At 41.6% G+C, this 57,671-nt stretch carries 50 protein-coding genes (2 of these 50 only partly in view); 24 read left to right on the forward strand and 26 right to left on the reverse strand.

The window, feature by feature from the left end:
• Both BCY91_RS12975 and BCY91_RS12980 read left to right on the forward strand, forming a co-directional pair.
• Window positions 1-2,933 carry the 3' portion of a PKD domain-containing protein gene (locus BCY91_RS12975; protein WP_120182471.1) on the forward strand. 595 nt of this gene lie to the left of the window's left edge, so the window shows 2,933 of its 3,528 coding nt (coding positions 596-3,528); the start codon falls outside the window, past its left edge; its stop codon occupies window positions 2,931-2,933.
• A 37-nt stretch (window positions 2,934-2,970) separates the two neighbouring features.
• Entirely contained in the window at window positions 2,971-3,975 is a 1,005-nt protein-coding gene (locus BCY91_RS12980) for a PorP/SprF family type IX secretion system membrane protein (protein ID WP_245989135.1), read from the forward strand.
• 45 nt (window positions 3,976-4,020) lie between these two features.
• Here BCY91_RS12980 and BCY91_RS12985 read toward each other — a convergent pair whose 3' ends face one another.
• The gene (locus BCY91_RS12985; protein ID WP_120182473.1) at window positions 4,021-4,551 is read right to left on the reverse strand and encodes a YceI family protein; all 531 of its coding nucleotides are present in this window, start codon (window positions 4,549-4,551) and stop codon (window positions 4,021-4,023) included.
• A 524-nt stretch (window positions 4,552-5,075) separates the two neighbouring features.
• Window positions 5,076-7,343, reverse strand: coding sequence for an aconitate hydratase (locus BCY91_RS12990; RefSeq protein ID WP_120182474.1), 2,268 nt, complete (start codon window positions 7,341-7,343; stop codon window positions 5,076-5,078).
• Between the two features lie 297 nt (window positions 7,344-7,640).
• On the opposite strand from BCY91_RS12990, the gene BCY91_RS12995 reads away from it, so the two are divergent.
• On the forward strand, window positions 7,641-8,342 hold the full coding sequence (locus BCY91_RS12995; protein ID WP_120182475.1) for a DUF4397 domain-containing protein: 702 nt from the start codon (window positions 7,641-7,643) through the stop codon (window positions 8,340-8,342).
• A 57-nt stretch (window positions 8,343-8,399) separates the two neighbouring features.
• Here BCY91_RS12995 and BCY91_RS13000 read toward each other — a convergent pair whose 3' ends face one another.
• From BCY91_RS13000 to BCY91_RS13015, 4 genes are all read right to left on the reverse strand, one after another.
• A complete protein-coding gene (locus tag BCY91_RS13000; protein ID WP_120182476.1) occupies window positions 8,400-9,257 on the reverse strand; it encodes an N-acetylglucosamine kinase in 858 nt (285 codons plus the stop codon).
• 74 nt (window positions 9,258-9,331) lie between these two features.
• Window positions 9,332-10,324, reverse strand: a complete 993-nt coding sequence (locus tag BCY91_RS13005; RefSeq protein ID WP_120182477.1) for a CobW family GTP-binding protein — start codon at window positions 10,322-10,324, stop codon at window positions 9,332-9,334.
• A 22-nt stretch (window positions 10,325-10,346) separates the two neighbouring features.
• Window positions 10,347-11,429 carry a sugar transferase gene (locus tag BCY91_RS13010; protein WP_120182478.1) on the reverse strand — a complete coding sequence of 361 codons (1,083 nt, stop codon included), beginning with the start codon at window positions 11,427-11,429 and terminating at the stop codon, window positions 10,347-10,349.
• A gap of 3 nt (window positions 11,430-11,432) precedes the next feature.
• Complete coding sequence (locus BCY91_RS13015; RefSeq protein ID WP_120182479.1) at window positions 11,433-11,828, reverse strand: response regulator; 396 nt, start codon at window positions 11,826-11,828, stop codon at window positions 11,433-11,435.
• Window positions 11,829-12,319: 491 nt separating this feature from the next.
• Here BCY91_RS13015 and BCY91_RS13020 point away from each other — a divergent pair, with 491 nt between their 5' ends.
• Both BCY91_RS13020 and BCY91_RS13025 read left to right on the forward strand, forming a co-directional pair.
• Window positions 12,320-13,582 carry a putative DNA modification/repair radical SAM protein gene (locus tag BCY91_RS13020; protein WP_120182480.1) on the forward strand — a complete coding sequence of 421 codons (1,263 nt, stop codon included), beginning with the start codon at window positions 12,320-12,322 and terminating at the stop codon, window positions 13,580-13,582.
• Window positions 13,582-14,343 (forward strand): TIGR03915 family putative DNA repair protein, encoded by a 762-nt coding sequence (locus BCY91_RS13025; RefSeq protein ID WP_120182481.1) that lies wholly within the window; start codon window positions 13,582-13,584, stop codon window positions 14,341-14,343. Before BCY91_RS13020 ends, BCY91_RS13025 begins: the two co-directional genes overlap by 1 nt.
• On the opposite strand, the gene yiaK is transcribed toward BCY91_RS13025, so the two are convergent.
• Window positions 14,340-15,314: a 3-dehydro-L-gulonate 2-dehydrogenase gene (yiaK, locus tag BCY91_RS13030; RefSeq protein WP_120182482.1), complete on the reverse strand. Its 975-nt coding sequence runs from the start codon at window positions 15,312-15,314 to the stop codon at window positions 14,340-14,342. The genes BCY91_RS13025 and yiaK overlap by 4 nt on opposite strands.
• Before the next feature lie 208 nt (window positions 15,315-15,522).
• On the opposite strand from yiaK, the gene BCY91_RS13035 reads away from it, so the two are divergent.
• Together BCY91_RS13035 and BCY91_RS13040 are read left to right on the forward strand one after the other, a co-directional pair.
• Window positions 15,523-15,843: a hypothetical protein gene (locus BCY91_RS13035; RefSeq protein ID WP_120182483.1), complete on the forward strand. Its 321-nt coding sequence runs from the start codon at window positions 15,523-15,525 to the stop codon at window positions 15,841-15,843.
• A gap of 87 nt (window positions 15,844-15,930) precedes the next feature.
• On the forward strand, window positions 15,931-17,256 hold the full coding sequence (locus BCY91_RS13040; protein WP_120182484.1) for a sigma-54-dependent transcriptional regulator: 1,326 nt from the start codon (window positions 15,931-15,933) through the stop codon (window positions 17,254-17,256).
• On the opposite strand, the gene BCY91_RS13045 is transcribed toward BCY91_RS13040, so the two are convergent.
• Window positions 17,244-19,700 carry a hybrid sensor histidine kinase/response regulator gene (locus BCY91_RS13045; RefSeq protein WP_120182485.1) on the reverse strand — a complete coding sequence of 819 codons (2,457 nt, stop codon included), beginning with the start codon at window positions 19,698-19,700 and terminating at the stop codon, window positions 17,244-17,246. The genes BCY91_RS13040 and BCY91_RS13045 overlap by 13 nt on opposite strands.
• A gap of 102 nt (window positions 19,701-19,802) precedes the next feature.
• On the opposite strand from BCY91_RS13045, the gene BCY91_RS13050 reads away from it, so the two are divergent.
• The 3 genes from BCY91_RS13050 to BCY91_RS13060 all read left to right on the forward strand — a co-directional run bounded on the left by BCY91_RS13050 (window position 19,803) and on the right by BCY91_RS13060 (window position 24,559).
• Window positions 19,803-20,726 carry an alpha/beta hydrolase gene (locus BCY91_RS13050; protein WP_120182486.1) on the forward strand — a complete coding sequence of 308 codons (924 nt, stop codon included), beginning with the start codon at window positions 19,803-19,805 and terminating at the stop codon, window positions 20,724-20,726.
• 144 nt (window positions 20,727-20,870) lie between these two features.
• Complete coding sequence (locus BCY91_RS13055) at window positions 20,871-22,712, forward strand: DNA topoisomerase 3 (protein WP_120182487.1); 1,842 nt, start codon at window positions 20,871-20,873, stop codon at window positions 22,710-22,712.
• Between the two features lie 62 nt (window positions 22,713-22,774).
• Entirely contained in the window at window positions 22,775-24,559 is a 1,785-nt protein-coding gene (locus BCY91_RS13060) for an ATP-binding protein (RefSeq protein ID WP_120182488.1), read from the forward strand.
• Here BCY91_RS13060 and BCY91_RS13065 read toward each other — a convergent pair.
• Entirely contained in the window at window positions 24,556-26,679 is a 2,124-nt protein-coding gene (locus tag BCY91_RS13065; protein ID WP_120182489.1) for an FUSC family protein, read from the reverse strand. The genes BCY91_RS13060 and BCY91_RS13065 overlap by 4 nt on opposite strands.
• A gap of 147 nt (window positions 26,680-26,826) precedes the next feature.
• Between BCY91_RS13065 and BCY91_RS13070 the strand changes: the two genes are divergently transcribed.
• From BCY91_RS13070 to BCY91_RS13080, 3 genes are all read left to right on the forward strand, one after another.
• Window positions 26,827-27,954, forward strand: coding sequence for a DEAD/DEAH box helicase (locus BCY91_RS13070; protein WP_120182490.1), 1,128 nt, complete (start codon window positions 26,827-26,829; stop codon window positions 27,952-27,954).
• Window positions 27,955-27,964: 10 nt separating this feature from the next.
• Window positions 27,965-28,678 (forward strand): phosphatase PAP2 family protein, encoded by a 714-nt coding sequence (locus BCY91_RS13075; RefSeq protein WP_120182491.1) that lies wholly within the window; start codon window positions 27,965-27,967, stop codon window positions 28,676-28,678.
• A 172-nt stretch (window positions 28,679-28,850) separates the two neighbouring features.
• Window positions 28,851-29,300 carry a cold-shock protein gene (locus tag BCY91_RS13080; protein WP_120182492.1) on the forward strand — a complete coding sequence of 150 codons (450 nt, stop codon included), beginning with the start codon at window positions 28,851-28,853 and terminating at the stop codon, window positions 29,298-29,300.
• Between the two features lie 672 nt (window positions 29,301-29,972).
• On the opposite strand, the gene BCY91_RS13090 is transcribed toward BCY91_RS13080, so the two are convergent.
• The 3 genes from BCY91_RS13090 to mqnE are packed head-to-tail and all read right to left on the reverse strand — an operon-like array spanning window position 29,973 to window position 32,539.
• Window positions 29,973-30,710: a menaquinone biosynthetic enzyme MqnA/MqnD family protein gene (locus BCY91_RS13090; RefSeq protein ID WP_120182494.1), complete on the reverse strand. Its 738-nt coding sequence runs from the start codon at window positions 30,708-30,710 to the stop codon at window positions 29,973-29,975.
• A gap of 3 nt (window positions 30,711-30,713) precedes the next feature.
• Window positions 30,714-31,343, reverse strand: coding sequence for a histidine phosphatase family protein (locus BCY91_RS13095; protein ID WP_120182495.1), 630 nt, complete (start codon window positions 31,341-31,343; stop codon window positions 30,714-30,716).
• A complete protein-coding gene (mqnE, locus tag BCY91_RS13100) occupies window positions 31,343-32,539 on the reverse strand; it encodes an aminofutalosine synthase MqnE (protein ID WP_120182496.1) in 1,197 nt (398 codons plus the stop codon). Before mqnE ends, BCY91_RS13095 begins: the two co-directional genes overlap by 1 nt.
• Before the next feature lie 171 nt (window positions 32,540-32,710).
• On the opposite strand from mqnE, the gene BCY91_RS13105 reads away from it, so the two are divergent.
• Window positions 32,711-33,823 (forward strand): trans-sulfuration enzyme family protein, encoded by a 1,113-nt coding sequence (locus tag BCY91_RS13105; RefSeq protein WP_120182497.1) that lies wholly within the window; start codon window positions 32,711-32,713, stop codon window positions 33,821-33,823.
• Between the two features lie 383 nt (window positions 33,824-34,206).
• Here the strand turns inward: BCY91_RS13105 and BCY91_RS13110 are convergent, their stop codons facing one another.
• The 6 genes from BCY91_RS13110 to holA form a co-directional block, all read right to left on the reverse strand.
• Window positions 34,207-35,109: a polysaccharide deacetylase family protein gene (locus BCY91_RS13110; protein ID WP_120182498.1), complete on the reverse strand. Its 903-nt coding sequence runs from the start codon at window positions 35,107-35,109 to the stop codon at window positions 34,207-34,209.
• An 87-nt stretch (window positions 35,110-35,196) separates the two neighbouring features.
• Window positions 35,197-36,444, reverse strand: a complete 1,248-nt coding sequence (locus BCY91_RS13115) for a glutamate-5-semialdehyde dehydrogenase (protein ID WP_120182499.1) — start codon at window positions 36,442-36,444, stop codon at window positions 35,197-35,199.
• Window positions 36,445-36,463: 19 nt separating this feature from the next.
• Entirely contained in the window at window positions 36,464-37,498 is a 1,035-nt protein-coding gene (gene proB / locus BCY91_RS13120; protein ID WP_120182500.1) for a glutamate 5-kinase, read from the reverse strand.
• Window positions 37,499-37,585: 87 nt separating this feature from the next.
• Entirely contained in the window at window positions 37,586-37,969 is a 384-nt protein-coding gene (locus BCY91_RS13125) for a hypothetical protein (protein ID WP_120182501.1), read from the reverse strand.
• 247 nt (window positions 37,970-38,216) lie between these two features.
• Window positions 38,217-38,621 (reverse strand): EVE domain-containing protein, encoded by a 405-nt coding sequence (locus tag BCY91_RS13130; protein ID WP_120182502.1) that lies wholly within the window; start codon window positions 38,619-38,621, stop codon window positions 38,217-38,219.
• Window positions 38,622-38,709: 88 nt separating this feature from the next.
• Window positions 38,710-39,714, reverse strand: a complete 1,005-nt coding sequence (holA, locus tag BCY91_RS13135; protein ID WP_120182549.1) for a DNA polymerase III subunit delta — start codon at window positions 39,712-39,714, stop codon at window positions 38,710-38,712.
• Between the two features lie 77 nt (window positions 39,715-39,791).
• Here holA and BCY91_RS13140 point away from each other — a divergent pair, with 77 nt between their 5' ends.
• The 6 genes from BCY91_RS13140 to BCY91_RS17770 all read left to right on the forward strand — a co-directional run bounded on the left by BCY91_RS13140 (window position 39,792) and on the right by BCY91_RS17770 (window position 42,673).
• Window positions 39,792-40,244, forward strand: a complete 453-nt coding sequence (locus tag BCY91_RS13140) for a type I restriction enzyme HsdR N-terminal domain-containing protein (RefSeq protein ID WP_120182503.1) — start codon at window positions 39,792-39,794, stop codon at window positions 40,242-40,244.
• Between the two features lie 184 nt (window positions 40,245-40,428).
• On the forward strand, window positions 40,429-40,707 hold the full coding sequence (locus BCY91_RS13145) for a hypothetical protein (protein ID WP_120182504.1): 279 nt from the start codon (window positions 40,429-40,431) through the stop codon (window positions 40,705-40,707).
• An 11-nt stretch (window positions 40,708-40,718) separates the two neighbouring features.
• Complete coding sequence (locus BCY91_RS17970) at window positions 40,719-40,853, forward strand: hypothetical protein (RefSeq protein ID WP_262696816.1); 135 nt, start codon at window positions 40,719-40,721, stop codon at window positions 40,851-40,853.
• Between the two features lie 26 nt (window positions 40,854-40,879).
• The gene (locus tag BCY91_RS17655) at window positions 40,880-41,056 is read left to right on the forward strand and encodes a DUF6496 domain-containing protein (protein WP_182995383.1); all 177 of its coding nucleotides are present in this window, start codon (window positions 40,880-40,882) and stop codon (window positions 41,054-41,056) included.
• Between the two features lie 91 nt (window positions 41,057-41,147).
• On the forward strand, window positions 41,148-42,308 hold the full coding sequence (locus BCY91_RS13150) for a beta-ketoacyl synthase N-terminal-like domain-containing protein (protein ID WP_120182505.1): 1,161 nt from the start codon (window positions 41,148-41,150) through the stop codon (window positions 42,306-42,308).
• A gap of 2 nt (window positions 42,309-42,310) precedes the next feature.
• Window positions 42,311-42,673, forward strand: a complete 363-nt coding sequence (locus tag BCY91_RS17770; protein ID WP_120182506.1) for a DUF6122 family protein — start codon at window positions 42,311-42,313, stop codon at window positions 42,671-42,673.
• Between the two features lie 522 nt (window positions 42,674-43,195).
• On the opposite strand, the gene BCY91_RS13160 is transcribed toward BCY91_RS17770, so the two are convergent.
• Entirely contained in the window at window positions 43,196-43,714 is a 519-nt protein-coding gene (locus tag BCY91_RS13160; protein WP_120182507.1) for a DUF2911 domain-containing protein, read from the reverse strand.
• Between the two features lie 147 nt (window positions 43,715-43,861).
• Here BCY91_RS13160 and BCY91_RS13165 point away from each other — a divergent pair, with 147 nt between their 5' ends.
• Entirely contained in the window at window positions 43,862-46,198 is a 2,337-nt protein-coding gene (locus BCY91_RS13165) for a TonB-dependent receptor (protein ID WP_120182508.1), read from the forward strand.
• Between the two features lie 9 nt (window positions 46,199-46,207).
• Entirely contained in the window at window positions 46,208-47,005 is a 798-nt protein-coding gene (locus BCY91_RS13170; protein WP_120182509.1) for a DUF4249 family protein, read from the forward strand.
• 723 nt (window positions 47,006-47,728) lie between these two features.
• On the opposite strand, the gene BCY91_RS13175 is transcribed toward BCY91_RS13170, so the two are convergent.
• The 3 genes from BCY91_RS13175 to BCY91_RS13185 form a co-directional block, all read right to left on the reverse strand.
• Window positions 47,729-48,622 carry a Ppx/GppA phosphatase family protein gene (locus BCY91_RS13175; RefSeq protein ID WP_120182510.1) on the reverse strand — a complete coding sequence of 298 codons (894 nt, stop codon included), beginning with the start codon at window positions 48,620-48,622 and terminating at the stop codon, window positions 47,729-47,731.
• Window positions 48,619-50,679 (reverse strand): polyphosphate kinase 1, encoded by a 2,061-nt coding sequence (ppk1, locus tag BCY91_RS13180; protein ID WP_120182511.1) that lies wholly within the window; start codon window positions 50,677-50,679, stop codon window positions 48,619-48,621. Before ppk1 ends, BCY91_RS13175 begins: the two co-directional genes overlap by 4 nt.
• Before the next feature lie 94 nt (window positions 50,680-50,773).
• The gene (locus BCY91_RS13185) at window positions 50,774-51,448 is read right to left on the reverse strand and encodes a hypothetical protein (protein WP_120182512.1); all 675 of its coding nucleotides are present in this window, start codon (window positions 51,446-51,448) and stop codon (window positions 50,774-50,776) included.
• Between the two features lie 57 nt (window positions 51,449-51,505).
• Between BCY91_RS13185 and BCY91_RS13190 the strand changes: the two genes are divergently transcribed.
• Entirely contained in the window at window positions 51,506-52,000 is a 495-nt protein-coding gene (locus BCY91_RS13190; RefSeq protein WP_120182513.1) for a YajQ family cyclic di-GMP-binding protein, read from the forward strand.
• Between the two features lie 105 nt (window positions 52,001-52,105).
• On the opposite strand, the gene BCY91_RS13195 is transcribed toward BCY91_RS13190, so the two are convergent.
• The 4 genes from BCY91_RS13195 to BCY91_RS13210 all read right to left on the reverse strand — a co-directional run bounded on the left by BCY91_RS13195 (window position 52,106) and on the right by BCY91_RS13210 (window position 57,097).
• Window positions 52,106-52,627 carry an acyl-CoA thioesterase gene (locus BCY91_RS13195; protein WP_120182514.1) on the reverse strand — a complete coding sequence of 174 codons (522 nt, stop codon included), beginning with the start codon at window positions 52,625-52,627 and terminating at the stop codon, window positions 52,106-52,108.
• Between the two features lie 656 nt (window positions 52,628-53,283).
• Window positions 53,284-54,597, reverse strand: coding sequence for an MFS transporter (locus BCY91_RS13200; RefSeq protein ID WP_120182515.1), 1,314 nt, complete (start codon window positions 54,595-54,597; stop codon window positions 53,284-53,286).
• A gap of 80 nt (window positions 54,598-54,677) precedes the next feature.
• Window positions 54,678-56,708, reverse strand: coding sequence for a S9 family peptidase (locus BCY91_RS13205; protein WP_120182516.1), 2,031 nt, complete (start codon window positions 56,706-56,708; stop codon window positions 54,678-54,680).
• A 179-nt stretch (window positions 56,709-56,887) separates the two neighbouring features.
• Window positions 56,888-57,097: a DUF3820 family protein gene (locus tag BCY91_RS13210; protein ID WP_120182517.1), complete on the reverse strand. Its 210-nt coding sequence runs from the start codon at window positions 57,095-57,097 to the stop codon at window positions 56,888-56,890.
• A gap of 220 nt (window positions 57,098-57,317) precedes the next feature.
• On the opposite strand from BCY91_RS13210, the gene recD reads away from it, so the two are divergent.
• Window positions 57,318-57,671: the start of an exodeoxyribonuclease V subunit alpha gene (recD, locus tag BCY91_RS13215; RefSeq protein WP_120182550.1), read on the forward strand. The gene runs 1,419 nt beyond the window's last position; 354 of the gene's 1,773 nt are visible here — the first part of the coding sequence; it begins with the start codon at window positions 57,318-57,320; its stop codon lies beyond the right edge, outside the window.

The following is a 57,671-nucleotide window of genomic DNA, read 5'->3' on the forward strand; positions in this document are numbered from 1 at the left end:
TTGGCAACAACTCTTCCGGAGTGGATTTAACGGGCTCAAAAATCACATCGGTCTCTAGCAACGGCATGTGCAAAAAAATTGCAGTTTTTTCTGGAAGCAGTAAAATATCTATTGCTTGTCTTAATTTCTCGTTACCTGGGGCGCCAGGTACAGCAGATAATCTTTTTCAACAGGCCTATCCGGTGTCCAGCTGGGGAAAGGCATTTGTGACTGTTCCGCTAAAAGAGCGGGATTTTTCTATCTACCGGATTGTGAAGGCCGATCCTACTGCACAGGTAACGCTAAACGGAGTTCCTATTTCAGCATCAAATTTTGTAAACAATTTTTATTATGATTTCGCCTCCACCGGTATAGATCAAATAAATTCCGATAAACCCATTCAAGTGGCACAATACACGGTTTCTCAAAACAAAAAAATGAATTGCAGCAACGGAGCAAACGATCTGGGAGACCCCGAAATGATTTATCTTAACCCGATAGAGCAGACCTTAAAAAGCATAACCATGTATTCTACCGGTCGTTTCAAAATATTAAAGCATTTTATAAACGTGGTAATTAAACAAGAGGGAGTCACCACCTTTAAATTAGACGGACAATCTGTGTCTTCCCAATTTTTTAATATACCTAACTCGGGCTACGCTTATGCGCAACTAAATGTCGCCGAAGGCACTCATAATCTTTCGTCTGATGTGGGCTTCAATGCGGTTGCTTACGGTTTTGGCGGAAACGAATCTTACGGCTACGCAGCCGGGGCGAACCTCACTGCTTTCGGAATTTTACCTGTTGTTAGCGGAAAGGATACGGTAATTGTTCAAAGTGGCTGCGTAAATACCGCTTACGATATTACGTTAAAATTGCCCTATCTGGCACAGGATATCCAGTTGGATACAGGCGACGGGCAAGGATTTAGATATGTGAGTTTGCCTGCCAATCCAACTAAAATCACCGAAAACGGGCAGGATGCTTATAGCTACGTTTTGATACCGAACCTAAAATATCAACAAGCAAAAAGTTATAGTTATAAGGTGCTTGCTACAAAACCATCTGCAGACGCTTGTGGCAGTGCCGACGAGTTTTTATTGGATTTTAATGTTTATAATCAGCCTTTAGCAAATTTTAATGCACCTCAAAAAGTATGTGTCGGAAACCCAGCCAGTTTAAGCCCTATAGTTGCTTCCGGTGAACGTTTAACCGCTTATTTATGGGATTTAAATGGTGAAGTAAATGCAGACAGCGTTTCTTTAAATTACAATTTTAACAGCACAGGAATAAAATCTATCAGGCTTTCTGTAAAATCTGAGGACGGTTGCTGGTCCGATTTTAAAGAGAAACAGCTGGAAGTGGTGCCTCTTCCAAAAACCGATTTTTCTGCTCAAAACATCACCTGCGAGCAAGAACCTATACAATTTGCCGACGAAACTACCTTAGGAACAATTGTTAAATGGTTTTGGGATTTCGGCGACAGCACTTCTACCTCAAATACTTCTAACCTTAAAAACCCTTCTCATACTTTTGCTGTTGCAAAAACTTATATCGTTACCTTAAAAACCGTTACCGATTTGGGTTGCGAAAATAGCATCAGTAAACAGATTAAGGTTTTTGCCAAACCTCAGGTCGATTTTGAGTTACCGGATATTTGCTTAAACGATGCTACGGCTATTTTTACTAATAAATCATCGGCACCAGATCAATCAGCATTAAGCTATAAGTGGGATTTTGGAGATGTTTACGCAACACCAGCAAACAATCTGTCATCGCAAACAGACGGCAAACATAGCTATAACACAGCTGCCCTTTATAATGTCTCGCTTACGGCTACCAGCGCTAACGGTTGCGCCACAACGCTCACCAAAAGCTTTACCGTAAACGGTAGTACCCCAAAAGCCGCATTTAGCGTGCAAAACGCAAACAACTTATGTAGCGATGAACCTGTAATTTTTGAGGATTTAGCGACCGTAGATTTCGGCGAAATAACAAAAATCGAATGGGTTTTTGATAACTCACAGCCAACCGTAGTGGAAATAGATGAAATGCCGGCCAGCCGATTAGAAAGGCAAAACCAACCAAAAACTTACCCGCACCGCTATAACTACGCAAATTTGGACAATCCCAAAACGTTAAATGTGCTTATGCGCGCCTATTCCGGACAGTCTTGTGTTAGCACAAGTCAACAATCTATAACGCTGTACCCCTCGCCAATAATCCTGTTTGATACCGTTAAAAGTGTATGTGCAGATATTGAACCCTTCTTGTTAACGGAAGCCAGAGAATTAAAAGGTTTAAAAGGCCTAGGGAAATATAGCGGAGACGGCGTTGATGAAAATGGCTTATTTTCACCGGCTATTGCTGGTGTAGGAGTGCATCCTATAACTTATACCTTTATAACCGATAAAGGTTGTTCCTCAAGTAAAATAAGTAACATCGAAGTTTTTGAAACGCCAAAGGCAGATGCTGGAGCAGATAAAGTGATATTGTTGGGAGGCAGCGTTTCCTTAGATGGTACAGCAAGCGGAAAAGATGTAAAGTTTGAGTGGTCCCCTGTAACAGATTTAAGCAATTACAATAGCTTAAGCCCAACGGCTAGCCCTAAAAAAGATATAACTTATACCTTAACTGTTATCAGCGAAGAAGGTTGCGTAACTAAAAAAGATGTGTTTGTAAAAGTGCTGCAATTTCCAGAAATCCCCAACACCTTTACACCTAACGGCGATGGGATAAACGATGTGTGGAACATCAAATATTTGGATAGCTACCCCGATTGTACCATTAAAATTTACAACCGTTACGGAAAAGAAGTTTTTGTGTCTACAAAATACAAAGCTTGGGATGGCAAACTGGATGCTCAAGATTTGCCCGAAGGGACGTACTATTACGTAATTACAGCCAAAAATAACGAGTTAAAATACAGCGGTTCATTATTGTTAGTGCGTTAGGATGCTGGGTACCGTTGTAACAATAACAAAAAGAAAATTGACATATTACGTTTGGCTATTGATGTTTTTTACAATACAAGCGGCCTATGCACAACAGAAACCACAGTACAGCCAATACATTTTAAACAACTACATTACAAACCCAGCTTTAAGCGGTATAGAGGGCTATATCGACGTAAAGGCGGCCACCAGAAGACAATGGGTTGGGATAGAGGGTGCGCCAAAAACAAGTTATTTAACTGTTCACATGCCTATTGGTAACACCTCTGATTGGGCAGATCCAACATCAGGCGGGATGGTAGGTGACAATCCACTAGGCAAAAGTTACCGAAGCGATTATACCGCATCTAGTCCGCACCACGGCGTAGGCTTAAGTTTAGTGAAAGATGAAGCAGGCGCATTGGGTACTAATACCGTAAATTTAACTTATGCTTATCATTTAGGTTTGGCGCCAAAACTGAATTTAGCGGTGGGAATTGGCGCTGGCGCTAGCCAGTTTACGCCGGATGCCAGCAAGATTAAAACAGAGGTTGGTGGCGACCCCGCTATTGCAGAGAAAGGAAAAATAAGCAGCATTAAACCCGAACTAAATGCGGGTGTATGGTTATACGCGGCAGCGTATTTTGCCGGTGTTTCTGTGCAGCAGCTTTTGCCTCAAGAAATCGCCTTTAGCGAAAGCGGCAGTTCCAAAGGGAAAACTGTTCCTCATTTTTTTGCTACGGCCGGTTTCAGGGTTTGGTTAGGGGATAATTTTACGGTAATTCCCTCGGTGATGTTGAAATATGTTAAACCCGCACCGCCCGCTACAGATTTTTCTGCAAAATTCACTTTTAGGGATAAAGCTTGGCTTGGCGCAAGCTACCGCAAAGATGATTCGTGGAGCGCGATGTTAGGTTTCAACATAGGATCGTTATTAAACATCAGCTATGCCTATGATTTTGTAACCTCAGACATAAAAACAGCAGGGAAGGCTTCGCACGAGATTGTGCTGGGTTTAATGCTGAACAACCGATATAAAGTTACCTGCCCTAAAAACTTTTGAAAAGTCGGAGCTCTTGTGCCGAGCTGCGACTTTTTTATGGTTTTCTTATGCTTGCTTGATAAACTGCACGCTTCCGCTCAATTTAATTTCGTCGGCCACTACAATAGCGCCAGCCTCGGTTACAGCGTTCCAAGTTAAACCGAATTCTTTACGGCTAATTTTTCCGCTTAGCTCGAAACCTGCTTTATGGTTTCCGTAAAAATCATTGGCTGTGCCACCAAATTCCACGTTGAAAGTAATGGGTTTAGTAACGTCTTTAATGGTGATATCGCCTTTAAGCTTGTAATCGTCACCATCTTTCTCAAAAGAAGTAGATTTGAATTGGATGGCCGGGAATTTTTCTGCATCAAAAAAGTCGGCACTTTTTAAGTGTGCATCTCTATCAGCTTGGTTGGTGTCAATGCTGTTTACATCAATTGAAAACTGTACTTCAGCATTAATAAAATCCTCAGTTGGCGTAGTTAAACTGGCTTCAAAAGATTTAAAAGTGCCGGTTACGGTAGAAATTACCAGGTGCTTTACCTTAAACTGAATTTCTGAGTGAGTTGGATCTAATATCCATTTTGTATTTTCCATGTCCTTTTGTTTGTTAATGATTTATTGGTCAAATATACAGTTAGATGTTTGAACATGTAATTTATTTTTGTGAATTTACATTGAGATGAATTTTATTATAATCATCGCGGGCGCTTGTCTGGTGTATTTTGCGTCTGAAAGGGATAGGAACCGAACATCCGTTGGGAGCGTGAGGTAGCGAAGGCTGAAATTAGTAATAACCTGAGTTCGATTATTATTTTAAATCAAATCATCAATTATTAGATCTTTAAAGCAGATTCAATTGCATCGGGCTTTTGCCCGATGGATAAGATTATTATGAATATGGCTTTAGCCGAAACTTTCTGATCTCATTTTTGGCTAAAGCCATTTATAAATTGTCGTGTAAAACGGGCTAAAGCTCGTTCCTAGTTATAATTTTTGAAATTATTAATCGAATTGAGGTTAATAGAAGAGTGTTGCGTAGAAAGCAGGCAGCGCGCTGTAAAATAAAAAACCTCGCCGAAATAAAATCAGCGAGGTTTGTAAATTAGTTCTACTAAACGTTATGCAGAGATGTTTTTACGGATAATGTTAAGTGCCGCACCTGCTTTAAACCACTCAATTTGTTGAGCGTTGTAAGTGTGGTTCACTTTAAACTGGTCTTTGCTTCCATCGGCATGGTGCAATACAATTTCCAAAGCTTGGTTTGGCGTAAATGTAGTTAAACCAATAATATCGATGGTATCGTCTTCCTGTATTTTATCGTAATCTGCTGGATTGCTGAAAGTTAATGCCAACATACCTTGCTTTTTGAGGTTAGTTTCGTGAATACGGGCAAAAGATTTTACCAATACCGCACGTACACCTAAATGGCGTGGTTCCATGGCGGCGTGCTCTCTTGAAGAACCTTCACCGTAATTTTCATCGCCTACTACCAAAGTGCCAATTCCGGCGGCTTTGTATTCTCTTTGCGTTGCCGGAACAGGTCCGTATTCGCCAGTCAGCTGATTTTTTACGCTGTCGGTTTTTTCGTTGAAATAGTTAACCGCGCCAATCAACATATTGTTAGAGATATTGTCGAGGTGTCCGCGGAATTTCAACCAAGGACCGGCCATAGAAATATGGTCCGTTGTACATTTTCCTTTGGCTTTGATTAACAGTTTTAAACCGGTTAAATCTGTGCCTTCCCATTCTTTAAACGGTTCTAGCAACTGCAAACGGTGCGAAGTTGGGGATACAATTACCTCAACGTTAGAGCCATCTGCCGCCGGTGCTTGGTAACCTGCATCTTCCACAGCGAAGCCTTTTGTTGGCAACTCATCGCCGTGTGGCGCGTCTAATTTAACCTCCTGCCCATCAGCATTGGTTAATGTATCGGTAATTGGGTTAAAATCTAAACGGCCTGAGATTGCAATAGCGGCAACCATTTCTGGCGACGCTACAAATGCGCAGGTATTTGGGTTTCCATCGGCCCTTTTCGCAAAGTTTCTGTTAAAGGAGTGTACAATGGTGTTTCTTTCTTGGCGCTCGGCACCTACACGGTCCCACATACCAATACACGGACCGCAAGCATTGGTGAAAATAGTAGCGTCCAAATCTTCAAAAGTTTTTAATAAACCGTCTCTATCCGCAGTATAACGCACCTGCTCTGATCCCGGATTAATACCGAAAGATGATTTGGTGACCAATTTTTTATCAATGGCCTGACGGGCAATTGAAGCTGCTCTTGATAAATCTTCGTAAGAGGAGTTGGTACAAGAACCAATTAAACCCCACTCCACACGTAAAGGCCAATCATTTTTAACGGCTTCTTCTTTCATTTTAGAAACCGGCGTAGCCAAATCTGGTGTAAACGGACCGTTTAAGTGCGGCTCAAGCTCAGAAAGGTTAATTTCAATTACTTGATCAAAATATTTTTCTGGATTTGCGTAAACCTCAGGGTCTGCAGTTAAGTGCGCTTTAATTTTGTTGGCGCCATCAGCAACTTGGTTACGGTTGGTTGCGCGTAAATAGCGCTCCATAGATTCATCGTAACCGAAAGTAGAGGTGGTTGCGCCAATTTCGGCACCCATGTTACAAATGGTTCCTTTACCGGTACAAGACATTGAAGTTGCGCCTTCGCCAAAATATTCAACAATAGCACCGGTACCGCCTTTTACGGTTAATATACCCGCAACTTTAAGGATAACGTCTTTTGGAGCCGTCCACCCGTTCAGTTTACCGGTTAATTTTACGCCAATAAGTTTCGGGAATTTTAGCTCCCAAGGCAAACCGGCCATTACGTCGCAGGCATCTGCACCGCCAACGCCAATGGCTAACATTCCTAAACCGCCGGCATTCACCGTGTGCGAGTCGGTACCAATCATCATACCGCCCGGGAAAGCGTAATTTTCTAAAACTACCTGGTGGATAATTCCTGCACCTGGTTTCCAAAAACCGATGCCATATTTATTAGAAACAGAACCTAAGAAATCAAAAACTTCTTTGCTTTCAGAGTTTGCCCTGCTTAAATCTTCTTCTGCGCCTACTTTAGCTTGGATCAGGTGATCGCAATGTGCCGTAGATGGTACAGCAACCTTTGGGCGGCCTGCTTGCATAAACTGCAACAAAGCCATTTGGGCCGTAGCATCTTGCATGGCTACGCGGTCTGGCGCAAAATCAACGTAAGAACTTCCTCTTTCGTAAGCTTCGGTTGCCTCACCGTCCCACAGGTGAGCGTATAATATTTTTTCTGTAAGGGTTAAAGGTTTATTTACCACTTTGCGCGCCGCTTCCACACGACTGGCAAAGTTGGCATATACCTTTTCGATCATGTCGATATCAAATGCCATTTTCTGAAATGATTATGCTTTTAAAAATTGCTTGCTAATTTATGAAAATTTGCGCTTACCTATGTTATTTTAATGTAAGCCACCTTATTTGGAAGCATTCTATATTAGTACGGAGTCATTGTTAGGTGGTTGGTTTGTTAGGTCTTAGTTTGCTAGGTGGTTGGTTTGCTAGATGGTTAGTTCTTTGCGAAGTAATTACAAAAAAATAAAAATGATTGGCCGATTGTAGCGCTTGGCAGAGTTTTTACGTTAGGGATATAGAAAGAAAAAATTTCAAAAATTAAAATTTTAAAAATTATGAAAAGTTTAAAACAAAGAGGCATTGCGGGCTTTGTGATGTTGCTTGTAGTGTTCACTATGTCGTCTTGTTTAAAGAACAACGATGATTATGTGGCGCCTAATTATTCGTGGTTATCGGTTACCAATGCTTCTCCAAACGTTGAAAAATTTGATTTTGTGATTGATAATCAGTTGGTAAACAACGAATACTTCAGTTTTGGCGACCGTTTATCTTATCAAGCACTTTACTCGGGTACGCGCCGTATCGGCATTTTTAAAGATGGTACTACCGATAGTTTAAGAACCGGAACTTTGGTAGCACAGCCTAATAAAATCTACTCGTTGTACGTAGTTGGCGAAGCACCAAACACCCAGTTTTTGGTTACCACAGATTCTATAAAAGAACCAACAGCCGGAAAAGCGCGCGTAAGGTTCATGAATTTGAGTATTAACGCACCTGCTTTAAAGTTGAATTACGGTGTAGATTCAACTTTATTCACCAATGTTGCTTATAAAGGTTATACAGACTTTGTAGAGATACCAGGAGGTAAAAAATACAACTTTAGTGTAGCTACAGAAGCGGGTGGCGGTAACAGCGCCAGCCAAAATGCGATAATGATCGAAAGTAATAAAAATTACACCGTTTGGGCAAAAGGCTACTATAACGGCAGTACAACAGACAGCTTAAAATTAGGCTTAAAAATTCAGGAAAACCGATAACAAAGTTTTTCAAACAAAAAATGCCGGCTTAATAGTCGGCATTTTTTGTTTATTTAATTATTTAGCAGCGTAATTTTCTTGGTGAAAATTCACTAAATCATCAATTGGTGAACGTAATATTTTGCCCATCTTCATGCCGTATTCTGTAGCAACTTCTTCTAAAATATTGCGGAAATTATAAGCTACAGAGCCAATGCAGTTAAATTCATAATCTTTATAATTAGGATAGTGGCTTACCAAGTTTTTAAAGAAATCTTCAAAAGAACTTTTAACTAGGTTTCTAGAGTACTCGAGGTTTGCTGTGATATCATACACAAATTTGCTAAAGCTGGCGCAAAAACGGTTGGGCAATGGTTTGGTATAAACCGCTTCTAAAATATCATCGGGCGTAAGTTTAAAAGTTTCCCAAAAAGAATCTCTCACGGCTTTAGGCATGTAACCCCTAATATAGTCGGCAAGCAGCTTTTTGCCAATATAGCAACCGCTTCCTTCATCGCCCAAAATATAAGCTAAAGAGTCAATGCTCATCTCTATCCCTTCACCATCGTAAATACAAGTATTGGTCCCGGTGCCTAAAATGGCGGCGAAGCCTCTTTTGTTACCCAACAGTGCGCGGGCGGCAGCCATCAAATCATGGTCTACGGCAATTTTGGCGTTTGGAAAAAAGTTACGCATGGCCTTAGCTACAATTTCCGCTTTTTCTTCATTATGTACGCCTGCGCCGTAATAATGCACTTCCTTAATTTGGTCGGCCGGCAAATCAGACGGCGTATTCTTTTTTAACGAATCGTAGATGTAATCTGTATCAGAGAAATACGGATTATAACCTTCGGTATGGAACATGATTTTTTTTCCATCATCTTGGATCAATGTCCAACTGGTTTTTGTAGAACCCCCGTCTGCAATTAGTATCATTATTTTATTGGTTTGTTAGCGCTATAAAATTAGTAATTTTTACTTATTGTACAAACTACACTAAGTTGTGTTGTTTATAGATTGGCGGGCTTATAAAAACATTGTTTAATGCCACGCTCTAAAATATCTCTTTTTAACTCTTTGCCAATAAAAACTAACTTGGTTTGGCGGGTCTCATCATCGCGCCAAGCGGCACCTTCTGTAAAAACCGGCGCACCTTTAACAGATTGGATAATTAAACGCCTGCTGATGCCCTCCACATTGATGATGCCCTTAATGCGGTAAAACCACGCACCTTGTATAGCCAACATCACCGTAAAATAATGCCTCAACTTTAAAAGATCAAAACTTTGATCAAACACAAAACTTTGCGACACAATATTGTGAAAACTTTGCTCTTGGCCAATCCCAAATATATTTTGTGCCGATTTTGCACCTAAGCCAAGCTGCAGGCGAGGTTTTTCTTTGTCGTAAGCTTTTAGTGATAAAATTTCTGCTTTCTTGCTTTCCGCATAGTTGGTGAACTCGCTTTCTGCTAAAGGATTTATTTTGCTGATAGTCTCTGCAACTTTGTTTAGCGTAGCCTGGTCCACATCTGCACACTTATTAAATATGATGTAATCTGCAAACAAAACTTGTTTTGCGGCTTCTTCTTCATTTGCGATAACTTCTAAAACATTTTCGGCATCAATTAAACAGATGGTGCCGTCTAATTTAAAAGCCGTTTGGATGTTGTAATCTGTTAAAAAAGTGCCCGCTACGGCAGATGGATCTGCGATGCCCGTTGTTTCGATAATTAAATGGTCGTATTTATACCTACCGGTTACCAATTTATTTAGCAAATTAAACAAATCTCCGTTTATAGAGCAACAGATGCAGCCGTTTGATAGCTCAAAAATGTTTTCATCGGTTTTTACCACCAGTTCGCTATCAATATTTATTTCGCCAAATTCGTTTTCGATAATGGCAAACTTGGTGTTCGGATGCTTTTTAATTAGGTAATTTAAAAAAGTTGTTTTTCCGGCGCCTAAAAAGCCGGTAAGTATGGTAACGGGTACTGCGTTCATCACAAAAATGAAATTTAAAGGTTTATACCTTTTCTCTTTGAACCAAAGCCGGAATGGTTTTAAAGATAATCTTTAAATCCAGCCAAAAAGAGTAGTTTTTAGCATAAAAGTTATCGAGTTTTTTACGCTCATGGTCAGACATTTCTTTTTTTCCGCGCTTACTAATTTGCCAAAGGCCGGTTAAACCTGCCGGACCCAAAAAACGCATGGACCATTCATTGGTGGTTAGTTGCTCTGCTTCGTATAAGGGCAAAGGACGGTTGCCTACTAAAGACATATCGCCTTTAAGCACATTTAAAAGCTGCGGAAGCTCATCAATACTGCTGTTTCGTAAAAATGCGCCTAGCTTAGTTATCCTAGGATCGTTTTCGATCTTAAAAAAAGCCGAATCGCCATACTGGTTTTTGTGCGATAGGCTTGCAATTTCGGCATCGGCACCCACGCGCATGGATCTAAACTTGTAAAAATCAAAGATTTTGTATCCGGTGCCTACGCGTTTGCTGGTGTAAAAAACTGGCCCTCGCGAATCCAGTTTAATAAAGATGGCTACCAGTAAAAACAAGGGCGACAAAAAGATGAGCGCCAAGCTGGCAAGCGTTACGTCGAGCAGCCTTTTGCTAAACGGCATTTTATACTCGGCAGTAGGAACTTGCGAAAGTTGGCTTACCTGCGAGCGTAAAAGTTTGTAAAAGTTGAGGAATTTTAAACGCTCTATTAAATCATCAAATGGGATAGGAGGGGCATAGCAATCGCTAACGCCAAGCTCCATCGCTTTTTTTGTTACAGAAGCATTAGGCTGGGTAAGCAAAAATACTGTGATAAAGTTTTTGCTGATGAAATTGCTTTTTAGCGAAGCAATAAAGTTCAAAGTATCATCTGATTTTTCTGGATCAACTTCCGTTAAAATGATGGTATTCAAATCATCAAAAGATAAACGTTGCGTTACCTTTTTTAGGTCTGCGAGCAAATGAAATTGCTTAACGTAAAATTCAGAATCTCGAAAAAGCTGATTTATGCCCTCTTGGAATTGCGTTCCATGGTAAAGAATATTAACGGAGGAAGCGGATTTGGAGCGGTCGTCCACGCTAACATTCGAAAATTGCATCCGCTAATTTAGTATAATTTTTATTTTATCCTTTAAAATTGACGGATTAAAAGGTTTAGACATCAAACCATGAATAGGGTAAGGAATTTTACTTTTGATATTCTCTAATGAATCGGACCCCGAAAGTACAATTACAGGTACATCTCTAAAATAACCGCTTACTTTTAAAGATTTAACAAAATCGGCACCGTCAAAATAAGGCATCTCCATGTCAGAAATAATCAAATCTGGAATGTTGCCGCTATCTAACCAAGTGAGTGCATCGAACCCGTTGTTTTTTATAATTAGTTCGTAGTCCTTTTTAAGAATGAATTCCAGCAATTTCAAAATGGCAACCTCGTCATCTACCAGCAGAATCCTTTTCTTTACAGTCTCTTTATTTTTTTCTAGTGATAACATAAACCTTAGTCAATATAGTTCGGGATAATCAGAAACAATGCCGAACTGCTTGAAAAAATGGTTTCCAAAAGTACGGAGAGTTTTTGAAAATTTACGGTTTAAACCTTTTTATGGTTTTCTAAATTTTGTTGACGCTACATTACCGGCAAAACAATGCTCACGGCTATTTAAAGGTGTTTCTGCGTAGTATGTAGCTTTTGTAACTTCAAAGTTTTTCGATTTTTCGGTTACCATATTGCTTGTGTAGCTCGCGATTTTTATTTAAAAAAAATTTAAAGAAAAAATCGGCTAAGAGATTTTGCATCAAACATTGGGGAATAGTTTCCTTAGAGATGCAATAAATTCCCCATTTTTTTTTAGTTAAAGCCGAGCCAATAACTGGCCTGCAATGAATTTAGTTTTCTTTAAAAGTGTTGTTTGATAATAGAATATTGCTAAAAATGCGTTCGAGACTCTTTTAAAAATACTAAAAATATTAGTATTTTTGAGCAATGAATTTTGATCGCGTAAAAGAAAAACTGTCCATTTTGGCCGATGCGGCAAAGTACGATGTATCCTGCTCATCCAGCGGAAGCAAGCGAAAAAATAAAGGGAAAGGTTTGGGCGATTCTAGCGGAATGGGTATTTGCCACTCGTACACCACAGATGGGCGCTGTATCTCTCTTTTGAAAATCTTGCTCACCAACGTGTGTATCTACGATTGTGCGTATTGCGTTACCCGGCGCAGCAATGATATCAAACGCGCCGCCTTTACTGTGCAGGAAGTGGTGGACCTTACCATTAATTTTTACCGCCGCAATTATATAGAGGGTTTGTTTTTAAGCTCGGGTATTTTTAAAGATGCCGACACCACCATGGAGCGCTTGGTTACGGTGGCTAAAAAGCTTCGGGTGGAAGAGAATTTCAACGGTTACATTCATCTAAAAAGCATTCCGGGCGCGTCTGATGAGTTGATGAAAGAAGCTGGCTTATATGCTGATAGGCTAAGCATCAACTTGGAATTACCAACTACCGAGGGTTTAAAATTGCTTGCACCAGAAAAAGATCGCCAGCAAATGTTACAACCAATGGCCGCCGTAAAAAACGAAATTGCGCTTTACCAAGACGAGCGCAAAAAATTTAAACACCTACCCAGCTATGCACCCGCAGGGCAAAGTACACAAATGATTATTGGCGCTACGCCAGAAACGGACTTACAGCTGATACAAACCGCCGACTTTTTTTATAAAAGCTACAGCATGAAAAGGGTGTACTACTCGGCATATATTCCTGTGGCGCAAGATGCTCGCTTACCTTCTTTGCAATCGCAAGTGCCTTTATTAAGAGAAAATCGTTTGTATCAAGCCGATTGGCTTATGCGCTTTTATGGCTTTAAAGCCGATGAAATTTTGGAGGGCAAACAACCATTTTTAGCACTGGATATGGATCCGAAGCTAGCTTGGGCGCTACGTAATCTTGATTTTTTCCCTCTAAATCTGCAAACAGCAGATTTAGAAGCTATACTCAGAATTCCGGGGGTGGGTTTAAAATCTGCTTGGAAAATAATAGAGGGACGCAAGTTCGGCAAATTAAGCATCAGCCATTTACAGAAGATGGGTGTAGCTGTAAATCGCGCCAAGCATTTTATTGATTTTGGTACCTCAACCTTTTTAAACAAAAATGTACTGCATCAGCAAAACATAAAGAGCATCATCTTAAGCCAAAGCGTTAGCAAGTTTCAGGCGCATTATTCACCTCAATTAAGTTTGTTTTAATGCTTACGCTTCTTACATATGACCACAGTTTAGATGGTTTTTTTACCGCCGTTTTTGAAGTGTACGAATATAAGTTTGAAAACCCTTGGATTAGAAAAGAGGGTTTGCCAGAACCGGCGCTTTTTGGCGGTTTGCACCGCGTAATTACCGATGCAAAAAAAGCTGAGCGGGTAATTAATAAACTTAAAATGCTTTTGGGCGAAAACGGCTTGCGCATGATTGTATATGGCCTGCTTACCGAAGAAGAACATTGCGAAAAACCCATTTTGGATGTGATACGCTACGCGATTGCGCATCCACAGAAAAAAGTTTTGGCAGATATGACCAACCTTTCTGTTTTAAAACTAGAGCGCTACAACAAGCAAGTAAACCGCGAAAAACACCGAATGGAAGCTTTTGTTCGTTTCCGCTTAATAGCCGATTCGGTTTTTGTTGCCGAAATAGAGCCGGATTTTAACGTAATGCCCATTATAGCAAAACATTTCCGCCAGCGTTACCAAGATCAAAAATGGATGATTTTTGACCGCAAACGCCACTACGGTTTATATTACGATTTGCAAAGCGTGGAACTGGTAAGCATAAACCACCAACAATCTTTAGATAAGCTGAGCAATTTAGCCAGCGACGAGGCGTTTTACAGCGACCTGTGGCGTATTTACTTTGATAAAACCAGCATCGCGAGCAGAAAAAACAGCCGTTTACATGTACAACATGTGCCTAAGCGCTATTGGAAATACCTGACCGAAAAAAACTTCTTTTAAAGATTTTTTAAAGCTGCCCACATGCTTTCGTCAACCGGTATTCCGTTGATGGTATTTGCTTCGCGGGTTTTTAAGGTTTGTTCTCCCGGATACCGCACTCCAGATGCACCCTGTTTGGTATAAGCCAAAATTTCATCGGCAGTTTGTTGCGCGTTGGGGTATAAATCCATATCTAAACAAATGTAAACCTGCGAAACATTTTTTTCTTTTCCGCTTTCCGTAATGGCGCCGGTTGTTTGCCCGCCGCTTAAAATACTCGCTAATAAATCTAACATAATAGCCAAGCCCGAGCCTTTCCACATACCCACGGGCAAAGGCCGACGGGACTTACGGATGGCAGCAGGATCTTTAGAAAGTTCGCCTTTTTCATTGTAACCGCCGGCAAAAGCCAGTTCGGCGCCTTTTAGTTCGTGCTCTTGCAATTTCCCGTAAGAATATTGCGCCATAGCCATGTCCAATACAATGTGTCCGTTTTTGTGCGGTACAGCAATAATTAAAGGGTTGTTACCAATAGTGGGCAATGGCGAACCCCAAGGCGGCATAATACCTATGGTATTGGTAAAGTTGATGCCGATACAGTTTGCTTCTGCCGCCTGCCATCCGTAGGCGCCGCCACGCATCCAATGATTGGTGTTTTTTAATGCTACGCAACCCATTCCGTTTTGTTTAGCTAAAGCAATTGCGCGATCCATGCAAAATTTTGCGTTTAGCACACCCGGGCCTAAATTACCGTTCCACTGCTCTATAACTCCAAAACTTTTAACCAAACTCGGTTCGGCGTCAACATTTATAAAACCTTCTTTTATATAATCTACGAAGACCGGAAAACGGTTTAATCCGTGCGAATAAACGCCGTCTAAACTGTTACTAGCAAAAACTTCGGCGCAGGCACCAGCCTTTGCATCGGTAAAGCCATACTTAATTAATACGCGTTTTAATTCGGCAAATAGGGTTTGGTAGCTAACGTACATGCTATGTTTATTTTGTAAGATGCGGGATTGCAAATATAACTATTGTTTATTTATTGGGCATTTTGTGGAGAAAGTCCACAATTTTTATCTATTGCTGTTTTCATAAGACCTTGTGTAACAGTAAAGTGAGATTTTATGGCACAGGTGGCACTTTTATTCGATATACCGAAGCATATCAGATTAATTAAATTTTTAAAATAACATCATTATGAAAAAGTTCATTTTATCGGCTGCAATTGTGGCACTAACAACCGTAGCATTTGCACAAAATAACGACAGCGAAACAACACCACAACAGCAAACCCAAGCAACTGCTGCCCAAGATAGCTCTACAACTACGCCTGTAAAAATGGAAGATTTGCCAGAGGCTGTTAAAACCACCTTAGCATCAGAAGCTTACAAAGCTTGGACCCCTACAGAAGCCTTTTTAGTGAAAGAAAACGGTAACGAGTTTTACCAAATTAACGTGACCAAAGACGATGAAAAAGGGTCTGTTAAAATCAAAGCTGACGGAACACCAGCTTCTTAATTAAAACCTGTAAAGGATTAACCTTAAATTTCTTTATTAGTGTGCTAAAGCCGGACAATTTTGTTCGGCTTTTGTTATTTTTGGACGATGCTGAAGACTTTGATTATAGAGGATGATACGTCTTTCTCGGAATTGTTAGAGGGCTTTTTGTCCAGAAACGGGCATCAAGTAAAGCTTTGCGCAAAAATAGCCACAGCTTTAAAAACGCTGTCAGAAGAACAATTCCAGCTCCTTTTAGTTGATTATCGTTTGCCGGATGGCACCGGGTTAGAAGTGCTCAGATACCTACGCGACAAGCAAATAGCTGTACCGGTTTTGATGATGACCAGTTTTAACGATGTACGTACGGCGGTTAAATCCATACAGTTGGGTGCATCTGATTATATTTTAAAGCCGGTAAATCCGGATGAATTACTGGTTGCCATTGAAGGGGCGATAGCCAAATCTAAAACCCCGAAAACAGAAGTCGCATCTGCCAACTACATTAAAGGCGAAAGCGAACAGTCGGAAAAAATTTATCAGCATGTAGATTTGGTGGCACCCACAGAAATGGCTGTACTTATTCAGGGCGAAAGCGGTACTGGGAAAGAGCATATCGCCAGACTATTGCACGCTAAAAGCGCCCGTAGTAGCAAGCCCTTTGTAGCAATAGATTGTGGTTCGCTATCTAAAGAGTTATCCATTAGCGAATTATTTGGGCATGTAAGAGGTTCTTTCACAGGCGCTTTAAGCGATAAAAAAGGGCAATTTGAGGTTGCAAAAGGCGGCACTTTATTTTTGGATGAAGTAGGAAATTTAAGTTACGAGGTGCAGGTGAAGCTTTTACGTGCCTTGCAAGAGCGCGTAATACAACCTTTAGGTGCTACAAAAACGGTAAACGTAGATGTGCGCATTATTGCCGCCACCAATGATGATTTGCAAAACAGCATTTCCAATGGTGATTTCCGCGAAGATTTATACCACAGGCTAAACCAGTTTAAAATACAGTTGCCACCCTTGCGCGAACGTGGAAACGATTTGAAGCTTTTTATTGATTATTTTATTGCCGATGCTAATACAGAGCTCAACAGAAATGTAAAACAGCTTTCAAAAGAAGTAAAAGAAGTTCTTTTTAACTACGATTGGCCGGGCAACCTACGCGAGCTTTCTAATGTAATTAAAAGAATGGTTTTATTGAGCTTTACGGAAACCGCCCAATTGGATGCCCTGCCAGATGAAATGGTTTTAGCTATACAACAGCCCGCGCCACAAAATTACGGCAGTGATTTAAAAGTCAGCAACGAGCAAAATGAACGCCTGCTGATTGAAGACGCTCTAAAGAAAACGAAATATAACAAATCTAAAGCGGCACGGCTGTTAAACATCGATCGCAAAACGCTTTATGCCAAAATGGAACGCTATCAAATCGAGTAATTCCGCTCGGCGATATAATCTATAAAACGGTCGAGCTTGCATAACAGGTAGTTAATTTCCTGTGTTAAATCTTCCGAGAAATGCTGGTTTGTTTGTAACTGGCTTTCCACTTTTCTAAATGCAAAAGCCAACTGTTTATAGCCAATTTGCCCCGTACGCCCAGCTAAACGGTGCACAATGAGTTGGCAAAGTTTGCACTCTTGCTGTATCAATTCGCTTTTGAGCAATAAAATGTCTGCTCGGCATTCGTCGGCAAAACGTTTCAATATTTTTGCTAACTGGGTTTCATCTCCAAAGGTCATTTTTTTAAGGTTTTGTGTATTTATGTTTTTAAATTCTGCGCTGTCGTCAATAAACAGAGATAAGAGGGTATTTTGGTTAAAAGGCTTATGGATTATGCCGTCAAAGCCGGCATCTAAAATAATTTTCTGCTCGGCAGACAGTACCTGCGCGGTTACAGCGTAAAATTTTGTCCTGGGCGATACCTTTGGTTTCAACAGTTTAATCAATGCCGTGCCGTCTATCTCGGGCATCCGCATATCCATTAAAACAAAACCCAAGTTTGTTGCAATTTTGGCCTCTAAAACCGCTTTTGGATTCGAAAATATTTGATAACTAAGTCCATGTTGCGAGAGGATGGCGCTGTAAAGATCTAAAATAAGCTGGTCGTCATCCACTAGCCATACCATTTTTTCGGTGTAACAACAATTGTCACGTAAATCAGATGGAGCTGCTATTTTTGGCGCCTCCGCAATGGGCAACACAAGGTTTACGGCAAAGTTGCTGCCAACGCCTTTTTTGCTGCTTACTTCAATCTTTCCGTTTTGTAAATCAATCAGTTGCTTCACAATACTTAAACCCAAACCTGTGCTTTCCAAATCTGTCCGGTTTCCATTTTTTCCATTGTCAAATTCCTCAAAAATGGAGGCCATTTGTTGTGCGTCCATGCCTTGGCCGGTATCGCTTACGCTTATTTTTAAGGCGTAATTTGTTTTCTCTTTGGTGTAGGCTAGGTTTAGGCTCACCGTGCCTGCATCGGTAAACTTAATGGCATTGCCTATAAGGTTAAATAAAATCTGTTTTAGGCGGAAAGCGTCTGCCTTAACAAACAGATTTTCAGAAATTTGTATGTTGTGGGTTAATTGTAGGTTTTTGGCATCTGCTAAAGGTTTTGTAATTTGCAAAACCTCATCAAAAACACTTTTTAGCTCAAAAACCTCTGTTTTAAAAATGAACTTGCCAGAGATGATACGGCTGTAATCCAGAATTTCATTGATGATGTACAACAGATGTTTTGCAGACAAATTAATTGCTTCTAAAGATTTTGATGCATCTGCCTGATGAAGGGCGAGCTGTTCGGAATAACCGATGATGGACTGCAGAGGCGTGCGGATTTCATGACTCATATTGGAGAGAAAGCGTTGTTTGGCGCGGGCATTGTAATCTGCTAAATCTTTTGCCTCTTCCAACGCTTTACGGTAGCGGTTGCTTTTGGCAATGTCTGTTAAAATAAGGTAGCCCAACATCAGTGTAAGCGCTAAAAACGCAATTAAAATGATACTGATTTGCCGGATGCCATCACCCACTACCTTACGCGCCGTAACGCCTTTGCGTTCTATCTGGGCCAAAGCTTCGTTACGCACCTCATTCAAAATATTCAGCATTTGCTGGGTTAATTTGTTAGATGTGCTTAACAGATTACGTTCCTTATCTACAAATTTTTGGCTTTTTAAACGCTGGCGGTTTTTAATTAAATCCAAAGAATTTTCCATGCTGTGCAAAAGGCTGTCTTCTGCAAACTGATCTAAAGTATCGCGTTTTATTTTAAGCTCTTCGCTTACAACTTTGTATTCTTCAGGTTTCTTTTTTCCGAAGATTTTATTGAAGAAGCCCTTGTTTTTATCCTCTTGGATGGTGGTAACTGCCGTTGTGCTTTCGGTAGTGTAAACAGCGCTGTCTGTTTGGAAAGCCCTCTGCTGAAAAATTTTGTTTAGCTTTTCAATTTCTTTGGAGAAAGATTTGGTGCTTAAAAGGCTATCACGCACGGTGAGGTACAATATAAACTGGCGGTCGCGCTCGAGCAAAAGCTTCTTAACAGATTTGATCCGCTCGGTTTGCATACTGTCTGCCGCATACAAAGCACTTAAAGTGTCCAAACTTTTTCTGACTTGACGGGTTTCGGCCACAAAACGTTCGTCATCGTGCTGGTTAATAGCCAAGTATTGCTGTTTTTGATCTAAGCGCGAAACGTTATTGAAGATTTGGTTCACCAGCGTCAGCTTCCGGTCCGGTGCCGATACCGCATCAACGGTTTTTATCATCTCGGTAAAAACCAGCTTGCTAACGCCCCATGCAGCCAATAGTGCAAAAATTGCCATTAAAAAGCCGAAAATTATTTTGCCTTTGGTGGCCGATAAAAAATCCTGTTTAAAGTCCAAGTTCATTTAATCTTTGCAGCCAGCTGATATGAAATTATCGTACCAATTATGCCGGTTTTATAAAAAACGCTATTTAACTAATTTCTTTATTTTCATAGCTTCGCATTTATGCAATTTACCCTTAAAAACGCCCTTTGCGTAGCGATATTTTCTTGTATCTGCTTATTTAGCAAGGCTCAAGAAGCATATTTTGAAGTTAAACTTTGGGAGCAAGGACTACCCAACACAAACGGAAGTGATTTTGGGGGCTACGGTCCCGATGAGGTAAATTATAAACCCACCATGCGGGTGTTTTTACCCCAAAAGCCCATCGCAAATGGGAAAGCCATTGTGTGTTTCCCTGGCGGTGGCTATGCGCAAACCAACCCCGAGCGTTATGGCGAAACTTGGGCGCCTTTTTATAATAAGTTAGGGATTGCTTTTATTGTTTTGCATTACCGTATGCCAAAAGGCAAAAGCGCCGTTACTATTTCTGATGCCATAGAAGCTTACAAACAAACTAAATTACACGCAAAAGAGTGGGGGATTAACCCTGATAAAATTGGGATACAAGGCGTTTCTGCCGGGGGGCATTTGGCTTCTACCTTGGCAACGCATTATCAAGAAAAATTAAATATCCCTTTTCAAATTCTAATTTATCCGGTAATCACCCTTCAGGATCCTTATACGCATAAGGGTTCGCGCGATAACTTTATCGGCAAAATGCCAGAGCCAAAATTACCGTCAACAAAAGCATCGCGCCAAGCATATTTACAGGCCAAAGAAAAATATAACCGTTTAAAAAACTACTATTCTAACGAGTTGCAGGTGACTGCCCGTACGCCGCGGGCTTTTATCGCAGTTAGTGATGACGACCGTTTGGCTATGAACAGCATATTGTATTACGCCGCATTAAATAAAAATAAAGTTCCAGCCGTTTTACACAGCTACCCATTTGGCGGGCACGGCTGGCACATTAACACCAAAGATGACAAATTTGCGTTTGCAGGTTTGGTAGAGGCAGAATTGAAAGCTTGGTTGGAAAGTTTTTGAAAAAATTAATAACGAATTTTCTCATTCATTCTTTTATCTAAAACTCAAACACTTAAAATAAGCGATAGTTGTTTTGAAAACTAAAACGACGTTTAAATACTAAAAAACGCTTATTTTGGTGGGTTATTAGCATAATTGGGATAGATGAAGGTTATTATTGCAGAAAAACCATCGGTAGCCAGAGAGCTAGCAAAAGTATTTGGAGCAAACACAAAAAAGGCTGGCTACATTGAAGGAAAAGGCTTCACTTTCACCTGGGCTTTTGGTCATTTGCTACAACTTGCGCCTCCGCAAGATTATGGCTTTTACGGTTGGCGCGCGCAAAATTTGCCGATGTTACCAGCTAAATTTAAGCTTGCCGTACGCAAAATAAAAACCAAAGACGGCGTGGTAGAAGACCCCGCGGTACGCAAACAGCTGGATGTAATCAAAGCACTGTTTGAGGAATGTACAGAAATTATTGTGGCTACGGACGCCGGGCGCGAAGGAGAGCTGATTTTTAGGTACATTTACTATTATCTAAAATGCAAAAAGCCTTTCCGCAGACTGTGGATTTCCTCACAAACGGACCAAGCAATAAAAGATGGGTTTCGCAACCTAAAACCCGGAACCGATTATGATACCCTGTTTTACTCGGCCCATTGCCGTTCAGAGTCGGATTGGTTGGTAGGAATGAATGCCACCCAAGCCCTTAGTATTTCCGCTGGTAACCGCGCGGTTTTGTCTTTGGGCAGGGTACAAACGCCTACTTTAGCCATGATATGTTCTCGTTTTAATGAGGTGAAGAATTTTGTGCCCGAGACCTACTTTCAGGTAGCTATACAACTGAAAAAAGACGAAAGCTTATTTAGGGCGATATCTGCAAAAAATTACAAAACCAAAGAAGAAGCCGAGGAGGTTTTAGAAGCAGTGCTGGATTTAGCCCGTGGCTACGAAAAGGGCGCAAGGGTGGAGAAAGTGGAAGCAAAGGCTAAAAAAGAACCGCCACCGCTGTTGCACGATTTGAGCTCGCTGCAACAAGAGGCTAACAAAAAGAAAGGTTACACTGCGGACCAAACTCTGGGCATTTTACAACAATTGTACGAAGGCAAATTGGTAACCTATCCGCGTACCGGCAGCCGTTACATCGGTGATGATATTTTTGCTAGCGTTCCGGATTTGATTGCGAAGTTCAAAGATCATCCGCTATTTGGCAAGCAAGCCCAGGTTTTATCATCGCAAAAGCTAAACAAACGTAGCGTAAATGCTAAAAAAGTAACCGACCATCATGCCATTTTACCCACCGGAGAGCCGGCGGGGCATCTTTCATCGGATAGGCAGGCTGTTTACGATATGGTGGTAGGGCGTATGCTGGAAGCTTTCCATGAAGAATGTTTAAAAGAAACAACAAAAATCACTTTGGTATCCGGCGCCTTGTTTACAGCCAACGGTACGGTAATTAAACAAGCCGGTTGGCGTGCAGTTTTTAACGATAAAGACGAGGATAAAAAAGACGAAGACAACGCTACCTTGCCCGCGGTTTTAAAAGACGAAACTTTGGTTATTAGCAACAAAGCCATTTTAGAAAGACAAACCAAACCTAAACCTTTATATACCGAAGCAACTTTACTTAAAGCTTTAGAAACATGTGGTAAAGATATTGAAGACGAAGAACTTAGGTATGCGATGAAAGATAGCGGTTTAGGAACACCGGCAACACGTGCCTCTATTATAGAAACCTTGATTAAACGCGATTACATTAAACGCGAAAAAAAATCTTTGATACCCACAGACATGGGTTTAGCGGTGTACGACGTGGTTAAAACTAAAAAAATTGCGCAAGCAGAACTTACGGGTGCATGGGAAAAGCGTTTAGAGGAAATAAAAGCTGGGGCATCTGTTGCAGATTTTAAAGCCGAGATTGCCGAATACACTAAAAGCATTACGCAAGAGCTTTTAAAAGCGGGCACCGCATTAGCGCCAATTACCGTCAAAGCGAAGGCATAAATATTTAAAATTAGTGTAATTTTTTAAAATGAAAACGCTTTTAATACCTATATTGGAGCCTTATGCCTTCAAAATTACCGTTTTTTAACTGGTCTTTAAAAAAGACTTTAAATGATGAAACTAACCATCTTTTAAGAGCCAAATACAAAATTATTTTTACTGTCTTTATCCTGTTTTCTTTAAAAGGCTTATTGGCATTTGGCAGCGCAGTTTACAACGGGCAGCATTTTCAGGCTGTTCGTGCATTAGCTTTTTTGGTGGTGTATGTTTTGGTTATCCAAGGCCTGCTCAACAAAAGACTCAGCTTGGCAAGTGTTGCACACGCGTTTATTGCAGGGAGCTTATTGTTGATTTATACCAATTTGTTCATGACGGCCAAATCGGTAAATATTGTAACCATACAGTTTATATTTACGCTTATTCTTTGCAGTTTTTATTTGCTAAACGCCAAATTCGGCATAATATATTCTGCTCTAGGCATTTTGCCTGTGATGGTTTCGTTGCTGGTAGGGTACAAATTCAGTATTTTTTCGGGTTTAAGTACTTTGTCTTCTCCGGGCTACGAGATGGTTTTGGTGCTTAACTTTATCACCATCATTTTTATCCCATATCTTTTTTATCAGGCATTTTGCGAAACTTTGGATGACAAAGAAAAGTTGAATATGGAGTTGCAGAGGGCAGTAGAGTCTGCAAATAAAGCAGTAAAGATGAAATCCGAATTTCTATCTACCATGTCGCACGAACTGCGCACCCCTTTAAACACGGTTATCGGCACCACAGATTTGTTGCTTTCAGAGGCTTATGCACCGCATCAAACAGACAACCTGAAAGATCTTAAGTTTTCTGCCAACTGTTTGCTTACCATCATTAACGATATTCTGGATTATAATAAACTCGATTCCTCAAAGCTTAACCTAGAATTTATTTATACCCACTTGCATCAGCTTTTACGTGAAGTAAGCTCGGGTTTGGCGCACCAATGCAAAGAAAAAGGGCTAAATTTCCATTTGACTATTGATGAGGACATCCAAGGTTACGAAGTGTTAACGGATCCCACCCGTATCACTCAAATTATGTACAACCTTATCGGGAACGCCATAAAATTTACCCCGCAGGGCGAGGTGAAAGTGAGTTTGTCTGTTTTAAGCAAAACAGATGATCGGCTGTATCTTCGTTTTTCTGTGGAAGATACCGGCATTGGCATTGATGATAGCCAAAGGGAAGCCATTTTTGAACCATTTAATCAGGCTTCTACCAGTATTACCCGCACATTTGGAGGCACCGGATTAGGGTTGTCAATAGTTCAACGTTTACTTTCGTTATTCGACAGTAAAATAAATCTGACCAGTAAATTAGGCCGTGGTTCTGTTTTCTATTTTGACATCAACTTTAGCTACAGAAACAGAGCTGCGGATGCAGAAACTGTTGTAGAAGTAGCGACGTTGAAAGATTTGAGCGATCTTAAAATTATGGTTGCAGAAGACAATATGATGAACCGTGTACTGGTTAAAAAGATATTTGCGAAATGGAATAACGACCCGGTTTTTGCCGAAGACGGGCAGGAAGCTATAGAAACAGCATCTTTTCAAAAATTCGACATTATATTAATGGATTTGCATATGCCGCGCGTAGACGGTTATACGGCTGCCAAAGCGATTAAGGCTGATGCAAATGCTTTGAATAGCGAAACCGCAATCGTGGCGTTTACGGCCTCTATTTCGCCACAAATTTTGGCCGAAGTGAGCGAGGCGGGAATGTGTGATTACATTTATAAACCTTTTAATGCCGAAGATATATACCGTAAGCTGCGAAACTTACGCCCTTTAAATTTTGAAGAAGAAGCTTAGATTTTTTCGCTCATCTTAGAAATCTCTGCCGAAAGCTTGGTGATCAGCTCCAGTTGCTCGGTAATCTGCGGATCGTTCTTTTTGTCTGATAAATGGATATGCAGTTTTGTGTTTGTGCCGGCCTCTATTTTAGCATCAATTTTCCCAACTGCTTCCTCTAAATAAAACCTGATTTTTCGTATCAATTTTAGCTGGTCCGAGTTGATGGTGGCCTCCGTTTCGGCGAAACTTGCAGAAAGGTTTGCCAAGTAAGATGACAGGATGTGGTTAAGTACCACAAATTTGTGTATCTCCTTAATACGGCGTTGTTTACTTTTTGGCTCTTGAAGCATCCGTTGAAAAGCACCGGAGAGGTTAGCAGTGTTTACATAAACGTTTTTCCGGGCTAACCGGTACTCGGTTACATTAACAGGCATCAAAGATTGCCTCAAAATAATGTGTTCAAAATAGTTGAGGTTTGCCTTTACCATCTGCGGTAAAAAGCTACGTAATTGCGCCGACTCCCAATCTGGAAATAAAATATAACTGGAAGCGATGGCTAAAAAAGAACCGATCAAGGTATCTACAATTCTTTCGCTGGCAATCATGGTAACGCTGCTTGCCGAGTTTAAAAACGTGAACAAAACGAGGATAAAAGGTGTCATAAAAATAACCCCCACCACGTATTTGATGCGGATAACACTGTAAGTTACCAGCATAAACAGCAACAAAATCACAAAACGCGCAGTTTCATCTGTCACAAACATCAAAATTATTGTGCCCAAAATACCACCTATCAGCGTGCCCACCACGCGTTCGTAATTTCTTTGCTTGGTACTGCTAAAACCGGGTTTCATAATCACCAAAATGGTCACCAAAATCCAGTAACTGTGGTGCCCCAAAGAAAACATCCGGCCAACGGTAAAACCTATTAAACAAACAATCGCCAGGCGCAAAGAGTACCTAAACACACCCGAGCTTAGGTTAAGGTTATTACGGAAAATCTTCCAGTCAAAGCTTTGATGGCTTACAAAACGCGAAAGCTCGCTAGGAGAGGTGCCACCTTTGGTTTCCACGGTTTCTTTACCAAAGTAGGTGAAAATATCAACCGTTTTTTGGTAAATGTTGCGCAGATTAATCAGTATTTTTTTAAGGATAAGTGTTGATGTGCCTTGCTGTTCTAAAACATCTAAACGGTTTTTTAAATCGTCTAAATCTTCGATGGAAACATGCTTTACAACCGGTTTTTGCTGATAGGTAAGGCAAAAACCTATGTATTCAATCTCGTCGGCAACTTTTTCTATGGTTTTTGCAAAGGCAGGTAATATGTATTTATCGGCAAACCGTTCGCGGATACCCTCATAATCGTTGTGCGTTGCCATGGTTTGCTCAAAAATATCTACCGTATCCACAAAAATCTGCACCATCAAACGCCCGGCATTGGTAGATTCGTTCATCAACTCGCGGGTTTTAAAAAGCGCATCGCGCACATTATCTTGCAGTTCGTTTACCTTAACCTGTTGCTTTACCAGGGCCTCAAAGTTTTCTTCAACAGTAACTTCGTTGCCATAAAAACGCGCCCGCAAACGCATGTATTTGCCCACTTCGCTAATACTCTCGCCCAAAGTTTGTTGCGCATAGCGATATGGGCGCAATGTAGAAAACAGCGTGCTGAGCAAATAGTACCAAATACCGCCACCTAAAATCAAAAACGAATGCTCAAAAGGTTTAAAAGACGATTTCCCCGGGATAATATCCAGCACCATAATTAACAAAGCGGCGGTGCCTACGGAGGCTGCGCGTGTGCCATACAGGTAAAACATGGCGTATAAAAAGCAGAGAAAAAATATCTCGACGGCAACAAAATACGGGTTGGTATTGATAGACACCGTAAGCAAAGCCGTGAAAAACACCAGCACATTGGTTGCCAACATTCCGTTTTTACGGTGTAGCCAAGGGCCCGGCGAATCGGCAATGCTGGCACAAAGCGCACCTAAAGATAGGGTTACGCCGATTTCCAAATGGTTAAATTGAAAAGCAATGAACGAGGGCAGAAGCACGCCCATTGTAACTTTAACGCCATCAGAAAAATACTGGGTGTACATGAAATTTCTAAAGTCATCAATGGGGTTACTCTTCATATCGGTAAATGTAATCCATTTCAAACAAACCCTAAGCCCAAAAGCATCAATATTAATTTAATAACTTTGCGCCCTAATATTTTGATTTTATTGTGATGAAATATTGCTTATAACTTCGGCATCTTTTATTGCAAAACCCTTTTATTAATGAAAAGTTTTAAAGAATTGGGCGTTGGTCCACAGTTTATACAGGCGCTAGAAGAAAACAATATCACGGCGCCAACCGAAATACAGGAAAAAGCAATTCCGTTTTTGATGACAGAAGAGCGCGATTTTATCGGTCAGGCGCAAACCGGTACCGGAAAAACCGCAGCTTACGGATTGCCCATGCTGCACAAAATAAATCCGGATGTAAAACAAATTCAAGCTTTGGTAATTAGCCCAACGCGCGAGTTAACGCAACAGATTAACAAGCAACTTTTCCGCTTTACCAAATACGCCGAAAAGAAAATTTTTACCGAAGCCGTATATGGCGGCGAAAAAATAGACGTGCAAATTGCGCGTTTACGTCGCCCCACGCATATTGTGGTTTCAACTCCGGGCAGGTTGATTGATTTATTGGAACGCAATGCCATTAATTTAGAACAGGTAAAAACCGTGGTTTTAGATGAAGCTGATGAAATGCTGAGCATGGGTTTTAAAGCCGATGTTGACAAAATTTTGGCTTATACCAACAGCAAGAAAAGCCGGACGTGGCTTTTCTCGGCAACTATCCCTAATGCATTAAAAGAAATTATAGATGAGTTTATGGATGACGATGCCGAACGTTTGGTGGTTTCTAACGAAAAAATTGTAGCCAAAGGTATTGCGCACCAATACGCCGTTGTTGATATTAACGATAAATTTGATGTTGCCGTGCGCTTTTTAAAAGCCCAAGGCGATAAGCGTGGCATCGTGTTTTGCCGCACCAAAGCTGGCGCGCAGGCTTTAGCCAAACAGCTTTATAGCAAAAATATACAGGCAGAAGCCATACACGGAGATTTAGGGCAGCGCGACCGCGACCGGGTGATGCGTTTATTTAAATCTAAACGGTTGCAGGTGCTGGTGGCTACAGATATTTCGGCACGCGGTATTGACGTTGATAATTTAGCATACGTTTTGCATTACCAATTGCCAGATCAGTTTGAGTATTATACACACCGGAGCGGACGCACTGCCAGAGCAGGAAAAAAAGGTTTTTCATTGGCTTTTGTTGCCCCATCTGAACTTGGAAAAATTGACGAGTTAGAAGAAGGCTTGCACATTTCTTTTGAAAAAGTGGATTTGCGCCAATAAATAAACGCATTTGAAAAAGTACAGAACGCTTTTTAAAGCTTATATTAACGATTATAAGATGGTGCCTCAATTTAGCACCATTTTTATTGCTTTGGCTTTCTTACTTGTTGGCGTTTTTTGCTTTTATGAGCTTACAGAAGAGTTGTCTGACAACAAGCTGGAGCTTTTTGATAATTTTATTATTGAGCATGTGGTATCTTGGCGCACGCCCTTGCATACCGAGTGGATGAAAAGCGTAACCTTAGTTGGCAATCTTATAGGCTATGTGCTTATCATCCCTATACTTACTATTTTCTTTATTATCCGCAAAAACTGGCGTTTATCTATAGAAATTACATTGGTTTTGCTGTTATCCTCGGGCTTAAATGTTGTTTTAAAAAACATCATCGGCAGAGAACGGCCACCGGAAATTGGCCGTTTGGTAGAAGCACAATTTTACAGTTTCCCTAGCGGGCACGCCATGAGCGCCATTACTTTTTACGGCTTTATCATCTACCTGAGCGCAATTTTAATCAAAAAAGCTTGGTTAAAAACGTTGATAATTGTGCTGTGTTTGGTGATGACGGTATTGATTGGCTTTAGCCGGATTTATTTGGGTGTTCATTTTCCGTCCGATATCTTGGCCGGATACTTAGCGGGTTTTGCTTGGCTGATGTTTTGTGTTTTAGTGCTAAACCTTATCACGCTCAGTAAATTAAAGCTGGAAGAAACGCAACATCCGTAGCTAATTCCAATTTATCCTAAATTTTGCTAAATTTGCATAAATCCGACCGCACGTTTACACCCGGTTTTCATAACAACATTTTGGTAAAAGCTCGATAAGCGATGCCGTTTCTGTTAATGCCGGTTTTGTTTTAGGGTACGATGTGGATTTAAAGCATACTAATAAATCATTAATGGGTAGATCACAAGAGACATTTAGCAAAAAAGAAAAAGAGAAAAAACGTTTACAGAAGAGACAAGAGAAACAGCAAAAACGCGAAGAGCGCAAAGAAAATTCTGCAGGTGGCGGTTTAGAAAACATGCTGGCCTACGTAGATGAATTTGGCAATATTACCGATACACCACCAGATCCAACACGTAAAAAAAGTGTAATAGATGCCAGCAGCATTGAAATTGCCATCCCTAAACAAGCAGAAGAAGACCTTAGCTTGCCTAAAAAAGGAAAGATTGATTTCTTTAACGAATCTAAAGGTTACGGTTTCATCCGCGAAGACGGTACACAAGAGAAATATTTTGTGCATGTAAACGGGCTTACCGAAGAGGTTAGGGAAGGAGACAAAGTAACTTTTGAGCTAGAAAAAGGCTTGAAAGGTTTAAATGCGGTAAACGTAAAGAGGGTATAATTGTTTAAAACGGCATTACGGGATAAAAGTAATGCCGTTTTTATCGTATCCTAAAAGCAGGCAGAAATTCTTTTTGCCAGGGTGTTTACTCACAAACACAAATCCATCTTGGCTTTCGCTAAACGGCACCCGACCAGTTATAATCGATATCAATTGGCTATCTGCAACAACATCGGCTTACGCCAGTTTTTCAATTTCTCGGGATTCAGAAACGCTTTATACTGCACTTGACCATTTAATAAAGCGAACTACAGCCGGCAAAGTCATGGAAAAAGGCCCGATATTTAAGATTAAGCCCAATGCTTTGAGTATGTTATTTCAGCCAAACCTATAGTTTGTTACCGAAATAGTTGCTATAAAGCCGTCTCAATATTTATTAAAAAAACTACCAATATTTGTCTTATAAAAAGCAAGCCACTGCCGGCAAAGTCGTGGAAAAAGGCCCGATACTTAAGATTAAGCCCAATGCTTTGAGTATGTTATTTCAGCCAAGCCAAACCTATAGTTTGTTACCGAAATAGTTGCTATAAAGCCGTCTCAATATTTATTAAAAAACCCACCAATATTTGTCTTATAATTGATATTATGTTAAGTAACACTGAGCTGAACTCTGTCTTCGCCTTTTCCGGTACTTCCTAATGCAGTCCATATCTTCACCAATTACCGCAAGCACTACAACTCTCTAATCAGCTTGTGAAATAACTGCATCGCCTGCTTTTTGCTATCTGTCAATCGGTAATCAATTTTGTGCATCAGGTAATCCACCAGATCAAAATCTTTGCGCATCTCTAAATTTTCGAAAATCTTCAACCGGCTATCTAAACCAAATTTTAAGGCTTCGTTCAGTTGGCTTACAAATTCTGGATCTATCACTTTATTGCTCACCCAGGCCGCAAAAACAAACTCTAAACCGGTGAACTTTTGCCATTCGGCTGCCAAATCGTACACGTAAGGATATTTGTCCACTTTGCCAAAAGTACGGTCGCCTATTTGTACAAAAGCCGTTTTCGGGTGTGGCGAACGTCCGTATTCTTTAGCCTTGTAAACCAGCTCGGGCTGTACTTTCCAAAAGTTTTTTAGAAGCACCAAAGCCAAGTTGTTTGACGATTTGGATTGTGGATCCAGTTGCAGATATTTCACTTCGTGTATTGGACAATTGCTGAACACGAAAACAGAGTTTACCGCTCCACTTGCGCCTATGCAATAATCGGAAATAACATGCGCCTCCGGCAAATTCAATATGGCCGCTACGGGGATTAAACCAATGTCGACCACGTTTTCTTGCAATTTATCTGCGCAGGTTGCGGGCACATCTAAACTTAAATCTATTGAATTTTTTATGCTATGATGTTGTAAACCGTATATAAACGGGATGGTATTGGTGTAGCTCACCGCCGAAATTTTCACCATAAGTTATTGAAGATGTGCAGTGCTGTTAAAAGTTTCGATCATGAAAAGATCCCGTTCATAATCGTAATCTAAAATGTAAAGAGACGTATTTTGGTGCGGAAAATCTTCCATTTGGTCAAAAGGTTTTTTCATTAATCCGCAAAGCAGCAACCGTAACGCGCGCCCGTGCATACACACCAAAACAGTTTTTTCATCCCGGTGCGATAAAATATGTGCAATAGCCTCCATCTGGCGGATATGCACTTCATTGGGGCTCTCCCCTCCTTCCGCTTTGTTATCGTATTGTCCTTTGTTCCAAGACTCAACCAAAGCTATAAAACTGGCGTCTAGCTCTGGCGAATGTTTTTTCCCCTCGTAATTGCCCCAGGCTATTTCATCTAAACCAGGAAGTTGCTCCCAAGCAATCCCTTTTTCGATAAACTTCGCTACGGTTTGGTGGGTTCTTTTTAAGGCCGACGTATAAATTTTATCAAAAGGAACGTTTTTATAACGCTGATAAAAGGCCTCGGCCTGCGCCCTGCCGGTATCATTTAAATCGGCATCAACGCCCCTGCCTTGTACTACCTTGTTTTTGTTAAGTTCTGTTTCGCCGTGGCGTATAATGTATAATCTTTTTATTGTTGGCTCGCTCATTAATTATTTACTACGGGTAATGCATAATATTTCGGTTTCGGCTCATCATCAAACGCTACATTGGTATAATCTGTGATTACATTGTAAAGCGTATCTCGTTCAATTGGCTCGCGTCCAACGGCTTTAATTAGTTTTACTAAATCTTTAGTACTCATAGCTGGATGCTGTTCTTCTGCCCCGGCCATGCTGTAAATTTTGGTGGTATCGTCTAAAGTTCCGTCAATATCATCAACTCCAAAGTTAAGTGAAAGCTGAGCGGTATTTCGGCTAATCATTGCCCAGTAGGCTTTAATATGATCGAAATTATCCAGATAAATGCGTGAAATAGCGTAATTACGAAGGTCTTCTATCACGGAGGATTCTGGCACATGTGCCATTTGGTTCTCCTTATTTCTGAATTTTAGCGGGATAAACGTTTGGAAACCGCCAGTTTTATCCTGCAAAGCACGCAATTGCTCCAGATGGTCTATCCGGTGTTTATAGTTTTCGATATGGCCGTACAACATGGTGGCATTTGAGCGCATACCCAGTTTATGCCACTCTTCATGTATTTGTAGCCACTGCTCGCCGGTACATTTATCTTTGGCAATTTGGTTGCGTATTTCGGGATCAAATATCTCTGCTCCGCCACCCGGCATCGAATCTAAACCCGCATTCTTCATCAGCTGCATACCGGTGGCATAGTCAATTTTTGCTTTCTTAAATATGTAATGGTATTCTACCGGTGTTAAGGCTTTTACGTGCAATTCTGGGCGATGCGCTTTTATAGATGCAAACAAATTGGTGTAAAATTCAAGATTATATTGCGGCAACACCCCTCCTACTATATGTGCTTCTGTTACAGGCTGGTTATCGTAAGATTTTACAATGTTAAGCATCTCATCCATAGTGTATTCCCAGCCATCACTTCTATCTTTGATTAAAACAGAATACGAGCAAAATTTGCAGTCGTAAACGCATAAATTGGTTGGCTCGATATGGAAATTACGGTTGAAATAGGTTTTGTTCCCGTGGCGTTTTTCGCGCATATAATTTGCTAAAACACCTACATAAGCCAACTCCCCTTCTTCAAATAAAAATACACCTTCCTCAAAGCTTATTCTTTCTTCGTTCAAAACTTTTTCGGCTATTTGGCGGTGTTTTTTGCTTAGTCTGCTATCAGCTAATAATGTATGGATTTGGTGGGTCGAATTCATCTTGCTAGAATTTGGTCAAAAATAGCAAAAATGCCCCGCTAATTCGGTTTGATTAATGTAAAACAGCGGAGAAAATGTTAATTTGGCGCGAAACAGCCTATCGGCGGATGAAGCTACATCTTAGCTGAAATCGTATTTTTTTACCCGCCGAGCTTTTAAATAACCCATAAAATGAAAATCGAAACTTTAGCCATCCATGCCGGAAATAAAACGGATGAAAAAACCGGCGCCGTTGTACAACCAATAACACTTTCAACTACTTTTTTACGAGGGCACGACGGCGGTTACCCGGGCGGTTATATGTATTCAAGGGCTGAAAATCCTAACCGAGAGGCTTTAGAAAATGTATTGGCCAAATTAGAAGGCGGTGCCGATGCTTGTGCTTTTTCCTCTGGAAACGCGGCGGGGATGTCGGTTTTCCAAGCCATGGAACCGGGTAGCCACATTATTTGTCCTGATGATATGTACCACGGCCTCAGAAACCAGCTTAAACTGCTTTTTAAAGGTATTTTAACTTTCGATTTTATCGATTTTACCCACTTAGAGAACATCCTAAACTGCTTCAAAAAAGAAACTAAACTGATTTGGGCCGAGTCGCCATCAAACCCGGCCATGAAACTTTGTGATATCGCAGGCATTGCGCATTTAGCACGCGAACATGATATTACTTTTGCAGTGGACAATACTTTTGCTACACCGCTTTGCCAGCAACCTTTGGCTTTGGGCGCCGATTTGGTTATGCACTCGACCACTAAATTCATTAACGGCCATAGCGACGTTTCTGGCGGTGCTTTAATTACCAAAGAAAAAAACGAATTGTGGGAGAAAATCCGCACGGTACAAGGCTTTGGCGGTGCTGTGCCCGCTCCGTTCGACTGCTATTTAATCACGCGTGGCATTAAAACTTTGCCTTACCGTATGCGCGGCCACGTGCAAAATGCCACTGCTTTAGCAAATTACCTAGAGAAGCATCCGGGTGTAGAAGCCGTTTATTATCCGGGCTTAGCATCGCATCCGCAACATGAACTGGCAAAAAAACAGATGATCAGTTTTGGTGGGATGCTTTCATTTTTGGTAAAGGGTGGCGAAGAAAAAGCACATGCGCTAGTAAATAGCTTAAAGATTTTTACGCAAGCAACAAGCTTGGGCGGTGTAGAAAGTTTAATAGAACACCGTTATTCTGTTGAAGGTCCCGATACGCAGACTCCAAAGAACTTGTTGCGCGTTTCTGTGGGTTTAGAGCATATTGATGATTTAATTGCGGATTTGGAAGCGGCTCTTTGAGGAATAAGGAGTAAGGAATAAGGAGTAAGGAATAAGGAGAAAAGAATAAACGGCTAAAGGCTTTGATGAAACAGATTTGGTTTCGGCTAAAGCCTTTTTTAAATAACAAACGCCGGAACGCCGGATTGAAATCCGGCGGCGCTATTGATGGTATGGCTCTCTGGTTTTTAGCTATTCAATTTGTCGTTTATACGCGTGGATTGGGGTTTTTGTGAAATGATTGTCCATCGTTAACAATAAACGCCGGATTGAAATCCGGCGCTATTGATGGGAACATTATTGTTCGCTATGTCAATTAAAACAATCGATGGATTGTAGTTTTTACGAAGCATTTTATAAAGCATCATTCACTACCCAATACTCAATACTCAATACTCCCTGTTCTAAAAACTATTTACCATGCTGTTATGCAAGGTTTTTGGGCTCCAGTAGCCGCTGGCAATAATACGGCGGATGGTATATAAAGGCTCTTTTTCATCGCGTTTTTGCGCCAGTGCATACGCTGATCTGAAACCTCTCTTTTTAAGTTCGGGGATACCTTTTGAATTCCACAAACCGAAAGGGTAAGCAAAATCGACGATTTTTTTACCGGTAATAGCCTCTAAAGTAGCCGTCGGCTTCTCAATCTGGGTTACCCAATCATCACCGCTAAATTTTTTAAAGTTTTGATGGTCATAAGTGTGGCTCCCAATGGCGTTCCCACGGTCGGATAAATCTTTGATATCCTCTTTGCTCATGTAATGCACTTTGCCTTTTTTGCCGATAGAAACCGTCATGATAAAATAAACGCCTTTAAATCCGTACTGATCTAGCACTTTAGCACCAACGCTATATTGATCGTAATCGGTATCGTCAAAAGTTAACATTACGGGCTTTGGCGGCAGAGGATCGCCGTAAGCCAAATAGTTGTAAAGCTGATCTGGCTGAATGCTGTTGTAACCGCTATCCGCCAGCATTTTTATTTGCGCTTTAAACGTGGCTACCGGGATAATATAATCTCTAGCGCTTTTAGAGTCTTTCTCGCGCCAATCTCTAATTTGATGGTAACACAAAACCGGAACCTGTTTGCGCGCTAAAATAGTAGCTGCATCAGCAATTTTACGGTTTTTATGGTCAGCCGCTGCAGTGGTTTCATTCTCGCTTGTGTTTGTTGCTGTGGTTTGTACACTGTCAGCTCCCGCCGCCGCAGCTGAATCTGCAGATTGGTTTGTTTTTGACGATGAGGAGTTGCAAGCGCTTGCATAAATAAGGGACAATGCGCAGATTCCAAGAAATATTTTTTTCATTTATTGAACGTTGTTTATTATTTGTTGGCTATTCCAGTTTTTACTTTTTTATTCTCGCTTTTTAATTTTCACTTTTTAATTTAAAAGCTACCTAATCTGCCCATCGCCTTTAACCACCCATTTCTCGGTAACTAGTTTTTCTAACGCAAACGGTCCGCGGGCATGAAGTTTTTGCGTAGAAATGCCAATCTCGGCACCTAAGCCAAATACGCCGCCGTCAGTAAATCGCGTAGAAGCGTTGGCATATACCGCCGCTGCATCCACTTGGTTTAAAAAATCTTCAATCTTCTCCTCATTTTGGCTCACAATAGCTTCCGAATGTTTAGACGAATATTTTTGGATGTGCTGTAAGGCCTCTTTGGTGTTTCCGACCACTTTTACAGAGCATTTCATCGATAAAAACTCGCGACCGAAATCTTCGGCTTCTGCGACCTTTAACAAAGGATATTTTAAATCTTTTAATATCGCGTAAGCTTTCTCATCTGCAAAAACTTCTACCTTATCTTGGGCAAGTAAGGGCGCAATTAAAGCTAAAGCATCACTTGCGATTTCTTCATCTAACAAAATAGTATCTAATGCGTTACATACAGATGGACGGCTAACTTTTGCATTCCAAACAATTTTTGCCGCTTTTTCTAAATCTGCACTTTTCTCTACATAAGTGTGGCAAACACCTGCACCGGTTTCAATTACCGGTACCTTAGCATTTTGGCGCACAAAATCAATCAGTTCCTGCGAGCCGCGCGGAATCAAAATATCCACATATTTATCTGCGGTAAGCAACTCTTCTACATGTTTGCGGTCCACCGGCAACAGCTGCACAATGTTTGGGTTTAAATGATACGCGCGCAAAACATCGCGAATAATATGCACCAAACAAAGGTTTGTGGCATCGGCATCAGAGCCGCCACGTAACAAACAGGCATTGCCCGAGCGGATGCACAGCGTAGCCACATCAATGGTTACGTTAGGGCGCGATTCGTATATCACACCCACCACACCAAGGGCGACGGTTTTTTTCTGTATCAACAAACCGTTCTCCATTTTCTGTGTAGATAGCACTTTACCTGTTGGATCCTCTAGCTGGGCCACATCGCGCGTGCTTTGTGCCAAAGCCGCAATACGTTCTTTGTTGAGCAATAAGCGGTCTTTCTTCGGGTTGGCATTGTCCATCCGGTTTAAATCCTTCAGGTTTTCTGCAATAATCTCGGCCTCGTTGGCCAACAATTCATCAGCAATGGCATTTAACACCAATGCTTTTTTAGTTGCCGAAAGGCTACGGATGCTTACACTGGCTTCCGACGCGTTAATTAGTAAGTCTTTTATATCTTTCATATGCTCTGTTTTCAAGCGTTTATATCAACACAATATCATCAGCGTGTGCTATTTCGATATTCTGTTTATTTTCTTGTTGCGTTAACGTATGCGAATCTAACTTAGATTTTGCTACCGCGATGACGGTTTTTTCGGCATCTACAATTTCGAATACTTCGCCTGCTTCAAAATGGCGCAATAGTTTTTGCACGCCTACCGCCAGCAAACTGTGGCGTTTTAACAATGCTTTTACCGCACCGTCATCTACCTGTACCTGCCCTTTGATTATACTTCCACTGGCCAGCCATTTGTTGCGGGCAGATATATTGCTGTTTTGCGCCAAGCAAACCGTTCCGGTTTTACCTTCTACCGCGTTAATGATGGCATTTTCGCTTTTTATCCCGAAGATAACGGCTTTTATGCCCATTTGCGTGGCTAAACGCGCAAATGTAAGTTTGGATGTCATACCGCCAAGCCCCACGCTCGATTTTTCCTTTTTAGCTAAAGAAAGCGCAGCACGGTCTATCAAGGGTATTTCACTAATTACTTTACCGTTATCATCATAAACACCGGGGACAGAGGTGCAGTACAACACCATCTGCGCGCCAAAACCAACGGCAATTAAGGTCGCCAGCTCATCATTATCAGAAAACTTAATCTCCAAATTGCTCACCACATCATTTTCGTTTGCAACTGGGATAATATTGCTTTTCCACAGTTGCTCGTAGGTTTTTTTCAGTTGCAAAAACTGGTTGCGGTTAGAGAAATGATGACGTTCGCACAGGCTTTGCGCAATGGAAACACCGTAAGGCAAAAAATAACGCGAATAGGTTTGTAGCAGCAAGGGGTTTCCTACAGCAGCGGCCGCTTTTTTTTCGCTCAGCGTCCCTTTATAATTGACCAGCTTTTTTTTACCCGCCGCCACCGCACCGGATGATACCAGCACAATGTTGTAGCTTTTACTCAAGAACGAAACCTGCTGTGCCACAGAGGCAATCACAGTTTCATCAATTTCATGGCTGGCGGTGGTAACAGATGCCGATCCAAATTTTATAACGAGTATGGGCTTTTTCAATTTTTTGTTTTAAAGCCCTAAATTATAAATAGCCCGCCGAATAAATAAATTAATTAGGTTTTTGTTTGATTAAAGCGGCATTCTTAGCTACTTAGCCTTTTTTGCGGTGATGATTTTTACCTCCGCATCCATCGTTTGGAAAACCAATTCTTCTGCGCTTAAAGATTTTATTAAAAATGGCACCGGCCGAGTTTGTCCGTCCGGCAGTTCCTCCATGTATCGGATTATCTTTCCGTCTAAAGTATAAGTGCCTTCGGATAAGGTTTTACCGCTAGAAACGATACGGCACTTGCCATCCTCAAAAAACTGAATAAAGGGCTTTTGCGAAGCGATGTTTGCCAAAGGTTTGTCCAAAGATTTGTTTTCATAGGCATAAGAAACATAATTCCAACGGCCAATTAAATCTTCTTGCTTTACCGATGCCGTGCAGGCGCAAATAAAAAAGATAAGTATAAATAAGGTGTTTTTCATCGCGTATGGTGAATGGTAAATGGTGAGTAGTCAATGGTTGATAGTCCATGGTGGTTAGTCGATGGTTGATAGTTAATAGTCCATGGTCTGTGGTTGACGGTCAATGGTGAATGATGTTAGTCAATGGTGAATGGTGAGTACTCAATAGTCGCGCTAGATCTCCCTACTCCCTACCCAATACTCAATACCCAATACTCCCTACTCACTACTCACTACCCAATACTCACTACTCACTACTCACTACCAATCAGCTTCCCAACTCCACAATCCTATCAAATTCCTCGGGTTTTAAAGTCATCACAGAAAGCCGGCCTTGGCGCACCAGCGAAACGTCTTTTAGGCGCTCGTCGTTTTTTATGGCTTCTAAGCTTACGGGGTTTTTTAAACTTTGCACCGGAACTAAATCTACCACTACCCAGCGTTCGTCATCTGTGGTGGGGTCTTGATAAAATTCTTTTACTACTTTCGCAATCCCGACCACATTTTTCCCTTCATTGCTATGGTAAAAAAGCACCAAATCGCCCTCTTTCATCTCTTTTAGGTTGTTACGCGCTTGGTAATTGCGCACACCGTCCCAAAACGTACGGCCGTCTTTGTTAAACTGTTCCCAGCTGTATTTAAAAGGCTCTGATTTTACTAAGAAGTATTGCATTGTTTAATGATGAATGAGTGAATTTTGAATGAGTGAATGATGGAATTTTCTCTTATGTCTTTGCTCTTTAATCTTTACTCCCCGCTCCCTAATGTATAATCCTAAACACCAGCTCTTTTAACAAATCGCCGGTTTCTGTATTGCCGGTACTATCTACGCCTTTAGCTTTTAAATCGTAGGTGCGCAATAAAGACATCACCTCAAAAACTTTCCCTAAGGGATAGTTGCGCGCAGCTTGCTCGTAATCTTTTATAAAATAAGGATTTACGCCTAACTCTTTTGCCGCCTCACCTTTATTCTGGATGTAGTGCAGTTTTAAAATCTTGGTAAACCACGAGCTTAACGTCCCGATAATTAACACATAAGGATTGGCTTTCGGGTTTGCCTCAAAGTAATTGATAATTTGGTTTGCTTTAAAAACATCTTTGCGCGCCAAAGCATTTTGCAGCTCAAACACATTGTATTCTTTACTGATGCCGATATTGTCTTGCACTTCTTTGCTGCCAATCTCTTTGCCTTTCGGCACGTTCAGCATCAGTTTTTCCAGCTCGTTAGCCACCTTGCTTAAATCGTTACCCAAATATTCGCCCAACAAGGCAGAGGCGCTAGGGTTAATGTGGTGGCCTTTTCCGCGCACAAAATCTTCTATCCAAGCAGGAACTTTATTGTCGTAAATGGTGGCCGACTCAAAAGCGAGTCCGTTTTTTTCAATTACCTTAAAAACCTTTTTCCGTTTGTCAAACTTGCCGTATTTATGGCATAGCACCAATACGGTACTTTTCAAAGGGTTTTCGCAGTAAGCCTGAAAAGCGTCCGCCGCTTTATCAATTTTTAGCTCTTGCGCTTCTTTTACCATCACCACTTGGTAATCGCTCATCATGGGGTAGCGCTTTGCGGCGTTTAAAACGGTGGTCACGTCGGTGTCTTTACCGTATAAAACAGTTTGGTTAAAGCCACGTTCCGCTTCCGACAAAACTTCTTGTTCAAGCGCCTCGCTAATCAAATCAATATAATAGCTTTCTTCGCCGTGCAACAAATAAATGGGCTTTAGCTTGCGGGCTTTAATGTCTTTAATAATGTCTGATGCGCTGATTGCCATGTGTGGGAGCTAAATTATAAATATTCGGGTGCAAAACGCTGATTGTTGAAAATTCGGCTTTAATTTGCAGGATGTTTCAGCCCGTTCCGCTCAACTTACCGCCCTACCCATTTAAGCTAAGCCAGCAAAACAATACGCTTTTTATTTTTGACGAGCTGCGTAAACGCGATATTGTACTCACGCCAGAAGAATGGGTAAGGCAGCATTTGGTGCAGTTTTTAATTGTGCACAAAAAATATCCTAAAACCCTAATTAAGCTAGAGGGCGGTTTAAAACTCAACAAATTACAAAAGAGAACCGATATTTTACTGTTCAACCGCATGGGAGAACCCACTGTTTTGGTAGAATGTAAAGCCAGCACAGTAAAAATAAGTCAAGACGTGTTTGACCAAGCTGCGCGTTATAATCTGGTGCATAAGGTAAAATACTTGATGGTGAGCAATGGTTTACAGCATTTTTGCGCCGCCATTGATTACGATAATGAAGGTTATACCTTTTTAGAGGATCTACCGGCCTACATCTAAAAGCGAATTAGGGTTTAACGCGGTTTATATGCCGCCACTTTCCTATAAACCAATCCGGAACTATTAAATTTTCACATCGTAGCGATGAGCTGCCCTACATTTTATTTCCGACACCTAGCCACCCTTGTACCCTGCTGGCATGGTTTTTTATACCCCTTGCTTATACCTTTAAAAAACATACATCATGGAAACATCAAAGCAAACAAGCAATCACCAACAGATTAAACAATGGGCCGAAGAAAGAAATGGCGTGCCCACACGGATAAAAGGAACAGGTAATTCAACATCAGATGGGGTGTTGCGCATCCATTTTCCAGAGCACAGCAATGCTGATGATTTTGAAGAGATTAGCTGGGACGATTTTTTTGAGACTTTCGACGATAAGAACCTCAACTTCTTGTATCAAGATGAAAAAGAAGATGGCGAAACCAGCACCTTCCACAAGTTTGTTAACAAAGATTAAAACTAGCAACCATGAAAAACGCAGCAACAACAAAAATTAATAAGGAGGCCAAGGAAGAAGCTTCTAAGGTATCTAAAGAAGACAAAGCGCTAAAAGCCAAAGAAAATACCAGCGCTAAAAACGCGAACAGCCGCGTTAGAAGATAGTTTTAATCCCGAAAAAAACCAATGTCATGGCAAAATATTCAGAAAAAGCGAGCGAGAAAGTAGAGGAAACAATGCACGAGATGAAGGAAGGGAAGTTAAAAACCGGCTCGGGTAAAAAAGTAACTTCAAAGAAACAAGCGGTTGCTATCGGTTTGTCCGAGGCCCGAAAAGAAGGCGCTAAAGTACCGAAGAAGAAAAAATAGCAAGGCGGGATTAGCGCATTTGATAGCGAAGGGCTTTCTTTTTACGCGGCATTGTTCGTCTAAAAAATTTAAAACAGCATATTTGCCAATAATGAATTCGGATAAAATTGGCATTGTTGGCTGGGGAAGCAGTTCGGCTTTAGGGGCTGCCACCAATGAAATATGGGAACAGTACCTGAGCAACAAGCACCGTTTAACAAAAAAGAGGTTTTTAACAGACGAAGATTGGTGCGGCGCCTTGGCAGATGAAGAGGCCATCAAAAAAATTAGAGCAGAAAAACAGGCCTATCGCAATTTAGATCCCAGCGTGCTTTTCGCCATCGCAACATCGCGCCAAGCGCTTACAAAGGCCAAATGGGGTGCCAATGTGTCCTTTGGAATAAACATAGGCTCTTCCCGTGGTGCCACTACCCTTTTTGAAAGCTACCACCAACAGTTTTTAAACAGCGACAAACAAGAAACCATGCCCGCCTGCTCGCCAGCAACCACTTTGGGCAATATTGCCAGCTGGGTAGCCACAGATTTGGGCGCAACAGGACCGGCTATCTCACACTCTATCACTTGCAGTACGGCTTTACATGCGGTAATTAATGCTTTTGCTTGGCTAAAATCGGGTTTGGCCACCCACTTTTTGGCCGGCGGAAGCGAAGCGCCTTTAACGCCCTTTACGCTTGCGCAGATGAAAGCCTTAAAGATTTATTCCTCATCGGCAGATGAATACCCTTGCCAGGCAATGGATTTGGACAAACAAAAAAGCGGGATGATTTTGGGCGAAGGCGCCGCCACCTTTGCTTTAGAAAGCAACCCCAGCAATGCCATAGCTTATATATCTGGCATAGGTTACGGAACAGAAATTATCCAAAACGGCGCGTCCCTTTCTGCTGAGGCAACCTGTATGCAAAAAGCCATGCTGATGGCGCTAAACGGCAACAGTCCGGATAGCGTTGACGCGGTAGTGCTGCACTCGCCAGGCACAGTACTGGGCGACTTAGCCGAACGCCGCGCCATAGATTTGGTTTTTGGGGAGCGCACACCGCTTTTAACCTGCAATAAATGGAAGTTGGGGCATACCTTTGGCGCATCGGGTGCTTTAAGTTTAGAGTTTGCCCTGTTAATGATGCAGCACAATCTGTTTATCCCGGTGCCTTATCTGAACCAAAAAGCACGTGTTAAAAAGCTGAAAAAGATAATGGTGAATGCCGTAGGTTTTGGCGGAAACGCTGCCAGTGTGCTTATAGAGAAAGCGTTTTAAATATGCAGGCCGTTGTCCACTATTCCTTGCATTTTGTGTTTCCGGCTTTGGTGGCTTATGTTTTTTTTAGGGATAGTTGGCAAAAAACTTACCTCATTTTTTTAGCTACGATGCTCGTAGATTTGGACCATCTGCTGGCCAATCCCATCTTCCAACCCGATCGCTGCAGCATTGGCTTTCATCCCCTGCACAGCTTTTATGTTATTCCGTTCTACATTGCTTTGCTCTTTTGTAAAAAGCCTTACCGGCTGATAGGCATTGGTTTGATGCTGCACATTTTTACGGATTTTATAGATTGCTTAATGACTTTTGCGCATTGCCACAGCTGTATGGGTGAGAGTATTTTGGGGAGGATGATGGAATGAGGGAAGGATGGAATGAGGGAAGAAAGGAATGAGGGAGTGAGGGAGTAAAAAAACGGGGAACCGTAATCTGCTCTCCCGCGCAGTCATTGTGCCCCCCAGTTCATTGCGAAGCGAAGCGCCAGGCAAAAGCGTATGGCGCTGAAGCAATCTCCAAGTTATTTAGCACAGGCTTTAATGAGCGGAAGTCCGTGAACAAAGGTTCAGTGCTTGACGGTACAGATTGCTTAGTCGTGCCTCCTCGCAATGGCTGTAAACGAGGCAACAACTTTCAAACCTTATCCAAAAAAGATGGTCGATAGTCCATGGTTGATGGTTGATAGTCCATAGTCCATAGCTGATGGTCGATAGTCCATAGTCCGTAGTCCATAGTTGATAGTCCAAGCGATGAACTAATGAACTCTCTCCCGCCTAATGAACTAATGAACTCTCCCACCTAACTAACTAACCAACTAACTGACTAACTAACTAACTAACTAACTAACTAACTAACTAACTAACTAACTAACTAACCAACTAACCCACCTACTTCACCGTAAACGGTACTGCCACATTTCCCCATAACAGTTTTACCTCGCCGCTTGGGCTAATGGTAAAAGTCATCTTTTCCGAAAAATCTTTTGCTGTGCCAGGTTTTACTTTAATACGCAAAGCATCGTCGCTCTCGGTGTAATTGGTGCCCCATTGTTTCCAGGTTTTGTTGAAAATGATGGTCCATTCGTTTTCGCCTGGGATGCTGTACAAGCCATATTTTCCGGCGGGCAAAGCCTTGCCGTTTATTTTAACGTCTTTTGAGGTTTCAAAAACGGTGGCCTCGTTTGCGCCGGTACGCCATACCTTGCCATAAGGTGCAATTTCTTTACCTATGGCCCTGCCTTTAACAGAAGGCTGACTGTAATCAATACTCACCGTAGCGCCAGATTTAAGGGTTTCTGAAACTTTGGCCGGCGGACTAGCTCTTTTGCTTTTATCTGCCTGTGCTTTTACGTTGATGTTAAATGCCAACACCAACATCCCTAAAATAATTGCGATTTTTTTGTTCATAAGCTTAAATTAAATGAATTGGGTGTACAAGTTACGGTAAATTGCGGAAAAAACATTTATATACCCTGGGCGTTATGATTTTAATTTAGCCGATGTGAAACGCTTTGCTAAATTTGCGCAAATCTGCTTTAAAATATTTTATTTAAGATGTTTAAAAAACTCATCTTCTTCCATTTACTCCTGTCGCTATTTGTTGGTACAAACATCGCGCAAGCGCAAAAATATTTTGTTTTAAACGGCACGGTAAAAGACGGCGGTACTGGCGAAACCCTAATAGGCGCATCGGTACAGCTTAAAGGCGCTGCCACTTTTGCTACCGTAACCAATGCTTACGGATATTATTCTTTAAGTGTGCCGGCGGGCGTTTACGAGCTTGTTTACAGCTATGTGGGCTACCAAAGCATTAGCCAAAATATTAGCATTGGCGGTGATGCTAAGCGCAATGTATCCTTAACCTCTGCTAACCAGCTTAACGAAATTGTGGTGAACGCCGAAAAACGGAATGCCAACGTAGAAAACCCGATTATGGGCGTTCAAAAGTTAGATGTAAAAGAAATTAACAGCATCCCTGTGTTGTTTGGCGAGCGCGATATTTTAAAAACTTTGCAGCTATTGCCCGGCATTAAATCTGCCGGCGAGGGCAACAGCGGCTTTTACGTACGTGGCGGTTCTACGGACCAAAATTTGATTTTGCTGGATGAGGCAACGGTTTACAACGCATCGCACCTGCTGGGTTTTTTCTCCACCTTTAACTCGGATGCCATCAAAGACGCCACCATTTACAAAGGCGGTATGCCCGCGCAATATGGCGGCCGTTTAGCTTCTGTGCTGGATATTAAAATGAATGATGGCAATAAAAAAGACTATACCGTTGAAGGCGGAATTGGCCTGATAGCTTCGCGCCTAAAAGTGGAAGGGCCTATCAAAAAAGAAAAAAGCTCCTTTATGGTCAGCGGGCGAAGAACTTATGCCGATTCTTTCCTCGCATTCTCATCAGACACCAGCGTTAAAGGCAGCACCCTTTATTTTTACGATTTAAATGCCAAAGCCAATTTTATTTTGGACGATAAAAATACCATTTACCTTTCGGGATATTTTGGTAGGGATAAACTGGGCATCACCAATAGTTTTGGGTTTGATTGGGGGAATACCACGGCCACCTTGCGTTTAAACCACCTATTCTCCAACCGTTTGTTTTCTAACACCTCTTTAATTTACAGCAATTACAACTACCTGATTAAGAGTTTGCTGGAAGACAACGACTTCAACGTAAAATCGGCCATACGCAACTATAACCTAAAGCAAGATTTTCAGTTTACCGCCAATAACGCGCACGAGATTAAATTCGGTTTAAACCTGATACACCATACCATTGCTCCGGGCGACATCGGCGCAAGCGCCGCATCAAGCGTAAATGCCACGAAAATTGAAAACCGTAACGGCTTAGAGCTGGCGGCTTATTTTTCTGACGAGTACAACGTAAACGATAAGCTCCATTTGGCTTACGGCGCACGTATCAGCAATTTTAGCGCTTTAGGCAGCGGTACTTTTCACACTTATGACGAGGATGGCAATATCCTAACCAACCAAACCTATAAAAGTGGCGAGTTGGTAAAAAACTACTTCAATCTGGAGCCTCGCATCGCGGCATCGTACCAGTTTTCAAACAACAAATCTGTCAAGGCCTCATACACGCGCAATACGCAAAACTTGCACCTCATGTCTAACTCTACGGCTACATCGCCAACAGATTTATACATTATGAACAGCAATAACGTAAAACCCGAGATTGCGGACCAAATTGCCATAGGTTATTTCAATAATTTTAAGGATGATACCTACGAGTTTTCTGCCGAGCTATATTATAAAGACATGAAAAACCAAATTGAGTACAGGAACGGGACCGATTTGCGGGGCAACAAAAATGTGGAAGCCGATTTGTTATTTGGCGATGGCAGAGCTTACGGCGTAGAGCTTTTTTTGAAAAAGCGCTTTGGCAAGTTTAACGGTTGGATTGGCTATACTTTGGCCAAAACGGAAAGGCAGTTTGACCAAATTGATGATGGACGATGGTTTAATGCGAAGCAGGACCGCACGCACGATTTATCTGTGGTGGGCATTTACAAAGCCAGCCCGCGGTGGACGCTTTCATCAACCTTTGTGTACAATACCGGTAACGCGGTTACCTACCCTAGCGGCAAGTACCAGTTAGATGGCGAAACGGTATTTTATTACTCGGAGCGTAACGGTTACCGCACACCGGCTTATCACCGTTTGGATTTTTCGGCCACGCTAGAGCCAAAGTTAAAGCCGGGGCGCAAATACCAATCGAGCTGGTCCTTTGGGATTTACAATGTTTACAACCGCAAAAATCCGTTTTCTATTGATTTTGAAGACGACCCGAACGATGCCAGCCGGACACAAGCCGTGCAAACTTCTTTGTTTGGCATTATACCCTCTGTAACCTGGAATTTTAAATTTTAGTTTGAAAGCATGAAGAATTTGATCCTGATATTTTTTGCTATAGGCGCACTGGCGTTATTTAATGCTTGCGAGAAAGTAATTGATGTTGATTTAAAAGAAGCCGATCCTTTAATTGTAATTGAGGGCAATATCAGTGACGAGTTTGTAGCACATAAAGTGACGGTATCGCGCACTAAAGCATTTACAGAAAACAACCAAGTTGATGCAGTTATGGATGCACAAGTAAGCGTGAAAGACTTAACCCTTAATAAACTGTACCTTTTTAGTGCAACCAACCGCTTTGGAGAGTACAAATCCGAATTGTTTAAAGGTGCACCCGGACACAATTATGAGCTGTCTGTAAAGGTGGGTAACCAAACTTATACCGCGCAGTCTGCCATGCCCGAGAAGGTTTTTCTGGATTCTTTATCCATTACCGCCATTTCTTTTTTTGGCGAAGAACGCAAATACGTAAAGGTTAATTACCAAGATATGCCTAATATAGCTAACCAATACCGTTACGTTTTGTATGTGAACAATGAGAAAGTAAAAGGCTATTTTCTGGATTTTGACCGCTTTAACGATGGTAAATACGTAAACAGCACACTTTTTAGCGGTGACCCCGAACTAAAAACCGGTGATGAAGTGAAGCTGGAATTCCAGTGCGTGGACATGAATGTTTACCGCTACTTTTTTGCCATCTCGCAAATTGGCGGCAATGGCGGCCCACCTACCACCCCGGCAAACCCCACCAGCAATTTTAATAATGGTGCATTAGGTTATTTTAGCGCATATACGAAAGAGGAAAAATCGGCGATAATACCGTGAGGGGGTATAAGGCGTAAGGCATAAGGCGTAAGGTATGAAACGTGAGGTATAAGGTTTAAGGGCTTGATGGGTAAGGGACAAGGTGTTCGGAAGCGCTGCGAGTTTTCTGCATTGCCCGGCACTCTCCACCGCGCCTGCGAGCGAATTAAAAATTCAAAAGTAAAAAAGTAGCGCGTTCAGTGTCGCGTGCGATAAGCCCGGCCTTCCGAGTTTTGGAAGTGAAGCCCGGGAAATCTTTTGCAGAACATTAATGCTTGCACTGCCCTGAGCAAACCGCCGAGTGCTGCACAAACTTTGTTAAAGCACAACCGTTCGCACGGCTTCGGTTTGCGTTCAGAGATTTCCCGCAGGCGGAACAAACAAAATGAGGTCAGCCTTGACCTTTGGTCCTTTGCGTCAAGGAAAAATGCGTAGCATTCTTGAGGGCAAAAGAAAATAATAAAAACTACCGAAAAAAGGACTAGCCCTAGTGGCGATGAACGAAAACCTGTAGGCGTGCCACGCCGATGAGCGGCGGAAAGCCAAGTGCTGATAACAAATGGGATTTATCTTAAAAACGCATATTTCCCCGCCTCATTGCCGGTCGGTGGAAAAGCTTCTCCTTTTCATTCGTTTAGCTTGTTTTTTAAAGGCGTTCAATAGATACCTGATACTTATGTCTTGATACTTAACACCCAATACTCATTACTCAATACTCAATACTCAATACTCACTACCCAATACTCAATACTCCTTCCCTCTTCCCAAATTCTTCTCTATCAATAAGTTGATAATGCCATCCACCATACCCACTTTAGGTACGTGCACCTGTTTTATTCCGGCTTGTTTCATTACCGTTAAAAATATCTGGCAGGCAGGTATAATTACATCGGCACGGTCCGCGTTAAGGCCAATTTTATAAATACGCTCTTTTAAAGAATGGGCATTAAGGTATTTGTACTGCGCCTGCAGCTTCGCAAAACTCAAAGGTTTTCCTTCTTTAGTACCTGCCAAACGGGCAAGCTTGTTAATGTTGCCCCCGGTGCCAATTCCCTCTAAATTTTTAAGGTGCTTGGCTTCTTTGGCAATCCAGTTGCTCATGTCGTCCCAAGTTTCGGGTTTATCTTGCTGGTCCAAAATACGGATGGTGCCTAAGTTGAACGATTTAGACGCCAAAGGCTTGCCTTCCGAAAAAATCGACAGCTCGGTACTTCCGCCGCCCACATCTATATATAAATAGTTCTTGTGCTTGTCTAAGGTTTGGTCTATATGGCTGCTGTAAATGATGTTGGCTTCGCGTTGCCCTCCAACAATTTCTAAATCAATAGCGGCTTCTTTTTTTATGCGCGCCACCAAATCGGCGCCGTTGCTAGCTTCGCGCAAAGCAGAGGTGGCACAAGCCATATAATCTTCCACTTTGTAAACTTCCATCAACTGCTTAAAAGCGCTCATGGCCTTTACCAAATCGTCGGCTTTTTTGTCTGAAATCTTTTTGTCCAGAAAAGCGTTATCGCCCAAGCGTAACGGTACGCGGATAAGCGTAGTTTTTTTAAAGCTAACCTGTTCTTTATCCTTTAAAACCGTTGCTATTAACAAGCGGATGGCGTTTGAGCCAATATCTATAGCGGCGTATCTCAATTGCTTTGTAGTTTATGTTTTAGGTAATTATAGCTGTCAATTTGTGCGCGGTACGGTACTGTAATGCCAGTTTTGCGATATTTGTTATTGTTTAGGCCGTTAATTTCACGCGCCTTGGTATTGTCCATCAGCTGGATGTTGATGAGCTGTTTTACCTCATCTTTTAGTTCCTCATCTAAAATAGGAAAGCCCACTTCTATCCTGTGATCCAAATTGCGGGTCATTAAATCGGCAGAAAGCATATAAATTTCATCTTGGCCATTATTGCCAAACCACCAAATGCGGGCGTGTTCCAAAAACTTATCTACGATAGAAATAACCTCTATATTTTCGCTGAAGCCTTTTTGCTGAGGCACCAAACAGCACATTCCGCGAACAATCAATTTAATGGTAACACCCGCGTTACTGGCTTGGTACAGCTTTTCTATGGTTTCTTCATCTGCCAAAGAGTTCATTTTTAGCACCATAAAAGCATCTTTTTTGGACTTTGCAAACTTTATCTCCCTATCAATAAAGCCAAATAGCTTATTGCGCGTTTCCGTTGGCGATACAATCAAATGTTGGTAGCCTTTAGATATTTTCTTGCGCTCTATATTGTGGAAAAGCTTATTTAGCTCTTTGGTAATATCGGTGTTGGCGGTAAACAAGCTATGGTCGCAATACAGTTTGGCGGTTTTCTCGTTGTAGTTTCCGGTGGCCAAATTGGCATAGTAGGTGGTTTTCCCTTTTTCTATGCGGGTAACCAAACAAATTTTGGTGTGCACTTTATATCCGGTAATCCCGTAATTTACATATACGCCTTCCTCTTCCAGCTTTGCCGTCCAGTAAATATTCGCCTGCTCGTCAAAACGCGCTTTTAGCTCTACCAAACAAATTACCTTTTTGCCGTTTCTTGAGGCATTTATCAGCGCGTTTATCACTCGCGAATTTTCTGCCAAGCGGTACAAAGTGATGTGTATGGTGCTTACATGCGGGTCTATCGCGGCTTCGCGCAAAAAATGGATGATGTAATCGAAAGATTGGTAAGGCAGGTTAATGAGGTAATCTTTTTTCTTCAGCAGTTCAAACATGCCTTTGTTTACGCTAAGGCTTTGAACGGGCAAAGGTTTGATGTTTTTGTAGCGCAAATGCTCCGGCCCAACGTGCGGAAAGGCAATAAAATCTTTAAAATTGTGGTATTTGTTACCGGGAATTAAGCTTTCGGGATGCAAATCCAGCTTGTTGATCATCAAATTCAGCATGTCCATAGGCATACTGCTATCGTACAGCAAACGCATGGGCTTGCCTCTTTTTCGCTTTTGCAGATTTTTAGATAAAGCTTCAATAAACCGGTCGCTCACGTTGGTGTCTAAATCCAGCTCCGCATCGCGCGTTACCTGCAAGCTGTAGGCTTCAATATGGTCGTACTCAAAAATGAAAAAAATCTCATCTAAGCAATAACGGATAATATCGTCGAGCAGAATGATGAATTTAAGGTCGTTGGTATCCGGCAAAATCAAAAAGCGGTTCAAGCTTTCGGGGATTTCTACCAGCGCATATTTGTTCTTTGCTTTGCTATGGTCTCGACTTAGCTTTACCAAAAAGTAAATTACGCGATCGCGCAACTGAGGTAAAGGCTTTTTTTCATCGATAAGGATAGGTACAATAGCCGGCAAAATGGTTTCGCGGAAATAACTTTTAACAAAGGAGCCGCGGTTAACGTTTAGCTGTTGCTCATTAAGGATAAAAATCTTGTTTTCAGCAAGTTCTTTGATGATTTTTTCGTACAGCAGATTAAATTTCTTTTCTTGTTTTACAACGATGTTTTTAATCTGGTTCAGGATTTTTTTGGGATTGAAACCCAACTCGGCCTTGGTTTTACTTACTACTGTGATTAGGCGGTTTAGCGTTGCCACCCTTACGCGGTAAAACTCGTCCAGATTGGATGAGAATATGGCTAAAAACTTAATCCTTTCTATCAAAGGCACACTTTTGTCTGCCGCTTCTTGCAATACGCGGGCATTAAAATAAAGCCAACTGATTTCTCTGTTGATTAAAGGAGGTTTTTCTTTAGTCATTTAATAAAAAAATACATACTATTTTGCGCAAGCCGCGGTTGCGCAAAATAGTAATAAAGCTGATTTGGAACGTTAAGCCAAGGTTAATTTAATGCTAGCCTCTTTTGTATTTATTTGCTGGGCCGGCTTCTAATACCGCATCGGTGTTATGCGGTTTCGGATCTGATTTGGGAGCGCTGTTAAACGCTTTTCTGCCCCGTGTTTTAGGTATTTCTGGGTGCGCATTTGCAGGGTTTGTGGCTTTAGCCGGTGTTTTCGCTGTCCTAGTGGTTTTGGCCTTGGCTGTGGATTGCGCGTTTGTTTTGCGGGTAGCTGTAGTTTTGGTAGCTGGTTTTGCCGTGGCAGTTGTGCTAGCGCGCTTTCTTGGGGCACTTGCTTTTCTTGCGCTGCTATCCTCTTTTTGGATAGTAGGCAAAACATCTACGTTAGTTACAGAAACCGCTTTTTTAGCTAGCTTTTTTAGTTCTTTGCTGGCCTTTTCTAAATTTTTGTCGGTTTTGCTTCTTTTGCTTTTCGCCTTTTTACCGATGTCTTTTTTTGCTTTTTTAACCGTTTCTTCAACCTGCTCTTTCGCATTTTTAAATTTGCGGTTTAAGCGCTTAGCCAAAACTTTGCTGGTCTTCTTAATTTCTTCGCCAATATCTTCTGCATCATGCCCTAAGCTAACTACAAAGTCTTTTATTTTTTTGCGCAAGCTGATTTCTAATTGTTCAGTAGCCTTTTTACCCATTTTTTGGTTGGCTTTTGTTTTCTGAGATTTAGGTGCCATGGTTTAAAATTTTAAATTATCTTTATTTTTTTTAAGATAACAAATAATATTCCAAATATGCCTTCTTTTGATATTGTAAGCAAAATTGATGGTCAAACTTTAGACAATGCCATTAACAATGCAAAGAAAGAAATTTTAAACCGCTACGATTTTAACACCTCAAAAAGTACTGTTGAGCTAGATAAAAAGACAAACATACTTAGCATAGTTACCGAAGATGATATGCGTTTAAAAGCCATTACAGATGCGGTAATCAGCCGTTTTGTAAAGCAAAACTTAGATCCGAAAGCGCTTGATTTTGAAAAACCTTATAGCGCTGTTAGTGGCAACATGATAAAAAAAGATATTGCTGTAAAACAGGGTATCGACAAGGAAACCGCTAAAAAAGTGGTAAAGAAGATTAAAGACAGCGGTTTAAAAGTACAGGCAGCTATTATGGACGACCAAGTGCGCGTAACCGGCAAAAAAATTGACGATTTGCAAGCGGTTATTGCTGTATGCAGAGGCGAAGATTTTGGGCAACCTTTGCAATATGTGAATATGAGAAGCTAGTTGCTGGGGATTGGTGAATGGTGAAAAGTGAATGGTCAATGGTCAATGGTCAATAGTAAGTACCTATCTGCTGCTGACTACTTCCTACTTCCTATTGACTGTTTATCATTGCTTCGCGGCGCTGAACAAGGCTTTAAGCTCAGTTGCTTCGTCGGTGCTCATTTTGCCGCCTAAAATTAAACGGAGCTGCCGGCGTAATAAGGCGCCATCAAAAAGTTCGCGCTCTTTTTCGGTTTCCGGATTTACAGCAGGCACTTCCACTTTTTTTCCCTGCTCGTCTAAAGCCACGAAAGTATAATAGGCCTCGTTAGATTTTATTTTTTCGCCCGAGGGGATATTCTCTGCCCACACCACCAACCTCACTTCTACCGAGGTATGGAAAGCACGGGTCACTTTAGCGGTAAGCGTAACTACATCGCCCAACTTTATAGGGTGCTGAAAAGAAACATTATCTACCGAAGCAGTAACCACTACCCTGTTGCAATGCTTTTGTGCCGAAATAGCGGCCGCAATATCCATCCAATGCAATAGCCTGCCCCCCATTAAATTATTTAAAGGATTGGTATCGTTGGGCAGTACCAACTCGTTCATGGTAGTTAGTGATTGTTCTGGGCTTTTGCTGTTCATGCGTACAAGTTAGTGTTTTTTTTAGTAGTCAATGGTCAATAGTTAGTAGTGAATGGGTAGTGGTGAATAGATAGCAGTGATTAATTTTAAGGCTAGGTTTCGGCTAAAGCCGCCTACGATATTGGCTAAGAGCGGGCTAAAGCCCGCTCCTATTGAATTGGGCAATGTCAGGCACGGGTATTTGTGCTATTAGATAATATTTTATTTATTGGCGTCACGATTTTTATCATGTCCTGTTGACCCAAATTTTGATTGTTATGGTTGCTAATCATCGTTACCTGATTTTTTGAAAAGCGGTTCAATTATTTTTTGAAATATCAGTCATTGTCAACGATCATCATTATCTGCTCATTGGAAGGTGCTTCAATCTCATCAGGCTTTAGCCCGATGGTCTTTTGATGATGTTGCCTAGAAATCGTCGATATCCCCTCGTAGCAAGGTGATCAATAGCATCGGGCTTTAGCCCGATGTATAATTTTAGCCGAAATTCTGTACCGAGGCTTCGGCTAAAACAATGTATGTGCTGCTCTGAAGAGCCCGCTCCTATTAATTGATAATATCGTTGGCTTTAATAGCTCATCCTCGCTTGGCGAAACGAAGTCGCTTTTAATACAAATCTTTTTTAGAGATGTAATAAATCTTTAATCCTTGTTCTTTTATCTTTTAGCTAAACCCACTTCTTTGCTCCTAGTCACAAACAACATCACAAAACCGATTACAAAAAACAAAGCCAAAGCTACGGCGCTGTTGCGCATATTTCCGGTAAGCTCTTCAATAAATCCGAAACTAAATAAACCTGCTACAATGGCTAGCTTTTCGGTAACATCGTAAAAACTAAAATAAGATGCAGTATCTGGTGTATCTAAAGGTAAAAACTTAGAAAAAGTAGAACGCGAAAGCGATTGGATGCCGCCCATGATTAATCCCACCACAGCAGCTAAAGCATAAAACTGAAACTCGTTTTGGATAAAATAGGCGCAAATGCAGGTACAAATCCATATAAAAACCACAAACAGCAACACTTTTATATTACCGAAAACTTGCGACAAGCGAGACATCGCGTAAGCACCCAAAATAGCCACCAGCTGGATAATTAAAATGGTAGCAATCAATTTAGAGGTGCCCAAATGCAAAATCTTTTCCCCAAAATTGGCCGCAACCAACATAATGGTTTGTACCCCCATGGCATAAAAAAAGTAGGCCACTAAAAACGTTTTCAGTACCGGCATCTCGCTCAAGCGCGACCATACCTTGCGCAACTCATCATAACCGCTGGCAATTTTACTCTTCGCAATTTTATTGTAGTTGGGGCTTCCTTTTGGCAGAACGGAAAAAGGGATATACGCAAAAGCAATCCACCAAATGCCAACCAACAAAAAAGACAAACGTGCAGGGAAAGACGCATCTGTAATGCCAAACAAATCGGGTTTTAGCACAAAAACAAAACAAATGATTTGCAAAAGCACACTGCCAATGTAGCCATAGGCAAAGCCCTTCGCGCTTACACGGTCCTGCTGATCGGGCGTGGCAATATCTGGCAAGTACGAATTGTTGAAAACTATGCCACCGCAATAACCTATGGCCGCCAAGGCAAATAAAATGACGCCCAGTTCCAGCGTTTCCAACTTAAAAAAATACAGTCCGCAACAAGCTAACGCGCCAAGCCAAGTGAAAAGCTTCATAAATATCCGCTTGTTGCCACGATAATCTGCAGTTGCGGTGAGCAAGGGCGTTATTAAGGCGATAATGAGGTAAGCAACGGCTAGCGCATAATTAGAAAGTGCCGTGTTTACAAAGCTGAACCCGAAGAATTGCACTTTATCTGTGCTGTGCCCATGAACTGTAGTGCTGGTAATGGCGGTGTAGTATGCCGGAAAAATAGTGGAAGTAATCACTAAATTGTAAGCAGAGTTTGCCCAGTCAAACATTGCCCAGGCGCGGATTGTTTTTTTGTTGTTTTTTAAATACATGTGGTTTTGGTAGGTTTCAACACAAAAAAAGCCGGAAATTCCGGCTTTAAATATGAATAAAAATCATAAAATATTGGCGTTTATTTCAGGGTTTCTTTCAGCCAATCAAAAAATTCGCGTTGCCAAACCATGGCATTTTGCCCAGATAGCACCCAGTGGTTTTCTTCGGGCAAATACAATAGTTTACTTTTGATGCCTTTGAGTTGTGCCGCTTGGAAGGCTTCCAAACCTTGCTCTATAGGCACGCGAAAATCATTTCCGCCTTGCACAATCATAATTGGCGTATTCCAATTGTCTACAAAATTTGACGGATCAAAATCGCGGTAGCTTTTAGGAATGTTTTTGCCCCAATACGGGCCACCCACATCTTTATTGGCAAAAAACAGCTCTTCTGTAGTGCCGTACCAACTTTTTAAATCGAACAGACCATCATGCGCAATAAAAGTTTTAAACCTGTTTTGGTGCATACCGGCCAACATAAAAACCGAGTAGCCACCGTAGCTGGCGCCAACGCAACCCAAACGGTCTTTATCCACATAAGGTTCTTTGGCTACGGCATCAATGGCTGCTAAATAATCTCTCATCGGCTGTCCGCCCCAATCGCCACTGATGGCGCGGTTCCATTCCACGCCGTAACCCGGCATCCCCCGCCTGTTTGGAGCTACCACAATATAACCTTGCGCTGCCATAAGTTGGAAATTCCAGCGGAACGAGTAAAACTGCGATAACGCCGACTGTGGCCCGCCCTGGCAATACAATAAAGTTGGATATTTTTTAGTAGGATCAAAACCTGGAGGATAAATAACCCAGGTTAACATATCTCTCCCGTCGCTGGTTTTCACTGTTCTCGCTTCAACCTCGCTCATAGCCAAACCATCGTAAAACTTTTTGTTTACGGCGGTTAAAGCGCTTACATCGCCATTTTTAAGGTTTACCTTAAATAATTCTGCTGCATGGTTCATATCCGTGCGCGATACTACCATGGTGTTGCCGCTTTGGCCCACAATACCATTAATATCCCACCTACCATTGGTTAACATGCGGATATTTTTTGCCGTGTTGTTGTTTAAATCTTTGTTCAGACTTAGCTCAAAAAGCTGTTCGGTGCCGTTTTTAACCGCTAAAAAGTAAATTTTGCTATTATCCTCGCTCCATACGAAACTGCTAACGGTTTCGTCCCAGTCTTTGGTAAGGTTGTGGCAAACATTGCTGCTGTAATCAAACAGCATAATATCGTTTTTATCCGATTCGTAGCCGTCCTCTGCCATGCTTGTCCATGCCAAGCGCGAGCCATCTTTGTTAAATGCCAGTTGGGTATCGTAACCCAACATACCGCTGGTTAAATTAAAAGTGTGTTTATTGGCCAGCTCGTAGCGGTAAATATCGGTGTTGGTGCTTTGCGCGTAATCTTTGCCGAATTTCTTTTTGGTAACGTATAAAACAGCTTTACTATCTGGCGACCAAATTACATCCTCCGGTCCACCGAAAGGCTGTTGCGGACAGTCATAAGGCTCGTCTTTCATCACATCTAGTTCGTTGCTGATGTTGCCGTTTTGATAATCGGCTACAAACACATGCGAAAACTTACCGTCTTCCCAAGTATCCCAATGGCGATAATTTAAGTCGGTGAAGATATAGGCGTTAGATTTTGGCAGGTCGGTGTATTTGTCGCTGGCAACGGTTTTAATCATTTGCACCTCTTTGGTAAACAAAATCTTTTTGCCGTCGGGCGATATTTTTGCGTTGGCAAGCCCGCCTTTATAATTGGTCAACTGCTTGGCACCGCTGCCGTCGGCATTCATTTCCCATAGCTGGCCTTTGTGGGTATAAATGGTTTTTCCGTTTTTAATATCGATAATGCTTTCGGAACCTACGGTTTTAGTGAGTTGCTTGGCTTGCCCGCCGTTTAAGGGAATTTGGAACAGGTTCCGTTCCGATTTGTTGCTTGCTAAATCAAAATTAGATACGCCGTAGATGACCGATTTTTTATCAGCCGAAAGGCGCTCGCCACTTACGCGACCCAACTCTAAAAGTGCTTGAGGCGTTAAACTTTGCTGTGCAAAAGCGCTAAAGCCGCACAAAATAAAGGCAGTGGTTAATATTTTTCTCATGTTTTTGCTGTGTTTGTGGCATTCATATCGTTAACAATAATGCCATTTTTATGCCTTAAAGATAGGGATTACGGAAATTGTGTTAAAAAGCATCTGCGTAACAATGCTGTTTAAGGCAGAAGTCTTTATTCTTTATTCTTTAATCTTTGCTCCTTACTCTTGTTCTTTACTCCTTCCTCTCATTTCCTCAACGGCCTCAACAGCTCCTCCAGCCCGTTCAGTTTAATTTCATAAATGGTAGCTAGTTGCTGTCCTAATTTTCCCGGAGGCCAGCCTTTGGCAGCAAACCATTCGAGGTACGATACCGGTAAATCGCAGAGGGTGCGCCCTTGATATTTACCGAAAGGCATTTTTACTTTTACTAAATCGAGCAGGATTTGCGGGTTCATTTGGGTTTTAATTTAACAGGAATAGCGCTGTGTGGCACTGAAAATCAGCGACTAAGTATTAATTGAAATTTGCCGGTAAAATACGCTTTTAAAACGGTTGGAAGGCGGATTTTTTTATTACCTTGAAACAAATTTAAAACGGGTTTGCGTTAGGGATGGACGCGGAAATCCTGCCGGCGACGCCCAAGCGGCGCAACGCCCAATTTCACAACTTTTACAAATGCATACGCTCAACGATATTCACCAGCAATTTGCTTCTTTTTTTAATGATGAAAATGTAAAACCCTTTGCCTATTTGGTTTCAAAAAAACTGGCCGAGGGGCATATCTGCGTAAATTTAGATGATGAAGATTTGGTGCAGGAGAATTTACCGGCCAGCTATACAGATTTGAAAAAAGCACAACAGAAATTGCCTAAAAGTGCGCTGGTATGTTCTTCAATAGAAGAAAATAAGCCTTTTGTATTGCAAGATAGGCGCTTTTATTTGTACCGATACTTTAATTATGAAAGCAAAATTTTAGCGCGTATCCAGCAATTTGTTTTTGCGGATAAAAAGGAAGAACCCCTACGCACT

The sequence above is a fragment of the Pelobium manganitolerans genome, assembly GCF_003609575.1.
Classification (GTDB): Bacteria; Bacteroidota; Bacteroidia; order Sphingobacteriales; family Sphingobacteriaceae; genus Pseudopedobacter; species Pseudopedobacter manganitolerans.

Excerpts from the sequence above, each read along its gene's own strand:
- mqnE (WP_120182496.1), bottom strand. The coding sequence starts at position 32,539 with ATGAATTCGACCCACCAAATCCATACATTATTAGCTGATAGCAGACTA.
- BCY91_RS13105 (WP_120182497.1), top strand. The coding sequence starts at position 32,711 with ATGAAAATCGAAACTTTAGCCATCCATGCCGGAAATAAAACGGATGAA.
- BCY91_RS13150 (WP_120182505.1), top strand. The coding sequence starts at position 41,148 with ATGAATTCGGATAAAATTGGCATTGTTGGCTGGGGAAGCAGTTCGGCT.
- BCY91_RS13080 (WP_120182492.1), top strand. The coding sequence starts at position 28,851 with ATGGGTAGATCACAAGAGACATTTAGCAAAAAAGAAAAAGAGAAAAAA.
- BCY91_RS17655 (WP_182995383.1), top strand. The coding sequence starts at position 40,880 with ATGGCAAAATATTCAGAAAAAGCGAGCGAGAAAGTAGAGGAAACAATG.
- BCY91_RS13165 (WP_120182508.1), top strand. The coding sequence starts at position 43,862 with ATGTTTAAAAAACTCATCTTCTTCCATTTACTCCTGTCGCTATTTGTT.
- BCY91_RS13000 (WP_120182476.1), bottom strand. The coding sequence starts at position 9,257 with ATGATACTAATTGCAGACGGGGGTTCTACAAAAACCAGTTGGACATTG.
- BCY91_RS13035 (WP_120182483.1), top strand. The coding sequence starts at position 15,523 with ATGAAAAAGTTCATTTTATCGGCTGCAATTGTGGCACTAACAACCGTA.
- BCY91_RS13110 (WP_120182498.1), bottom strand. The coding sequence starts at position 35,109 with ATGAAAAAAATATTTCTTGGAATCTGCGCATTGTCCCTTATTTATGCA.
- BCY91_RS13065 (WP_120182489.1), bottom strand. The coding sequence starts at position 26,679 with ATGAAGAGTAACCCCATTGATGACTTTAGAAATTTCATGTACACCCAG.
- BCY91_RS13070 (WP_120182490.1), top strand. The coding sequence starts at position 26,827 with ATGAAAAGTTTTAAAGAATTGGGCGTTGGTCCACAGTTTATACAGGCG.
- BCY91_RS13020 (WP_120182480.1), top strand. The coding sequence starts at position 12,320 with ATGAATTTTGATCGCGTAAAAGAAAAACTGTCCATTTTGGCCGATGCG.
- BCY91_RS13125 (WP_120182501.1), bottom strand. The coding sequence starts at position 37,969 with ATGAAAAACACCTTATTTATACTTATCTTTTTTATTTGCGCCTGCACG.
- BCY91_RS13210 (WP_120182517.1), bottom strand. The coding sequence starts at position 57,097 with ATGAACCCGCAAATCCTGCTCGATTTAGTAAAAGTAAAAATGCCTTTC.
- ppk1 (WP_120182511.1), bottom strand. The coding sequence starts at position 50,679 with ATGACTAAAGAAAAACCTCCTTTAATCAACAGAGAAATCAGTTGGCTT.
- BCY91_RS17770 (WP_120182506.1), top strand. The coding sequence starts at position 42,311 with ATGCAGGCCGTTGTCCACTATTCCTTGCATTTTGTGTTTCCGGCTTTG.
- BCY91_RS13025 (WP_120182481.1), top strand. The coding sequence starts at position 13,582 with ATGCTTACGCTTCTTACATATGACCACAGTTTAGATGGTTTTTTTACC.
- BCY91_RS13185 (WP_120182512.1), bottom strand. The coding sequence starts at position 51,448 with ATGGCACCTAAATCTCAGAAAACAAAAGCCAACCAAAAAATGGGTAAA.
- BCY91_RS13010 (WP_120182478.1), bottom strand. The coding sequence starts at position 11,429 with ATGCAATTTTCGAATGTTAGCGTGGACGACCGCTCCAAATCCGCTTCC.
- BCY91_RS13005 (WP_120182477.1), bottom strand. The coding sequence starts at position 10,324 with ATGAACGCAGTACCCGTTACCATACTTACCGGCTTTTTAGGCGCCGGA.
- BCY91_RS13055 (WP_120182487.1), top strand. The coding sequence starts at position 20,871 with ATGAAGGTTATTATTGCAGAAAAACCATCGGTAGCCAGAGAGCTAGCA.
- BCY91_RS13190 (WP_120182513.1), top strand. The coding sequence starts at position 51,506 with ATGCCTTCTTTTGATATTGTAAGCAAAATTGATGGTCAAACTTTAGAC.
- BCY91_RS12995 (WP_120182475.1), top strand. The coding sequence starts at position 7,641 with ATGAAAAGTTTAAAACAAAGAGGCATTGCGGGCTTTGTGATGTTGCTT.
- BCY91_RS12990 (WP_120182474.1), bottom strand. The coding sequence starts at position 7,343 with ATGGCATTTGATATCGACATGATCGAAAAGGTATATGCCAACTTTGCC.
- BCY91_RS13095 (WP_120182495.1), bottom strand. The coding sequence starts at position 31,343 with ATGAGCGAGCCAACAATAAAAAGATTATACATTATACGCCACGGCGAA.
- BCY91_RS13195 (WP_120182514.1), bottom strand. The coding sequence starts at position 52,627 with ATGAACAGCAAAAGCCCAGAACAATCACTAACTACCATGAACGAGTTG.
- BCY91_RS13045 (WP_120182485.1), bottom strand. The coding sequence starts at position 19,700 with ATGAACTTGGACTTTAAACAGGATTTTTTATCGGCCACCAAAGGCAAA.
- BCY91_RS13140 (WP_120182503.1), top strand. The coding sequence starts at position 39,792 with ATGTTTCAGCCCGTTCCGCTCAACTTACCGCCCTACCCATTTAAGCTA.
- BCY91_RS13145 (WP_120182504.1), top strand. The coding sequence starts at position 40,429 with ATGGAAACATCAAAGCAAACAAGCAATCACCAACAGATTAAACAATGG.
- BCY91_RS13050 (WP_120182486.1), top strand. The coding sequence starts at position 19,803 with ATGCAATTTACCCTTAAAAACGCCCTTTGCGTAGCGATATTTTCTTGT.
- BCY91_RS13170 (WP_120182509.1), top strand. The coding sequence starts at position 46,208 with ATGAAGAATTTGATCCTGATATTTTTTGCTATAGGCGCACTGGCGTTA.
- BCY91_RS13090 (WP_120182494.1), bottom strand. The coding sequence starts at position 30,710 with ATGGTGAAAATTTCGGCGGTGAGCTACACCAATACCATCCCGTTTATA.
- BCY91_RS12985 (WP_120182473.1), bottom strand. The coding sequence starts at position 4,551 with ATGGAAAATACAAAATGGATATTAGATCCAACTCACTCAGAAATTCAG.
- BCY91_RS17970 (WP_262696816.1), top strand. The coding sequence starts at position 40,719 with ATGAAAAACGCAGCAACAACAAAAATTAATAAGGAGGCCAAGGAAGAA.
- BCY91_RS13040 (WP_120182484.1), top strand. The coding sequence starts at position 15,931 with ATGCTGAAGACTTTGATTATAGAGGATGATACGTCTTTCTCGGAATTG.
- BCY91_RS13160 (WP_120182507.1), bottom strand. The coding sequence starts at position 43,714 with ATGAACAAAAAAATCGCAATTATTTTAGGGATGTTGGTGTTGGCATTT.
- BCY91_RS13060 (WP_120182488.1), top strand. The coding sequence starts at position 22,775 with ATGCCTTCAAAATTACCGTTTTTTAACTGGTCTTTAAAAAAGACTTTA.
- BCY91_RS13115 (WP_120182499.1), bottom strand. The coding sequence starts at position 36,444 with ATGAAAGATATAAAAGACTTACTAATTAACGCGTCGGAAGCCAGTGTA.
- BCY91_RS13130 (WP_120182502.1), bottom strand. The coding sequence starts at position 38,621 with ATGCAATACTTCTTAGTAAAATCAGAGCCTTTTAAATACAGCTGGGAA.
- yiaK (WP_120182482.1), bottom strand. The coding sequence starts at position 15,314 with ATGTACGTTAGCTACCAAACCCTATTTGCCGAATTAAAACGCGTATTA.
- BCY91_RS13200 (WP_120182515.1), bottom strand. The coding sequence starts at position 54,597 with ATGTATTTAAAAAACAACAAAAAAACAATCCGCGCCTGGGCAATGTTT.
- BCY91_RS13015 (WP_120182479.1), bottom strand. The coding sequence starts at position 11,828 with ATGTTATCACTAGAAAAAAATAAAGAGACTGTAAAGAAAAGGATTCTG.
- BCY91_RS13205 (WP_120182516.1), bottom strand. The coding sequence starts at position 56,708 with ATGAGAAAAATATTAACCACTGCCTTTATTTTGTGCGGCTTTAGCGCT.